The sequence below is a fragment of the Erwinia plantamica genome (assembly GCF_043420595.1).
GTDB lineage: Bacteria > Pseudomonadota > Gammaproteobacteria > Enterobacterales > Enterobacteriaceae > Erwinia > Erwinia aeris.
In genome coordinates this window covers 1-57,671 of record NZ_JBGCUC010000023.1, presented here as the reverse complement: position 1 = coordinate 57,671, position 57,671 = coordinate 1, and the positions used below count along the sequence as shown (strand labels likewise).

At 53.2% G+C, this 57,671-nt stretch carries 44 protein-coding genes and 2 pseudogenes (1 of these 46 running past the window's edge); 26 read left to right on the top strand and 20 right to left on the bottom strand.

Annotated elements, in window-relative coordinates:
- Together AB3U87_RS19745 and AB3U87_RS19740 are read right to left on the bottom strand one after the other, a co-directional pair.
- Positions 1 to 1,038, bottom strand: partial view of an AAA family ATPase gene (locus AB3U87_RS19745; protein WP_394150217.1) — the 5' portion only. Its footprint begins 168 nt before the window's first position; 1,038 of the gene's 1,206 nt are visible here — the first part of the coding sequence; the start codon lies at positions 1,036 to 1,038; the stop codon falls past the left edge of the window.
- Positions 1,039 to 1,813: 775 nt separating this feature from the next.
- Positions 1,814 to 2,410 carry a DUF1349 domain-containing protein gene (locus AB3U87_RS19740; protein ID WP_394150209.1) on the bottom strand — a complete coding sequence of 199 codons (597 nt, stop codon included), beginning with the start codon at positions 2,408 to 2,410 and terminating at the stop codon, positions 1,814 to 1,816.
- A gap of 1,058 nt (positions 2,411 to 3,468) precedes the next feature.
- On the opposite strand from AB3U87_RS19740, the gene AB3U87_RS19735 reads away from it, so the two are divergent.
- Together AB3U87_RS19735 and AB3U87_RS19730 are read left to right on the top strand one after the other, a co-directional pair.
- Positions 3,469 to 4,482 carry a RepB family plasmid replication initiator protein gene (locus tag AB3U87_RS19735; protein ID WP_301253031.1) on the top strand — a complete coding sequence of 338 codons (1,014 nt, stop codon included), beginning with the start codon at positions 3,469 to 3,471 and terminating at the stop codon, positions 4,480 to 4,482.
- A gap of 660 nt (positions 4,483 to 5,142) precedes the next feature.
- The gene (locus tag AB3U87_RS19730; protein WP_253461358.1) at positions 5,143 to 6,129 is read left to right on the top strand and encodes an SDR family oxidoreductase; all 987 of its coding nucleotides are present in this window, start codon (positions 5,143 to 5,145) and stop codon (positions 6,127 to 6,129) included.
- A 79-nt stretch (positions 6,130 to 6,208) separates the two neighbouring features.
- Here AB3U87_RS19730 and AB3U87_RS19725 read toward each other — a convergent pair whose 3' ends face one another.
- The 3 genes from AB3U87_RS19725 to AB3U87_RS19715 are packed head-to-tail and all read right to left on the bottom strand — an operon-like array spanning position 6,209 to position 9,461.
- Entirely contained in the window at positions 6,209 to 6,988 is a 780-nt protein-coding gene (locus tag AB3U87_RS19725; RefSeq protein WP_253461356.1) for a TIM barrel protein, read from the bottom strand.
- On the bottom strand, positions 6,988 to 7,998 hold the full coding sequence (locus AB3U87_RS19720; RefSeq protein WP_301731068.1) for a Gfo/Idh/MocA family oxidoreductase: 1,011 nt from the start codon (positions 7,996 to 7,998) through the stop codon (positions 6,988 to 6,990). Before AB3U87_RS19720 ends, AB3U87_RS19725 begins: the two co-directional genes overlap by 1 nt.
- A gap of 14 nt (positions 7,999 to 8,012) precedes the next feature.
- Positions 8,013 to 9,461 (bottom strand): sugar porter family MFS transporter, encoded by a 1,449-nt coding sequence (locus AB3U87_RS19715; RefSeq protein WP_394150206.1) that lies wholly within the window; start codon positions 9,459 to 9,461, stop codon positions 8,013 to 8,015.
- A gap of 185 nt (positions 9,462 to 9,646) precedes the next feature.
- Here AB3U87_RS19715 and AB3U87_RS19710 point away from each other — a divergent pair, with 185 nt between their 5' ends.
- Both AB3U87_RS19710 and AB3U87_RS19705 read left to right on the top strand, forming a co-directional pair.
- Entirely contained in the window at positions 9,647 to 11,623 is a 1,977-nt protein-coding gene (locus AB3U87_RS19710) for a sigma-54-dependent Fis family transcriptional regulator (RefSeq protein WP_394150204.1), read from the top strand.
- 150 nt (positions 11,624 to 11,773) lie between these two features.
- Positions 11,774 to 12,388, top strand: a complete 615-nt coding sequence (locus tag AB3U87_RS19705) for a TetR/AcrR family transcriptional regulator (RefSeq protein WP_253461434.1) — start codon at positions 11,774 to 11,776, stop codon at positions 12,386 to 12,388.
- A 262-nt stretch (positions 12,389 to 12,650) separates the two neighbouring features.
- On the opposite strand, the gene AB3U87_RS19700 is transcribed toward AB3U87_RS19705, so the two are convergent.
- Together AB3U87_RS19700 and AB3U87_RS19695 are read right to left on the bottom strand one after the other, a co-directional pair.
- Positions 12,651 to 13,175, bottom strand: coding sequence for a VOC family protein (locus tag AB3U87_RS19700; protein ID WP_253461432.1), 525 nt, complete (start codon positions 13,173 to 13,175; stop codon positions 12,651 to 12,653).
- A gap of 41 nt (positions 13,176 to 13,216) precedes the next feature.
- Complete coding sequence (locus tag AB3U87_RS19695; RefSeq protein ID WP_301253026.1) at positions 13,217 to 13,783, bottom strand: NADPH-dependent FMN reductase; 567 nt, start codon at positions 13,781 to 13,783, stop codon at positions 13,217 to 13,219.
- Between the two features lie 123 nt (positions 13,784 to 13,906).
- Here AB3U87_RS19695 and AB3U87_RS19690 point away from each other — a divergent pair, with 123 nt between their 5' ends.
- A complete protein-coding gene (locus AB3U87_RS19690) occupies positions 13,907 to 14,836 on the top strand; it encodes a LysR family transcriptional regulator (RefSeq protein ID WP_394150201.1) in 930 nt (309 codons plus the stop codon).
- 175 nt (positions 14,837 to 15,011) lie between these two features.
- Here AB3U87_RS19690 and AB3U87_RS19685 read toward each other — a convergent pair whose 3' ends face one another.
- The gene (locus AB3U87_RS19685; RefSeq protein ID WP_301253024.1) at positions 15,012 to 16,853 is read right to left on the bottom strand and encodes a hypothetical protein; all 1,842 of its coding nucleotides are present in this window, start codon (positions 16,851 to 16,853) and stop codon (positions 15,012 to 15,014) included.
- Between the two features lie 448 nt (positions 16,854 to 17,301).
- On the opposite strand from AB3U87_RS19685, the gene AB3U87_RS19680 reads away from it, so the two are divergent.
- Positions 17,302 to 17,637, top strand: a complete 336-nt coding sequence (locus AB3U87_RS19680) for a DMT family transporter (RefSeq protein WP_301253023.1) — start codon at positions 17,302 to 17,304, stop codon at positions 17,635 to 17,637.
- Positions 17,638 to 17,961 carry an SMR family transporter gene (locus tag AB3U87_RS19675; protein WP_253461424.1) on the top strand — a complete coding sequence of 108 codons (324 nt, stop codon included), beginning with the start codon at positions 17,638 to 17,640 and terminating at the stop codon, positions 17,959 to 17,961.
- Positions 17,962 to 18,273: 312 nt separating this feature from the next.
- Here the strand turns inward: AB3U87_RS19675 and AB3U87_RS19670 are convergent, their stop codons facing one another.
- A complete protein-coding gene (locus tag AB3U87_RS19670) occupies positions 18,274 to 19,287 on the bottom strand; it encodes a zinc-dependent alcohol dehydrogenase family protein (protein WP_394150199.1) in 1,014 nt (337 codons plus the stop codon).
- Positions 19,288 to 19,413: 126 nt separating this feature from the next.
- Positions 19,414 to 19,566, bottom strand: a pseudogene (locus AB3U87_RS19665) (GrpB family protein); the annotation flags it as partial.
- 450 nt (positions 19,567 to 20,016) lie between these two features.
- Here AB3U87_RS19665 and AB3U87_RS19660 point away from each other — a divergent pair.
- The 7 genes from AB3U87_RS19660 to AB3U87_RS19630 all read left to right on the top strand — a co-directional run bounded on the left by AB3U87_RS19660 (position 20,017) and on the right by AB3U87_RS19630 (position 28,063).
- Positions 20,017 to 20,994 (top strand): DUF1852 domain-containing protein, encoded by a 978-nt coding sequence (locus AB3U87_RS19660; RefSeq protein WP_253461421.1) that lies wholly within the window; start codon positions 20,017 to 20,019, stop codon positions 20,992 to 20,994.
- Between the two features lie 27 nt (positions 20,995 to 21,021).
- A complete protein-coding gene (locus AB3U87_RS19655) occupies positions 21,022 to 22,053 on the top strand; it encodes a methionine synthase (RefSeq protein ID WP_253461419.1) in 1,032 nt (343 codons plus the stop codon).
- Between the two features lie 266 nt (positions 22,054 to 22,319).
- Entirely contained in the window at positions 22,320 to 23,864 is a 1,545-nt protein-coding gene (locus AB3U87_RS19650) for a methyl-accepting chemotaxis protein (protein ID WP_394150196.1), read from the top strand.
- A 399-nt stretch (positions 23,865 to 24,263) separates the two neighbouring features.
- Complete coding sequence (locus tag AB3U87_RS19645; RefSeq protein WP_253461415.1) at positions 24,264 to 24,509, top strand: YmjA family protein; 246 nt, start codon at positions 24,264 to 24,266, stop codon at positions 24,507 to 24,509.
- A gap of 235 nt (positions 24,510 to 24,744) precedes the next feature.
- Positions 24,745 to 25,314: a C40 family peptidase gene (locus tag AB3U87_RS19640; RefSeq protein WP_253461413.1), complete on the top strand. Its 570-nt coding sequence runs from the start codon at positions 24,745 to 24,747 to the stop codon at positions 25,312 to 25,314.
- A gap of 644 nt (positions 25,315 to 25,958) precedes the next feature.
- Complete coding sequence (locus tag AB3U87_RS19635) at positions 25,959 to 27,221, top strand: YbiU family protein (RefSeq protein ID WP_301253018.1); 1,263 nt, start codon at positions 25,959 to 25,961, stop codon at positions 27,219 to 27,221.
- Between the two features lie 92 nt (positions 27,222 to 27,313).
- Positions 27,314 to 28,063, top strand: coding sequence for a DeoR/GlpR family DNA-binding transcription regulator (locus AB3U87_RS19630; RefSeq protein WP_253461409.1), 750 nt, complete (start codon positions 27,314 to 27,316; stop codon positions 28,061 to 28,063).
- 335 nt (positions 28,064 to 28,398) lie between these two features.
- On the opposite strand, the gene AB3U87_RS19625 is transcribed toward AB3U87_RS19630, so the two are convergent.
- Positions 28,399 to 29,370, bottom strand: a complete 972-nt coding sequence (locus tag AB3U87_RS19625; RefSeq protein ID WP_394150192.1) for an Rpn family recombination-promoting nuclease/putative transposase — start codon at positions 29,368 to 29,370, stop codon at positions 28,399 to 28,401.
- 353 nt (positions 29,371 to 29,723) lie between these two features.
- Positions 29,724 to 30,749 carry a tyrosine-type recombinase/integrase gene (locus AB3U87_RS19620; protein ID WP_253461405.1) on the bottom strand — a complete coding sequence of 342 codons (1,026 nt, stop codon included), beginning with the start codon at positions 30,747 to 30,749 and terminating at the stop codon, positions 29,724 to 29,726.
- Between the two features lie 1,397 nt (positions 30,750 to 32,146).
- On the opposite strand from AB3U87_RS19620, the gene AB3U87_RS19615 reads away from it, so the two are divergent.
- Positions 32,147 to 32,827, top strand: coding sequence for a haloacid dehalogenase type II (locus AB3U87_RS19615; RefSeq protein ID WP_301253016.1), 681 nt, complete (start codon positions 32,147 to 32,149; stop codon positions 32,825 to 32,827).
- Positions 32,828 to 33,486: 659 nt separating this feature from the next.
- Positions 33,487 to 34,998, top strand: coding sequence for a putative bifunctional diguanylate cyclase/phosphodiesterase (locus tag AB3U87_RS19610; protein WP_394150189.1), 1,512 nt, complete (start codon positions 33,487 to 33,489; stop codon positions 34,996 to 34,998).
- Between the two features lie 240 nt (positions 34,999 to 35,238).
- Here the strand turns inward: AB3U87_RS19610 and AB3U87_RS19605 are convergent, their stop codons facing one another.
- Together AB3U87_RS19605 and AB3U87_RS19600 are read right to left on the bottom strand one after the other, a co-directional pair.
- Positions 35,239 to 35,463, bottom strand: coding sequence for a hypothetical protein (locus tag AB3U87_RS19605; RefSeq protein WP_301253013.1), 225 nt, complete (start codon positions 35,461 to 35,463; stop codon positions 35,239 to 35,241).
- Between the two features lie 426 nt (positions 35,464 to 35,889).
- A complete protein-coding gene (locus AB3U87_RS19600) occupies positions 35,890 to 36,801 on the bottom strand; it encodes a LysR family transcriptional regulator (RefSeq protein ID WP_394150187.1) in 912 nt (303 codons plus the stop codon).
- A gap of 94 nt (positions 36,802 to 36,895) precedes the next feature.
- Between AB3U87_RS19600 and AB3U87_RS19595 the strand changes: the two genes are divergently transcribed.
- Positions 36,896 to 37,384 carry a GNAT family N-acetyltransferase gene (locus AB3U87_RS19595; protein ID WP_394150185.1) on the top strand — a complete coding sequence of 163 codons (489 nt, stop codon included), beginning with the start codon at positions 36,896 to 36,898 and terminating at the stop codon, positions 37,382 to 37,384.
- A 171-nt stretch (positions 37,385 to 37,555) separates the two neighbouring features.
- Here the strand turns inward: AB3U87_RS19595 and AB3U87_RS19590 are convergent, their stop codons facing one another.
- Genes AB3U87_RS19590 through AB3U87_RS19575 form a run of 4 tightly spaced genes read right to left on the bottom strand, consistent with a single transcriptional unit; the run spans position 37,556 to position 42,335 of the window.
- The gene (locus AB3U87_RS19590; RefSeq protein ID WP_301253008.1) at positions 37,556 to 38,377 is read right to left on the bottom strand and encodes an alpha/beta fold hydrolase; all 822 of its coding nucleotides are present in this window, start codon (positions 38,375 to 38,377) and stop codon (positions 37,556 to 37,558) included.
- A 37-nt stretch (positions 38,378 to 38,414) separates the two neighbouring features.
- Complete coding sequence (locus AB3U87_RS19585; RefSeq protein WP_301253007.1) at positions 38,415 to 40,043, bottom strand: MFS transporter; 1,629 nt, start codon at positions 40,041 to 40,043, stop codon at positions 38,415 to 38,417.
- Complete coding sequence (locus AB3U87_RS19580) at positions 40,030 to 40,455, bottom strand: DoxX family protein (protein WP_369896913.1); 426 nt, start codon at positions 40,453 to 40,455, stop codon at positions 40,030 to 40,032. The genes AB3U87_RS19585 and AB3U87_RS19580 overlap by 14 nt, the downstream gene beginning before the upstream one ends.
- Before the next feature lie 2 nt (positions 40,456 to 40,457).
- Positions 40,458 to 42,335, bottom strand: coding sequence for an amidohydrolase (locus AB3U87_RS19575; protein WP_253461389.1), 1,878 nt, complete (start codon positions 42,333 to 42,335; stop codon positions 40,458 to 40,460).
- A 303-nt stretch (positions 42,336 to 42,638) separates the two neighbouring features.
- On the opposite strand from AB3U87_RS19575, the gene AB3U87_RS19570 reads away from it, so the two are divergent.
- Genes AB3U87_RS19570 through AB3U87_RS19550 form a run of 5 tightly spaced genes read left to right on the top strand, consistent with a single transcriptional unit; the run spans position 42,639 to position 49,881 of the window.
- On the top strand, positions 42,639 to 43,331 hold the full coding sequence (locus AB3U87_RS19570) for a hydrolase (RefSeq protein WP_253461387.1): 693 nt from the start codon (positions 42,639 to 42,641) through the stop codon (positions 43,329 to 43,331).
- A 54-nt stretch (positions 43,332 to 43,385) separates the two neighbouring features.
- Complete coding sequence (locus tag AB3U87_RS19565) at positions 43,386 to 43,637, top strand: DUF1427 family protein (protein WP_253461385.1); 252 nt, start codon at positions 43,386 to 43,388, stop codon at positions 43,635 to 43,637.
- Between the two features lies 1 nt (position 43,638).
- Positions 43,639 to 43,884 (top strand): DUF1427 family protein, encoded by a 246-nt coding sequence (locus AB3U87_RS19560; protein ID WP_253461383.1) that lies wholly within the window; start codon positions 43,639 to 43,641, stop codon positions 43,882 to 43,884.
- Between the two features lie 52 nt (positions 43,885 to 43,936).
- Positions 43,937 to 44,323 carry a response regulator gene (locus AB3U87_RS19555; protein ID WP_253461381.1) on the top strand — a complete coding sequence of 129 codons (387 nt, stop codon included), beginning with the start codon at positions 43,937 to 43,939 and terminating at the stop codon, positions 44,321 to 44,323.
- On the top strand, positions 44,320 to 49,881 hold the full coding sequence (locus tag AB3U87_RS19550; protein WP_420883678.1) for an ATP-binding sensor histidine kinase: 5,562 nt from the start codon (positions 44,320 to 44,322) through the stop codon (positions 49,879 to 49,881). Before AB3U87_RS19555 ends, AB3U87_RS19550 begins: the two co-directional genes overlap by 4 nt.
- A gap of 52 nt (positions 49,882 to 49,933) precedes the next feature.
- Here the strand turns inward: AB3U87_RS19550 and AB3U87_RS19545 are convergent, their stop codons facing one another.
- Together AB3U87_RS19545 and AB3U87_RS19540 are read right to left on the bottom strand one after the other, a co-directional pair.
- Positions 49,934 to 50,548, bottom strand: coding sequence for a response regulator transcription factor (locus tag AB3U87_RS19545; protein ID WP_301253003.1), 615 nt, complete (start codon positions 50,546 to 50,548; stop codon positions 49,934 to 49,936).
- A 730-nt stretch (positions 50,549 to 51,278) separates the two neighbouring features.
- Positions 51,279 to 51,656: a hypothetical protein gene (locus AB3U87_RS19540; RefSeq protein WP_394150180.1), complete on the bottom strand. Its 378-nt coding sequence runs from the start codon at positions 51,654 to 51,656 to the stop codon at positions 51,279 to 51,281.
- Positions 51,657 to 52,010: 354 nt separating this feature from the next.
- Here AB3U87_RS19540 and AB3U87_RS19535 point away from each other — a divergent pair, with 354 nt between their 5' ends.
- The 4 genes and pseudogenes from AB3U87_RS19535 to AB3U87_RS19520 all read left to right on the top strand — a co-directional run bounded on the left by AB3U87_RS19535 (position 52,011) and on the right by AB3U87_RS19520 (position 57,519).
- Positions 52,011 to 53,117 (top strand): efflux RND transporter periplasmic adaptor subunit, encoded by a 1,107-nt coding sequence (locus AB3U87_RS19535; RefSeq protein WP_394150178.1) that lies wholly within the window; start codon positions 52,011 to 52,013, stop codon positions 53,115 to 53,117.
- Entirely contained in the window at positions 53,114 to 56,209 is a 3,096-nt protein-coding gene (locus AB3U87_RS19530; protein ID WP_394150176.1) for an efflux RND transporter permease subunit, read from the top strand. The genes AB3U87_RS19535 and AB3U87_RS19530 overlap by 4 nt, the downstream gene beginning before the upstream one ends.
- An 87-nt stretch (positions 56,210 to 56,296) precedes the next feature.
- A pseudogene (locus AB3U87_RS19525) lies at positions 56,297 to 56,409 on the top strand (hypothetical protein); the annotation flags it as partial.
- 645 nt (positions 56,410 to 57,054) lie between these two features.
- Positions 57,055 to 57,519: a recombinase family protein gene (locus tag AB3U87_RS19520; RefSeq protein ID WP_301731043.1), complete on the top strand. Its 465-nt coding sequence runs from the start codon at positions 57,055 to 57,057 to the stop codon at positions 57,517 to 57,519.
- Positions 57,520 to 57,671: the final 152 nt, after the last annotated feature.

Genomic DNA, 57,671 nt, shown 5'->3' with positions numbered 1-57,671 from the left:
GCGCGGCAAGGATGAATCCAGAATGCTGCTTGCATAAACTTCCCGCGCAAGACTGTGTGACGTTCCATGATCGCGCTTACTGGTCATCTTGGACATAAACCCGATATTTGCGCTTAAACGCGGTTCGACGCCTTCTTCTTCCAGGCGCTCCAGCATTTCAGGTAAGCGGGTCAGATATTTAAGCGTCGAATGGAAATCGACCTGTGCCGGTGGAGTGGGCGTCAACAGTAAATCACTGGCCGCCAGGCCATTAAGCAAAAACGGATCGAGGTGAGGGCCGGTATCGATAAAAATAAAATCGTAGTCGTCAGCAACACGGTCAATGATTTTTTTCCTGAGGACTTCAGAAGGCTTTGAGCCGGGCAGATGTTCTGCAACCAGTGACTCCCACTGGCTGGCCACAAAACCATCATCAATGGATGCCGGTATCACATCCACGCCAGGGATGATCGTCGGGCGGATGACGGTTTCGCGTAATGTTTCCGCATCAAGATCGTTCAACATAGCCTGCGCAGCAGTCTCAAGAACCGACCCGATACTGTGGGTATGATCCAGGAACATGGTGCTTGATGCCTGAGGGTCGAGATCTATTACCAGAATCCGCAAATCATGACGCAACAAATCCTGATGTACACGTAGTGCATGTGCCAACGTTACGGTGCTGACGGTCTTCGATACCCCACCTTTCAGGTTTACCACAAAAATCACATAAGGTTCCTGATGTATATCCCGGTATTTAGGAATTTTGCGATGCGCATAGATATCTATAACGTTTTGAATTGTTAATGCATATTGTTCAACGTTACCGACCTGCTTTTTGTTGAAATCATAACCCTGTTCTTCCATTTCTTTCATGGATTGTTCGACGATACGGCGGCTCAGTTTAGGTAGCTTTGCCACTGCATTGCGAGTATAAGTCTGATGGTACTCTGTCAGGTTAAACTCTTTCCGCTGCTCCTCAATATCCCGGCTCATCGCCTGCAGTAAAGAACTTGCTCTCAAAGCTATCGTACCAACACCACCGTAATCGCGTTTCATCATTATTCCTCGGTTATAATCCCTTGCCTGAACGGGCATCTCAGCAAAAACAATTGTACATACACCCGGCCAACGTACAACAAAAAATAGCCAGGCAAAAAAAAATTGTACGTAATCATTTTAATTGACGCTCAACCTGAAATCAGGTGGCCTGGAAGCGCGATAGAAAGATTTGCTATCCGGCGTAAACCGGCATCATTGAATCCAGGGTAGGGCAAACAATGGTGCGAATGTGTGATGAGGATAAAAAAGGCATTTCGCCTTTCCATGCGTTACGTTGTTAGCGATAGTGGGCACGCTTTCCGGTGCAAGCTCAATGTTGTCCATCACAACAGTGAGTGGTTGAGCATGCGCCTCGTTATGATGTCGTTTCCATCAGGGTTAACCTGTCCTGCAAACTGCTGAACGACGACCTCTGGGAGCTCGATATCATTAAGAGAGATCCGATGAACGTGCGTAGAAAGTTCTGTTAGTTACCGCAATTCAGGAAACCGCTGGGGTTTGGACTGGTGAAATAGCTTCCGGATGCGCCGGAGAGTAAGTCTTGCCGTCTGCATCCGGAGGATCGGCAGAATGAACTCAAATCATTTGTGGGATACCTTTCCTACAGAAGCACAAACGGACCAGGGTAGAAAGAATGGCAAACATTAAGCCAAGAAATACTTGATACCCTGCATTAAATGCAAATGCTTGCAGCCTTAGCGTAAGCTTTTCCTGTTCGCCTCTTATAGCCTGAACAAAGTTATGGCCTTTTTGCCGGGATCCTGATACGAATTCATGTCAAATCGTGAAGCGATTTGCTCAAAGGAGGCCCGAGCCTGAACTCGTCAAATGTTATTTCAAGTCCTTCTCTCTCCGGGGTGCAGCCCATCACGCCGATAAAACGTTTTTTTATATCTGGCCAGTGACATAGCCTCAGCAACGGCCATTTTTTACTATCTGTCGAATACTGGATCCTTAAGGCCTCGTTTTCCAGCGTAGCGCGCATCCAGAAAGTTTGCGGATCGCCGGGAAAAAGACCGGTTGACCAGTCAGAGGTTTTACGCGTAACCACGCACCCTATAGATGACAGATCGTCATTAAATTCAATCCCAGCTTTAACCCAATGATGTTCGTCATCCTGCAAAAAAATACCTGCCTGGTCATACAGATGGCAGAAATTCGCCATGATTTTTACCTGAAGGGTAAAGTCGTTCTCCACGTAAAATCCATACGCATGTCCGGTATGCCGCTGAAAACCGTAATAGGTTTGACGCCAGAAATCCGTGTTGAGCGCGGTAGTTAACTGTAGTTTTCCATTTTCCAGTGAATAGTTATCGGGCTCGTTGATCCAGTTGCCTTCGCCTGCTTCCAGTGAATCCACAACAATCATAAGCCTTCCCCATGTTGAGCGTATATCAGACCCTGTTTTTTGAATTCCCGTTTATTCAGCAAACCGCAATATAAGCTTTTAGTCACAAGCGGTTAGCCAGAGGCGGTCAGTCAGGGCATTACGCATTAAAAACGAGAGTCTGGTTTCCCGGGCGCAAGGTTAAAATCCTGGCATGGGAAGTATTGTCAGCGTAGCTGATTATTGTGGCATGGGTTCTCTCAATGCATATATTGCTTTTTTAGCGGTGCCTTAATGTGCAACTAAAGCCAATGTTAATTAGTACATTTTATCCGCTGTGATCCCCTTGCATATGTGAAAAGTCGCTGCCAGTTGAAAGCACTTATCTATTTTTTTCAAATCAGTCAGACCATGCTGCGGTCTTAGTTTTGATATCGAACATCAAAAGGTGGTAAGAGGCGTAGTGTACCAATAGTGATAGCCAGTTTTTCCTTATTATTCACAGGCCAGATCCAATCAATCGATCCTGAATAGATCCTTCTAAGATCCCTAAGAGATCCCCGGAGTCGCTCAGCCCTTATCTGGCCTGTCCTGGAAGGGGGTTACTATCCACTGTGGTGAGTAAAATAACCACTGTAATAAGCTAAATAACCGCTATAACGAGTAAAACATCCACGCTGGACAGTAGTTAAAAACCACTGTAGTGAGTATCATGCCAATTTGCCTGTAGATAACTGATGATTAAGCAGTTGCCGCTGTAGCATTGCCTGTAGCGGGTTTGCTGAACCTTTGTATTATCCGGACACAGCTTTAACCCATAGCTATCCACAGGCTCCTGAAAATAAGATTTTTTTATCCACTGGTTCGATCCAATAACAGATCATATAAAGAACCAGAAAGACCCATAAAGATCCCCGCGCTTCGCAAGGCCTGCCGTAACTGGCCTGAGAAGGGATCGTTAACCACTGTGGTAAGTAAAAAAACTACTGTAGAGAGTAATAAATCCACTATAGCAAGTAGCCTGACCACTACGGTGAGTGTTAGTATCCACTGTAACCAGTAACGGCGAATATCGCTTGTTCATATCACGGGTTTGTAAAATGCCGAAAAAAGAACAAGAAATCAGTCAGATAGATGCAGCTTTTTGTGAAACGGACAAGAAGACGGGAGAGGTTATCAACCTGACTCCTAACAGTAACAATACCGTTCAGCCGGTGGCGCTGATGCGGCTTGGGCTGTTTGTACCCACGCTTAAATCGACGGCGCGGGGCAGAAAAAACCAGATGTCGACCATGGATGTCACTGACGAGCTGAAACAGCTGTCGATCGTTAAATCCGAAGGGTACGAAAATATCAGGATAACCGGTGCCCGGCTTGATATGGATAACGATTTCAAAACCTGGGTCGGCATTATCCATGCCTTTGCCAAATATAAGGTGCTGGGAGACAGCGTAACGCTGCCGTTCGTCGATTTCGCTAAACTGTGCGGCATCCCTTCTGTACGCTCTTCAGCGAAGCTGAGAAGCCGTCTGGATGCTTCCCTGACCCGCATTGCGACCAATACTATTCAGTTCAGCAACAAAGAAGGGGAGTATTACGTCACGCATCTGGTGCAGTCAGCCAAATACAGCACTAAAACCGACAGTGTTACTCTCCAGGCCGATCCCAAGATTTTTGAGCTCTATCAGTTCGATAAAAAGGTGCTTCTTCAGCTCAGAGCCATCAACGAGCTGTCCCGTAAAGAGTCTGCACAGGCCCTTTATACTTTTATCGAAAGCCTGCCGCCTTCACCAGCGCCCATATCCATGGCCCGCCTGCGCGCTCGCCTGAACCTCACTTCGCGTACCATCACGCAAAACGCGACCGTCCGTAAAGCGATGGAGCAGCTGAGGGAGATCGGCTACCTGGACTACACCGAGATTAAGCGAGGCAAAATCGTCTATTTCGTCATCCACTACCGGCGGCCAAAGCTCAGACCGGCAGAAATCCCGCTTGGCCTGCCCGATTTGCCTGAGGACGAGATTGAGGAAACCGTACCCCAGGGCGAAATGGTTATGCTTTCGCGAGAAGAGCTGGAACTGTTAGAAAAGATCCGTAGCGGTAAAAAACCGTAACCACTGTGGAGAGCAAAAGCGCCAGCAACCACTGCGATGAGCGTCAGTTTGCTCCTGTAAGTCACCGTTATGTCGGATAAGCAACCACTGTAATGAGAGGCGGATCTCATTACAGTGGTTGTTGAGCCAGCGTTAAGCAAGTCAGGCTCAAATACCTTCCTGCCTGGCTTTACCAAAACATGACTCTAGCCAGACACGCTGTACGCCTCGCTATTAAAGGTCACGCTCACCAGAGTGGATACATTTTTACCGCCGTTTTACTCACTATAGTGGTTATTACTCCCCATAGTGGTTTATTACTTTCCGCAGTGGTCAAAAGTTTACGCCTTTTTACTCGCTTCAGTGGTTAAGCGGAAACTGCCCGGCAGAAACCAGGAAGGGCGTTTTCTTCATTCTGAGAGCGGCGGTTGGTCACCTACGAAATGATATTAATGCTTTATATCGCTCGAGATGGACTGCTCTCGGGAGCTCGCTGACTACAGTCATCTTCGTGCGCACAATGCGGCAGGACAGCAGGCGTTCCTTCCATTTATTGATCCCTGTTCTGCAATCAACCAGCTATTTTTCAGCAGCCTGCCATACTCTGTTAACGAAAATTCGTGCGTTTATCATTTTTTATTTATCAGACGGCTGTGACGCAGCGGTTTATGAGGGCCAGATATGTTGCAGGAAAAAGTAGCGGTAATTACAGGTGGGACTTCTGGCGTAGGACGCGCCAGCGCACAGGCCTTTGCTGAAGCAGGCTATGCGGTAGCGGTGATTGGCCGTAGTGAACAAAGCGTAAAAGAGACTATTGAAGAGTTAAAACTGTTTGGTGTACAGGCATCGGGCGCGGCAGTAGATGTGGCAGACGGCGGCGCGCTGTTGGCGGCCGGTCGTAAAATCGAAGCCGAACTTGGTCCGATCAACGTCTGGGTTAACGCAGCCATGCTGACCGTGCTGGCGCCCGTTACGCAAATTACTGACGAAGAATTCCAGCGCGTCACCGATGTGACCTATCTGGGCTGCGTTCACGGCACCCGTACTGCGCTAACGCTGATGGGGGAACGTGACGAGGGGATTATCGTACAGGTAGGCTCAGCGCTCGCTTATCGTTCGGTTCCGCTACAGTCCGCTTACTGCGCGGCCAAAGCGGCAATCAGGGGCTTTACGGATTCGCTGCGCAGCGAGCTGCTGCATAACAACAGTTCGATTCGGCTGACTATGGTGCATCTGCCGGGCGTTAATACCCCTCAGTTTGACTGGTCGCGTAACAAAATGGGCAACACCGTTCAGCCTATGCCGCCCATTTTCCAGCCGGAGGTCGCCGCCAGAGCCATTCTTAAAGCCGCGCGCCATGCGCCGCGGGAAGTGTGGGTCGGGCGTTCCACATTCCAGTCCATCGTGGGCAATATGCTGTTCCCGGGCCTGCTGGATCGTATGATGGCAAAACAGGGCTGGAGCGGCCAGATTACCGAGGAGCCGGAGGTCGCTGGCCGGCCGGATAACCTGCATCAGTCCGTCGAAGGACTGCACCGCAGTCACGGCCGTTTTGATGAAAAAGCGGAGCAGCGTGCGCTTAATCTGAACGTCAACAACCCCGGATTGACCATTCTGGGCGTTGCTGCCGTGGCCTGGCTGGGATTACGCAGCTTGCGGCGCCGTTAAAGCCTCTGCACGGGCAGGAGGTGAGCATATCGCAATTTTTGAGTAAAAGGCGCTCACAGAGCGCCAGTTACCGCGAAAACTACTGCGTAAAGGCCTCGCGGAAGGCCTCCAGCGCCGCTGCCGAATCATCCGATGCCCAGCCTTCCAGCGCGACCGTGCCGTGATAGTCAATCTCCCGAAGCGCTCGCGCCACCGCCTTGTAATTGATCTCACCGGTGCCGGGCTCTTTACGGCCCGGTACGTCAGCTACCTGAATCTCACCGATATGTTTCTGGCTTTTACGGATCAGCTCAATCAGGTTGCCTTCGCCGATCTGTGCGTGATACAGGTCGAGATTCATTTTCAGCGCGGGGCTGTTAACGGCGCTGACCAGCGCCAGCGTATCGGCCGCCAACGCAAACGGCGTTCCCGGATGGTCAACGGGCAGATTGAGGTTTTCCAGCGTAAATATTCGTCCGGCGCGTTCGCCCATTCGCGCCAGCTGACGTAAGGTTTCCACAGCCTTAAGCCACATCGCACCAGTCACCACCTCGACCGGTTTTACCGGTAATCCTTTGTCATCCAGACCGGTTCCGTGAAGATTTAAAGCCGGACACCGTAGCCGCTCTGCGATCGCCAGCGAGGCTTCAGCGCTTTGCAGCAGCTGCCGGATATCGTCGTCATCGGTCAGATTACCGCTGAGATAGCCTGTCATGGAGGTGAAGCGCGCGCCGGTGGCGGCCAGCGCATCAATGTCTTTACCGGCCCATCCCCAGATTTCGACACCAAACCCCAGCGCATGAATACGCTTTACCCGCTCCACAAACGGCAGATCGAGGAAGACCATTTCGGCGCAAACGGAAAGCTGATAGCTGTTCATTAGCGTGCGTCCAGTTTGACGGGCTGACATTGTTTAACTGATTCAATGCAGGCCAGCGCAATTTCGAGCGCGTTACGCGCATCTTTGCCCGTAGCACGCGGCGTTTCGCCGGTGCGGATACAGCGCGCAAATTCGGCCATCTCCGTCACATAGGCTTCACGCAGCAGCTCGGAATCCATGCGGGAAGTTTCAATAACAATGCCGCCCTCGTGATAGCGCACGCAGTTGGTAGCGTTGATATTGCCCGCCTGCAGCATGCCTTTGCTGCCAAAGACTTCACCGCGGACGTCATAGCCATAGACCGCCTGAAAATTGGCTTCCGCCGTCGCGATGGCGCCATTGTCAAAGCGGATAGTCACTACTGAGGTATCCAGCAGGCCTTTGTCTTTAAAATCCGGACGCACCAGCGCGTCGGCCAATGCGTAAACCTCCACCGGTTTTGCGCCGGGGTTAAAATGCAGCAGCGTATCGAAATCATGGATAAGCGTTTCAAGAAAAATGGTCCACTGCGGGATGGGGGCCGGATCGCGCAAGGCCGGATCGCGAGTGACCGAACGGCTTAACTGAGTCGTGCCGTTCACGCCCGATTTCACCGCCGCAATCGCAGCGGCAAAGCCGCCGTCAAAACGACGGTTAAAGCCGACCTGCAATACCACACCGGCATGGCTGGCCGCCGCGATCGCACGGTCCGCTTCCTCAAGGGTTACCGCCATCGGCTTTTCGCAAAAGACGTGTTTTCCCGCGCTGGCGGCCGCTATGACCCATTCAGCATGAGTACGTGCGGGGGCAGCAATAGCAATGGCGTCAATGTCCGGGTCCTGCAACAGCGCATGAAGATCGCTGTAGGCTTTTGCCACGCCGAGCTTTTGCGCCAGCTTTTCCGCCGCGCCGGGCTGCGGATCGGCTACGGCCGCCAGCGTCGCGCCCGGCACGCGCCAGGCAAGGTTTTCAGCATGGAAACTGCCCATCCTTCCTGCACCGATAAGTCCCACTCGTACAGTTTTCATCATCACAGCACTCCTTATTATTTAGTGTTTGCCCAGTCGGGCAGGGAAGATTGTTCAGCGGGCCGCGTCGCCCTGGCTGCGAAGCGGCGGGATTTGGAAAGCATCAGCGGTTCGATATGTTCAAGAGAGACGCCACGCGTTTCCGGCAGGAAGCGCTGTACGAACCAGAACGCTACCAGGCATCCCACCGTGCACAGCATCAGCGGAAAAGCGCCGTGGAAATGCGTCATCAACAGGGCGCTGCGGTTCATCATGGGGAAGCTTTGCGTGACGATAAAATTCGCCACATACATGGAAGAGAAGGCGAAACCCATCGCCACGGCGCGCATGCGATTAGGGAAAATCTCTGAAATTAGCAGCCACGCGCCAAGACTCCACGACAGCCCGAAAATCAGAACGAAGGCCACCAGCCCAATCACCGGCAGCATGCCGTCAATCTGCGCGATAAACGCCCATGAGGTGAACATCAGGCACAGCGCGCATCCTATTGCGCCCCAGCGCAGCAGCGGCTTCCGGCCAAAGCGGTCGATGGTGCTCAGACAGACTGCCACGCCCGCCAGCAGCGCCACGCCCAGAAAAATGCTCTGGAACAGCGAATCCTGGGTGCTGCCGGTAATGTTCTGCAGCAGGGACGGCGCGTAATAAAGCAGGATATTGATACCGGAAACCTGCTGCAAAATGGCGATCGCGCAGCCTGTCAGCAAAATGTAGCGTGCACGCGGGTCGCGCAGAATGCCGCGCTGGCTGGACTGGGCAGGTGCGTCCTGAGAAGAAGCCAGAATTTCCGTGAGTAAACGCTCGGCGTGTTGCGCGTTGGACAGGCGGGTCAGCACCTGGCGAGCGCGATCCGTGTTACCTTTCAGCGCCAGCCAGCGGGGAGATTCCGGCATCAACGGCACCAGCAGCAGGAACAGCGCGCAGGGCACCACGCCGGAAGCCAGCATCCAGCGCCAGCCCTCGCTGACGATCCAGGCATGCGGCATACCGCGCGCAATCAGATAGTTAACGATATACACCGTGACCTGGCCGCCAACCATCAGCATTTGCTGCAGGCCAAGCATACGGCCGCGCCAGTCCTTGGGGGAGATTTCCGCGATATAGAGAGGGGTAATCGCTGACGCCATTCCTACCGCCAGCCCGCCAATTAGTCGATAGAGCACAAAACCCGTCAGCGAATGGGCGAGAGCGGATCCCACGGCGGAAATAACAAAGAGTACGGCGGTAATAATCAACGTGGACTTGCGCCCGATACGGTCTGAAACGTATCCCACGCCCCATGCGCCCGCCACGCACCCCAGAATAACGTTTGAAACGGCCCAGCCGCTTTCCCACGCAGAAAGGTTGAGATGTTCTGTTAAAGGCTCAATTACGCCGGAGATCACCGAAGCGTCATAGCCAAGGATCACGCCGCTGAGTGAAGCAATCGAACAGATGAAAAGAATCAACCGGATATTATGTTTACGCATCAAAACCCCTTTCCTTTTAACGCTTTCAACGTGTCTGTAAGAGGTATTGCAAAGGGCATGCCAACCGGTAAGGGGCCTGTAATGTGAAGTACCACACAGTTAGAGATCACAAACTGGAAACAAAATTTACATGTCAACTTAACATGTAAATAAAATGGACATTCCAGACCTTAAAGGATGTGTAGATGAAAAACCTGAGCCGGCTACCCTTTAAAGACGAGAGCGATCCTATCTTCAGCCTGCCGGACAGCACGGAAGTCACGGAGTGGGACAGCCTGCTGTGGCAAGGCTGGCACAGCTTTACGGGCGGCAAACAGCCGGGCTGGATGCGGCAAAGCATTTTGCATTCCTGGCAGCGTTCTCGGGCGCTTAATATCGATCCGGAAACGTTCAGCTATATTTCCCCATCGCCAGACGAACTGGCCGCTATCCTGGAACAAAATGCAGAGATGATTCAGGTTGCGCGCAGCATTATGGAAAACCTGCTGGCCTATAATCCGGACGGCCATATCAACCTGACGGATGCTGACGGGGTAACCTTGTATTATTGCGGTACCGATCTGACGCCCGTTGGCAGCATTTTGCGTGAGGAGGTGCTGGGCACCAACTGTACCGCGCGCTGCCTGATCGAACAGCGGCTGGTATACGTGTTAAGCGGTGAAAACTGGAAGCTGGATCTGCGTAGAAGGCATCGGCAGTGCGCCGCCGCGCCGGTGCGTGATAAGAACGGCAAGCTGGCTGGCGTGCTGACGCTTACCGCCACGCCGGATAAGTTCAACACGCACACGCTGGGCACCGTTCAGGCAGCGGCGGAGACGATAGGCCAACAGCTGCAGCTGCGTCATTTGCTCGCCGAGCAGCAATCTATCCTGGAAACGCTGAATGAAGGGGTAATCGTCTGTGACCGCCACGGCAGCATCAAAACGCTTAATCGCTATGCCCGCCAGATTTTTTGTGGCCTCGATCCGGAAGCGGGATCCATTGATGCGCTGCTGCGTCCGCAGGACGTCTCGCTGCTCAGCCTGCCTTTCTGTAACGATCGCGAGCTGCTTTTTATGCCCGGGGGCAAAGAGCCGGTCTCCTGCCTGGTTTCACTGATGCCCGCGCCTGACGGCGGGCGCGTATTGTCTCTGCGCGAAAACCAGCGTATCCGCGCCATTACCCGGCGGGTGATGGGCGTGAGCGCCAGCTATACGTTCGATATGATCCGCGGCTATTCGCTGCCGCTGCAGCAGGCTATTCAGCAGGCAAGGGCCAGTAGCCGCACCGACAGCACCGTGCTGTTGACGGGTGAAAGCGGCACGGGTAAGGAGCTGTTTGCCCAGGCGATCCATAATGCCGGCCCGCGCCAGCAGGAGCCTTTCGTGGCGCTGAACTGTGGCGCGCTGCCGCGGGATCTGGTACAGAGCGAGCTGTTTGGCTACGCTGATGGCGCATTTACCGGCTCGCGGCGAGGCGGATCGGCCGGAAAATTTGAGCTTGCCGACGGCGGAACGCTGTTTCTCGACGAAATTGGCGAAATGCCGCTGGAAGCACAAACCAGCCTGCTTCGGGTGATCCAGGAAAGCGAAGTGGTGCGTATTGGCGCCGCGCATCCTCTTAAGGTCAACGTCCGGATTATTGCCGCTACCCACTGTAATTTGTCCGATGCCGTGGAGAAAGGCGCTTTCCGCCGCGATCTGTACTATCGCCTCAATGTTGTTTCCCTCAATATTCCCCCGCTACGCGAGCGGCGTGAAGACATTCCGGGCCTGGTAAATACTTTCATTCAGGCGCTTTGTAACCGGCTGAAGCGCATCGCCCCGGCTGTTTCACCGCAGGCGATGGCCTGTTTACAGGCCTGGCAATGGCCCGGCAACGTGCGCGAGCTGGAAAACCTGGTCGAACGGATGGTGAATTTATGCGAGGGGATGGAAATCAGCCAGCAGGATCTGCCCGAGGAGATGCGACAGGGAGATCCTGTTGCTCAGCCAGCGTCCGGGCAGGCTTCGCTGCATGAAAAAGAGCGCCAGCACGTGCTCGAGGTGTTGAGTGCAAATAAGGGAAATATGCGTCAGTCGGCCCGGCTTCTGGGAATTTCACGCACTGCGCTTTACAATAAATTAAATCAGTGGCAGGTGGATCTCATTGCCCTGCGCAAAAACATGCGCAGCCCGGTGTAGGCTGGTGAAGCATGACGGCACAGTTGCACAGCGCGTACAACGTCAGTGCCGGAAAAACACTAAGCGGGCCCGATGTGCGTTAAAATGGTGACCAGACTATATTGCGGTCACATTTCGTTAACGGGAGCTCACTGAGCGAAGCTAAAAAAAATGACTGAACAAAAACTTCCTGCCGCCACGCGCGGCCCGTCCGATCACACCCTTCGTGACCAGATTGTCAATGCCGCCATGGAGTACTTCAGCCATTACGGCTTTGAGAAAACCACCGTGTCCGATCTGGCTCGCTCGGTGGGCTTCTCCAAGGCGTATATCTATAAGTTCTTCAGTTCAAAACAGGAGATAGGTGAAGTCATCTGCGCCAGCTGCCTTACGCAGATAACCCAACGTCTGAACGCCGCGCTGGAAGAGGCGCCTTCGGCCACGGAGAAAATGCAGTGCCTTTTTCAGACGCTTACGGTGGCGGGGAGCGAGCTGTTTTTTCGGGAACGCCGCCTTTTTGATATCGCTGCTGCGGCTTCGCGCGATCGCTGGTCGTCGGCAGAGCGGTATGAAGCCTGGCTGCGCGAAACCACCGTTGCCATTCTGCGCGAGGGGCGCGAGGCGGGAGAGTTTGAGCGTAAAACGCCGCTGGACGAAACGGCTGCCGCTGTTTATCTGGTGCTCAGGCCCTACGCCGATCCGGTGCAGCTGCAGGCCGCCCTTGATACGGCCAAAGAAGATGCCAGCCGCCTGGCTGCGCTGGTGCTGAGAAGCCTTGCGCCTTGATTGCCTATTTTTTGGGGCATGGCTCAGAGAAGGGCGCACTTATGCTGCTATTAAATAAGATAACTTATGCGCTGGCCCGATCCCTTTTTGCCCGCCTGCCTGCTGACCGCGCATGGCGACAGCCAGCGCGGCCAGGCTGCGTCAAGAGGCGCTGACAGACCTTAAAAGCGCTCAGCAGAGAGATGCGGCGGGAGTCGGGGCAACGGTGAATTGCCCCCGTTATTGGCTTTTAGAAAAAGTCAGGCCTGCGCAACCACGATATTTACGGCTTCCAGCGTCGCAGGGAAGTACTTTCTTCATAGGGAAGCCTGGAAGGCAGTGAGATTAATTCAATTACGCTGCCCCAGGGCGTCCGGCCGTAGCAGAAAAAGTTATTGTCTCCTGCCTCGGTCGGAAACATCAGCGGCTGCGGAGACGTAAACATTTTCCCGCCGGCACGCTCAAACAGGCCGATGGCTTCGTTAATGTCATCAACGTAAACGGCAAAATGCTGGATGCCGTAATCGCTGGGCCGTACGGGCTGATGCTGCTCCGGCCCCTGCATTTCAAACAGCTCAAGGCCGGGGCCGTGCTGTAGTTTCATCATCCTGACCGTGGTGATTCTGGTTCCCGGAAACAGGTTCAGGATACTTTCCGTCTCTTCGCCTTTCACGTCGTCGTCCGAGGGCGACACGGAGTCGTAGATAACTTCAGCCCCAAAAGCTTCTGAAAAGAAGCGGGTTGCTTCTTCAATATCAGAAACGGTGATGCCAACATGGTCCATACCGCGAACGGTGCCGGTAGACATAATTTCCTCCAAAGATTTTACAGACAGGGTAAAGGTGTTGCTCAGCTCTGCTTTACCGCCATTTCTGCCAGCGCGCTGAGCTGAGCCGCAATCAGGCTGCGGGTATCCGCATCCGTTATGGTGCAGCTTTGCGGATCGAGCCGGGATGAAGCCTGGCTAATCATCACTTCAGGCTTGTTCAGGACGCTGCCGTCCAGAAAGACCAGGATCTGACGCAGATGATATTGTGCCCGGGCGCCGCCTATGGCACCGGGCGAGGCCGTCAGTATGGCGACGGGTTTGCCGGCAACCGGCGTGTCGGACAGGCGTGAAAGCCAGTCCAGGGCATTTTTAAGGGCACCCGGCACGGAATAGTTATATTCAGGCGTGACGATAATCAGCGCGTCCGCTGCCGAGATCGCTTTGCCCATTGCCATCACGGTCTCGGGAAATCCCTGGGCTTGCAGATCGGCATCATAGTGCGGGATATCGCCCACAGAGCCGAGCGGGCTGATGTCCACGCCTGGCGGCGCCAGCGCAGCAAGATTTCGCGCCACAACCGCATTGAAAGACCCTGCCCGAAGGCTGCCCAGCAGGGACACGAACGTAAGGGGTTTTGTCTGTGACATAACGATTTCCCGGTTCAGACGAATTTTCCGGCCGTGGCCGGTCGTGTGTTTATATGCTGACTTCAGTCTGGTATAGAATTAAACATCGATAAACACGCTATAAGTCGCCAGTGAGTAAACTTTATGTCTACCGAATTAACGGCCGAATCCCTGCGGGGGATCACGAATTTTGTTATCACGGCAAAATCGAGCAGTTTTACCGAGGCCGCAGAGCAGCTGGGCATCACAAAATCCGCGGTCGGCAAGAGCGTGGCAAGGCTGGAGGAAAGGCTGGGTACACGGCTGTTCCACCGTTCAACCCGTAAACTGAGCCTGACCAGCGATGGAGAAGCCTATCTGACAAGCTGCCTGTCGGCGCTGGAAATCCTGGACTCTGCTGAAAACATGCTCAGCAGACGTCAGGACAACCCTGCGGGCACGGTTCGTATCGATATGCCGGCATCATTTGGTCGCAACCTGATGATGCCGATACTGCTGGAGCTGACAGCCCGCTATCCGGCTTTGCGGCTGGCGCTGACCTTTAATGACCGTCTTATCGATCCGGTTGAGGAGGGGGTGGATCTGGTGCTGCGCCTGGGCGAACTGCAGAGCACGGATGAGCTGATTGCCCGGCGCCTGAGCCGGCAGCGTCTTTTCCTGTGCGCGTCCCCCGGTTATATTGAACAACACGGCGTGCCTGACGACATTGAAGCGCTGAAAAAGCACCGCTGCGTAATGGGCTTCCGGCGCGGGGCGCCCCTTGCCTGGCGGCTACGTCCGGTGGCAGAGCGGGAAATAAAGTTTATATCCGGTACGGCGCATCAGATAAGCGACGGCGACGCCATGCTGCTGGCCTGTCTGGCAGGGGCAGGGGTTGCGCAGTTTCCGGAGTCGATGGTGGGCAGCCATATCACCGCCGGCCATCTTGTTACCATCATGGCCGACCATATGCCGGTTCCGGTTGCGCTTAGCGTGGTCTGGCCCCGGACACGCCATCTCATCCCGAAAGTCCGGATTATTGTGGACGAACTGCTGAAAAAAGCCGACGAGGGTTATTTCGGCGAGCTCAGGTAGCGTTTTTGTCAATACGCAGTTGATTTCACGCCTGTTTACTAACTTTCGGCAGGCTTATATTCTGGCCGTCCCGTATACGGGTACACACAGGCCGATCGAGCTGCGCCGTCATCACTTTACGTCGGCAGCTCAGCAGTCAGCCTGCTTATAAGACCCGGCAAATAAAAGATGACGGCTATCCGCTTTTCTCACTGTCCATAAGTAAATGCGCAGGCTGGCCGGTTTCGACCATACGCAACATCAGGCTGAGCTCTGCCGGTGAAAGAATGCCTTGTGCGATATTATTTTCAATGCGGTCATGCCGGTCAATTTTCTCCCTGCCAGCAAGATTATTTTCCGACAGGCTTTTGACAAGGGCTTGCCGATCGCCGTCACCCGGCCCAAGAGAAAGTTTGGCCCTCAGGTTGTCAGCAACAATTTCCTTACCCAGATTCTTCAGCTCCACCTCCGTGTCATTATCAATATACCCCGCTGATGCCTCTGTAATCAGACGGTTATAGGGGATACGTCCCTGCCAGGGAGCATGGCGTTCAGGCGTGAACAGGGATTTAGGTTCAAGGTAAACGACGTTATGCCCTAACAGACTCAGCGGTTCAAGCGCGCCGCTGCGCACGCCGATGAAGGCTTTCCCGTTTGATTTCTGCATTATCCGATCAAGAAAATACCACTGATTGACACGCTCTTTCAGAAGCGCAGATTTTTGCCAGAATTTGCTGAGGTCGGGCGTACTGCGATTTTCCCAGGGATGGCGATCTTCAATGCGATTTTTGTACTCATTTCGGAAGCCGTCCCCGATATAGGCTACCGGCGTTCCCTGCTTTTCCAGCGCAGCGTGGATAAGCTCAAACATACGGGGATTGGCAAACGCCTCTTTTTGACGGGCAGAGGCGGCGTCACGAACCGGCGTCTCAAATGGCTTGTTTGTTTTCCATAATAAGACGGAGTTATCTTTCAGGCCCGTTTCCTTAATCGTGCTGTCAACAAGGCTGTCAAGCTCTGCCCGGGCCTCTTCATTAACCAGGCCATAAACCAGCTTTCTGATTTCAGCGCCGGAACGCACCGGATCATCATTGTCTTCCCAGTGTTTTGCCATCATTACCGTCGTTGCGGAGATATGGAAGAGATGGCTGTCGGGTGAGGCATTCTGTGGTTCACAAATGGCGGATTTTTCTCCCAGTACTGTGGTGAAATTTTTCCGGTTCTCCGGATCGTTAAAACTGCCGCTAATGTGGTTCAGCGGGGTTTCACCGTCATAGCGCACTACGGAAAGCCGTTTGTTGATATTTTCCTGACTCACGCCAGACTTTTTCAGGGCATCCGTAATGATTTCAAATGCTTCCATGGCGTATTTTTTTTCAGCAGGCAGTACCGGTTGCTTCTCGCTGTAGCCGATGGTGAGCTTCATTTCCGGATACGTCAGCATTGTCAGAATGGCAGAATACCGATCGCCCACGGCATAACCCGGCATGAATACAGCGGAAGGCTGATTTTTGATATCCGGTATGGTGTTCCATACCGCTTCATCATGGGGCCAGAGTGTGCCGCTGAGTATTCCCTTCCCTGTTTTTTTATCGATCCAGGCTTCCTGATTTTTCCCAACGGTCTTTGCACTGGCACCATAACGTCTTCCACGCTCAGAAGCCTGTCTGCGAAAATCATTCAGGACATCGCTGTCATGAATGACATCTGGTGACGAGGCTGCGCGCGGCAGCAAAACCGATGGGGGACGGAGATTATTGTCAAACCTGGCCAGATGTTTTTTATCGCCTTCCACCATGCTACGGGACAGTGCATCTTTGTATCCCACAAGCAACTTTCTGTTGCCGGAAATCCCCTTGTCTGCTTCCGGATGATGACCGTGCTGTTTCGCCTCAGAGGAGGGCTCTGTAGGCGGTTCGCTGTCACGGGCGGAGGCCGCGCCCGCTGTCAGGCGACTTTCATCTGCAGACGTATTACTGGAAGGTGAGTCACTGACAGGAGGCTGATTATGAGTATGTTTATGACCGGAAATATACATGGCTTTCTTTGTTCATATTGGTGAGGACTATTAAAGTGGTTGGAAAGTTTATTTTGTTCCTTTATCAACCATCACCATCGGAAAAAATAACCTAAAAGGCCCTGTGTGCGCCATATCTGGCCTTCTGTACGGATACACCCCTTAATCAACCTGAAGCAATTCATCATCCTGCTAAAGCACCGTAATGTGTTTTTGCCGTAAAACCTCAAGCATTTGTTTATCAGGCTCACCATCTGTGATCGGCGCCAGGTCGCCAATAGCAAACGCAGAATGCCCGAAGCATGCATCGTTGCTCATGCTCAATAAAAAATTGTTATCACGTTCGCCGTTTCTGCTGAATAACCTTTCGTCCTGTGTCTGATTTATAATTTTTAGGGATATGCCCTCAGCGTGCCGTTGCGGTGTACACTAGCGAGCTGGATTCAAATCACCACAATATGGAGTCTATGTGCCCCGGGCCTGGTTTTTTCTTTTAATGGCAATAGTGTCTGAAGTAAGCAGCGTTATATTGATGAAATTATATTCGACGCAAGGCAATCTTACGGGCATGTTGTTTATGTATTTCGCCATCGGTTTGTCTTTTACTTTTATGGCGCTTGCGCTGAAAAAAATCTCACTTGCGGTAGCTTACGCAACCTGGGAATCACTGGGTCTGCTCGCGATAGCCGTTATTGGCAGCTTCTTCTTCAGAGAGCATCTGAGCGTACTTCAGCTTACGGGAATTGGCCTGTTGCTGGGGGGCGTTGTAGTCGTTAATATCGCAGAAAATGCGCAGAATGAATAAATGTCGATATTTATCCCCTATTACTATCTTGCGATAGCCATCCTGCTTGAAGTAACGGCTAACGTCTTTCTTCAGCGTTCGGCCGGTATGGCCAAAAAGATTCCGGGCGCAGTGGGCATACTGCTTATTCTTGCATCCTTTACTGCGTTAGCGCAGGCCTTGAAAGGCCTGGAGATGGCCACTGCGTATGCCATATGGGGAGGCTGCGGCATTCTTTTAACCGCACTGTCCGGATGGATTATTTTCAGGCAACCTCCTGGTCGCAAAGCGTGCGCTGGCTTGCTTATGATTACGGCAGGCCTGCTGCTGCTTGAGCTTGGGTGATAATATTTTAAGCCTGCCACGATACTCTCTTTTGCTTCAACTCACCCAGCTGGCAGGCGCTTCTTGCCCTGCCTCTGTGTCCGCTAAGGCGCCAGAGTGGCAGCCACCGCATCTTTCGGGCTACTGACGCCTGGGTAAAGTAACGCAAGAAAAAATTATGCCGTTTACCGCACGCGCGTGGCGGCAAGCCTGTTATACATCTGGAGCGCCCGCAGTAGCCTGACTGCCTGCGCCAACGCGCGGTTATTCACGGCATCAGTCAGTGTTTCAGGTGACGGCCGTAAGGAAATGGCTTCCTTACGGCCAGCAACGTCACCATTCAACGCAGATTTTACCCACGTGAGCGCCGCTTTGCTGATAAGAGAAAGCCTCGCCAAGCTCCTCATATTTAAAAACACGATCGATTACCGGCTTCTTGTTCATTATCTCAAGGGCTTTAACAAAATCACACTGATCCTGGCGGCTTGCCACAATCACGCCTTTAATTTGCACCTGCTTCGCCAGAAGGGAAAGGACAGACAAGGCAGCCTCATCGCCTGAAAGGATACCAATCTGCGCAATATGACCGCCTACCTTGATCGATTTCAGGGATTCATTCAGGGTTGCCGGTCCGCCTACTTCGACCACATGGTCTACGCCAAACCCCTGGGTCAGCTCAAGAACTTTATCTCCCCATGCAGGCGTTGTTCTGTAATTGATAGTTTCATCAGCGCCCAGTTCGCGCACAAAGGCGAGCTTTTCATCGGAGGATGAGGTAGCAATGACTTTGGCCCCCATTGCTTTAGCTATCTGTAAAGCAGCGACGGAGACGCCGCCGGTTCCCTGAACCAGCACCGTTTCTCCTGCCTTAAGGTGCCCGTCTGTTACCAGCGCCCGCCAGGCCGTCAAAGCCGAGGTGGTGATGGTGGCTGACTCTGTATGGCTCCACCCCTTCGGCGCATGGGTAAAGGCGTTTTCCGAACGTACAACGTATTCACTGGCCATGCCATCAACACCGTCGCCGGGCGTGTGCGCAAAGCCGCCCACGGCGGGTACAGGCTTGCCAGCCAGCCAGTTGGGGAAAAATGTAGAGACCACGTGTTCGCCTGCTTTAAACGCTTCAACGCCTTCTCCAACCTCCTCTACTATTCCCGCACCATCTGACAGCAGGATCCGTCCATCTTCAGTAGGAAACTGCCCGGTTGCGACGATTAAATCATGAAAGTTTAGCGAGCTGGCTTTAATCGCAACCCGAATTTCACCTTTGCCGGGCCTGCCCGGATCGTCAATATCTGACACGATAATGTTATCCAGGCCGCCGGGGGCTTTAAGCTGTATTGCTTTCATCGGGGATCTCCTGTTTGGGCATGCGTTTTATGTAATAACCCAGTTTAAACATAATTACAGGGTCACGCTGTCGAAGAGGGCCTTTTGTTACACTGGTGGAATTATAAAAAGCGTTTAAGCTGCCCGGCTGGCCACTTCCAGCAATATATCTATAACGGGTATAGCAGCTAAACCCGGTACTGACGTGCTGCCAATGTGATGGATCTGCGCAATAACGTTATCCAGCGTTATCTGTAGCAGTAAGCTTTCCGCTTCACAGCGCGCAGGCCACTGCAACAATCGTTACTTTTTGCATGTTTGCTCTTCCCCATTGTCTGGATATCGCCTTAATGAAGGCTGGATGCCTGGCTCGCAGACCGGCCGACAGGAAGGTTTTTTGCTTATTACCATGCCCCATATTGTGGCTTGCACACGGAAACGCTCTGTTTCTCTCCAGGGCGGCAGCGAGAATAAGGTGAACCAGAAAAAATTGCGGTACATGCTTAGCGGGCCGCTACCCGGCTGCCAGCTGTGCATCCTCTTTGACAGGGATCTTTGCGCAACGGTGGTCCTGTCTCAGGTTTGATCATGAAGAAGGTTCATGTTCATTGAAAACAAATCACTTTTCCTCAACCAGCGACTCAGGCATAAAGTATGGATTGTTAATAACTTTAGATAATATGAAATCTGGGATGCCCTGAAAGGCAACAAATAAATCAGATTTATAACAAACCAGGATACCAGACGGCCATGAACAAAGCGTTTACCTTTACCATTAAAAGCCTTCGTTTCGACGAAAACTATAACCCCTCCGGGAGTACGCGCATCACCACCAACTTTGCCAATCTGGCGAGAGGTGAGAGACGTCAGGAGAATCTGCGTAACGCTTTAGTGATGATTGATAATCGCTTCAATGCGCTGGCGCACTGGGATAATCCCAAAGCGGATCGCTATTCCGTTGAGCTTGAAATTATTTCCGCTGAGTTAAACGTTGAAGTGAAAGGCAATGCCTTTCCGGTGATTGAAATATTAAAACCTACCATTATTGATAAAAGCACCAGTGAACGTATCGATGGTATCGTAGGCAATAACTTTTCCTCTTACGTACGCGATTACGACTTTAGCGTCTGGCTGCCGGAGCACAATAAAAGCCAGCCCGAATTTACTATCCCCGAAGATTTTGGCAAGCTGCATGGTAATATATTTAAACGCTTCGTTAATTCAGCGGCCTACACGGAAAATTTTAATAAAGCGCCTGTGATATGCCTGAGCGTTTCCACTAAAAACACCTATTGCCGCACGACTAATCAGCATCCTGTACTGGGCTTTGAATATCAGCAGGATGAGCCTTCTCTGACCGATATCTATTTTGCCAAAATGGGGCTGCAGGCGCGCTATTTCATGCCGCCCAACAGCGTTGCGCCTTTGGCCTTTTATTTTCATGGTGATTTGCTCAGTGATTACACCAATCTTGAGCTAATCAGCACCATCAGCACGATGGAAACCTTCCAAAAAATTTACCGGCCTGAGATTTACAATGCTAATTCCGCCGCAGGGGCATTGTATCAGCCCAACCTGACACACCAGGATTATTCGTTAACCCGAATTGTTTATGATCGAGAAGAGCGCAGCCAGCTGGCTGTTGAGCAGGGCAGGTTTACTGAAGAGCACTTCATTAAACCCTACCAGACTATTCTTGAGCAGTGGTCTGCCAATTCCGCTCTTTGATAAACCGAAAATATAAGGTCATCTTTTATGAAAAAGCTTTTACCGACATCCACTGCTGGCAGCTTACCTAAACCTTCCTGGCTTGCGCAGCCGGAGACGCTCTGGTCACCCTGGAAATTGCAGGATCGGGAACTGATTGAGGGCAAGCAGGATGCCCTTCGCCTGTGCCTTGACGATCAGCTGCAGGCAGGCATTGATATCGTCAGCGATGGCGAGCAAACGCGCCAGCATTTTGTCACGACGTTTATTGAGCACCTCAGCGGCGTGGATTTTGAAAAACGTCAGATCGTCAAAATCCGCGATCGCTATGATGCGAGCGTTCCTACGGTCGTGGGCGAGGTGACCCGGCAAAAGCCCGTATTTGTTGAAGATGCTAAATTTTTACGTCAGCAAACCCAACAGCCTATTAAATGGGCCTTGCCCGGCCCTATGACCATGATCGATACGCTTTACGACAGCCATTATAAAAGCCGCGAAAAGCTGGCCTGGGAATTTGCCAAAATTCTTAATCAGGAAGCCAGAGAGTTAGAGGCGGCCGGTGTCGATATTATCCAGTTTGACGAGCCGGCTTTTAATGTCTTTTTTGATGAGGTTAACGACTGGGGAATTGCCGCGCTGGAAAAAGCCATCGAAGGGCTTAAATGTGAAACCGCCGTGCATATTTGCTATGGCTACGGCATTAAAGCCAATACGGACTGGAAAAAAACGCTGGGTTCAGAGTGGCGACAGTATGAAGAGGTTTTCCCTAAGCTGAAAACGTCGGCTATCGATATCATTTCGCTGGAATGCCAGAACTCTCATGTACCAATGGATCTTATCGAACTGATCCGCGGCAAAAAGGTGATGGTTGGGGCTATCGATGTGGCGACCAATGCCGTTGAGACGCCCGAAGAAGTAGCCAATACGCTACGTAAAGCGCTCCAGTTTGTCGATGCCGACAAGCTTTATCCTTCCACCAATTGCGGCATGGTGCCTTTATCCCGTCAGGTAGCAAGGGGCAAGCTGAATGCCCTCAGCGCCGGCGCAGAAATCGTTCGTAGAGAAATTTTGGCCAGGTAACCTTGCTGACCAGCTAATTTTCTGAAAACTCAGTCCGGATTGGGCCATGCCAGCCGGACTGAGTGATAAATACCGTATTCAGCAACGTTATTCCCTGCCAGGACGTCTCCCAGCTATCTCCTGTTCATCCCGGATCATTCAGCGCTCCCTGTCTGCAACCTTTACCTGCGCATTGTGAAATACACCACATAATTTAATCGGTACTCTCAAGAGTTTCTTCACGATGACGATACAAACAGTAATCATCTGCCTTTCGGTATTCTCCCATGAAAGTTTCAACCCGTATTGTCGGAGGCTTCGGCCTCATGGTACTGCTGCTGGTCATTTGCGCCGGCGTGGCTATCAATGCTCTTAACCACGCCCGGGACGATATGGGTGACGTGGTAAACGTCAAAATGAAAAAGTTCCAGCTTGCGCTGGATATGCGCGCCAGCGTACGTGATTTGTCTATCGCGGTAAGAAACCTGGCGTTGCTGACCGACCCGAAGGAAATGGCGCCCGAATGGGACCGCGTGCAGACCCAGAAACGTCTGTTCCTCAAAAACCGTGAGGAACTGGGTCGGCTGATGGAAACGGATTCGGTACCGGCGGGCCGGGAGGCATACCGGAAAATAGTGGAAAGAGAAGGACCGGCGCTGGCAAGCTTTGAAAAGGCAGGTCAGCTTGGATTGCAGAATCTGCAGCAGGAGACCGTGACTTACCTGATGACCGTCTCTCGCCCGGCGCAGCGGTCGCTGCAGGAAGCCCTCAATACCCTGACAGAGGTGCAGATGCAAAATGCCCGCAGCGCCGTGGAAAGCAGCAGCGATCAAAGCCGTCGTGCCGGGCTTCTGTTGGTCGGCCTGGTGCTGGTATCTGTGCTGCTTGCTGGCGGCACCGGTTTCATGACTATACGGATCCTGATGCGCCAGCTGGGCGGTGAACCGGCGCAGGCGCAGGTACTGGCGGCAGCGATAGCCGACGGTGACCTGACGTCTCAGGTCATGCTTCGTCCCGGCGATAATACCAGCATGCTGGCATCGCTCGCCCGAATGCAGAATCGCCTGGGCGAACTGGTATCGAGGATTAAGGACGCTTCGGCTTCCGTAGCCCTTGCCTCTGATGAAATCGCCAGAGGGAATACCGAACTCTCGGCCCGTACTGAACAGCAGGCAGCTGCGCTGCAGGAAACGGCCGCAAGCATGGAAGAGTTAACCGCGACGGTGAAAAGCAACACGGCGGGCGCCACTTATACGGCTGGATCGGCGCGGGAGGCGGCCGCGCTTGTCCGTGACGGTGAAAAAAACGTGCGCCAGATGACCGAAACGATGGCCGATATCTCTGCCAGCGCGGCGAAGGTTCGCGATATTACCGGCACCATTGAGAGCATTGCCTTCCAGACGAATATTCTGGCGCTGAATGCGGCGGTTGAAGCCGCACGCGCTGGCGAACAGGGGCGGGGATTTGCCGTGGTGGCCAGCGAGGTCCGCACGCTGGCGCAGCGTAGCGCGACGGCAGCGCGGGACATCAAAGGCCTGATTGAAAACGCGGTGACCATGGTGGAGGCTGGCGTGGTAGTGGCCGACGGCACTGCGGAAAATATCATGAGCGTGACCGGGAAGGTCAGCGAGCTGGCTGAGGCAATGGATGAAATCGCGCTGGCTTCAAACGAGCAGATGCAGGGCATTTCTCAGGTGACCGTGGCCGTTGGCCAGATGGACGGCGTAACTCAGAGCAACGCCGCGCTGGTAGAAGAGTCCACGACCGCTTCCCAATCGCTGGCGGAGCAGGTTCATGCCCTGAGAGGAATGGTGAATACCTTCCGCGTCTGAAGAGGAGAGCCCCGGGAGCAGGCTAAAAAGCCGCTCCCGGCTGGCTCGCTATGCAACCGATAAATCATCCCCGACGCTTTTCATCTGTCCTTTGACTGCGTGCACGGCGGGTCATGACGCCTCTCAAGAGAATATCTAATGCCGGGCCTGAAACCGGAGCCGATCGCGCAACGTTGCCCTTGTGTCGGCCAGTCAATGCCGGTGTACAGGCTGGACAGATGCAGTAAAATTATTGAGATAAAACAGGATGCTACGTGTTAATCTTAGCAATCTTTAAGGCCGGGCCGGTGCCTGGTGATGCCATTCTTACATTTGTCGTCTGACAGCAGCGATGAAATCGGCCCGGACGATGCAGAAAGCAGCTAAAATTGACGTTAAATTAAATATCTGGAGTAGCTTATGAACGATGAAATCCCGCTTAAATACTACGACATCGTGGATGAGTATTCGACAGAATGCGCAGCACCCGTGGCTGAGGCAGAGCGTAAATCCCTGGCGCACTATTTCCAGCTGCTGCTCGATCGCTTATCAAATAATGAAGAGATCGGTGAAGACGCGCAGAAAGAGATGGCTAAAGAAGCCGGTATCAACGAGAGCCGTATCGATGATATCGCCTCGTTTCTTAATCAGTGGGGCAACGAGTAGTTTTGTCACAGCAGCCGCTAAGGCTGCTTGCCTGTGTCGGCAGCAATTTTTTCAGATAACTTTACTGAGCGAAAATTAGTACCCCTGTGTGATAATATTTATCGGAAATAAAGCGCTGTAAATTTAAGTAAAAACGAATGATTTATAACAATAACGAACCGATGATATTAAGCCAAATTTAACCGTTATTTACCCCGTTATTCAGGGCTAAAATTCAGGATCCGGACAGGAAAAGATGCCACCATTACTCCCCCTTCGCACGATAACGGTTTTGGCGCTGATGATTGTGGCGGGCTGTTCTTCCCATAAGCCCGATGAAGCGAACGATAATAGTCCCGATACCACCCATCGCGCTGGCGAACCCGATCTTATTCCGGTTATCGCGGCATTACATGACCAGATGTACGCATGGGAAGGGACGCCTTACCAGTGGGGCGGTACGGAACTCTCCGGCGTGGACTGTTCGGGCTTTGTCTGGCGAACCCTTAAAGACCGGTTCAATTTACCCATGAAGCGAGTCACCACCAGCCAGCTGATCCATATGGGAAAACGTATCCAGCCCGATCGTTTGCAGCCTGGCGACCTGGTCTTTTTCCGTATTAACCGCCAGATGCACGTAGGCTTTTATGATACGGACCGGCATTTCCTTCACGCTTCGGCCAGCCGTGGCGTAATGCGATCGTCACTGGATAACGTTTACTGGAAATCGGTATTTCTGGAAGCGCGCAGGCTGCCGAACGAACACGGTGCCCGGATATCATTTAATTATGATGAAGACGATAAGAACGTTCTGGCTAAAAATTAACGCCGGTTCTGGATTTGCAATATATAAGCCTTCGGGCCAGGAAAAATATTTACAGGATCATAGCGTGGGCTGCCAGGACCACGCTGTGACACAGATTTTTCCTGACAGACTTCTTTATGCTGAGCAGTACAAACCGTCGAAAATATTTGTTTAATCTTCTCCGCACCTGCCGATGTTACAGACAATGGCTCCCCCTCGCTCTCCCTCCCGGCTGAAGATCCTTTAAACCTCCGCGCCTTCCACTGGCTGTCATCTGACAACACCGCACTGGTAAGAGATAATAAATGGGCACCAGCCTGATAAGGAAATAATGGGTCAGTTTCCAGAACCAGACTTATCAACTGATGAATTTTCTTCGTAGCTTCCCCGATCCATGCTTATGACAGCGCGTTCATTTATGCCTCCGCTTACGGGCCTTTCGGCCGTGCACAACAGTGAAAAATGCTCTTAAAACACGGCCGATAACCCTTCTTTATTACTGACTACCCTTCATCCAAATGCCCTTGCGCTGTTTTTAAGCCCTTTAATGTGATCTTCATCAGACTTTCATTGTTAAACAGATGTTGAATACTGGTTCTTTGTTGTGAATGAAGGTTATATTTGTTTCACTCGAAACAGAGATGGCGAAAGCAGCGGAGAGCACCATGGACACCAGCTTCACTTCAGTCGATCAACCAGAAGACGCTAAGCAAAATATACGCCTGATGAAAAAGGCGCTCAGGGAAGAAATTGGCGATGTGGAAGGATTATTCGAACAGGTAAGAGCGAAGATTGTCGGCGAGCTCAAGGCGGCACGTACCGAAGAACAGCAGCAGGGCTCCGCATGGCCGGAAGTCAGCCTGCAAGAGATTGCCGCAGGACGTGTTTCGGAAGAGACCAGGAATTATATTCGCCGCAGGGGGTGTGTGGTGGTCAGGCAAACTTTCAACCGTGAGCAGGCGCTGGGATGGGATAAATCGATGCTCGACTACCTGGACGCCAACGATTTCGATGGCGTGTACCAGGGGCCTGGTGACAACTTTTTCGGTAGCCTCGACGCTTCACGCCCTGAAATCTACCCTGTTTACTGGTCTCCGGCTCAGATGGAAGCGCGGCAGAGCGACGCCATGGCGCAAACTCAGGCTTTCCTGAACCGGCTCTGGAAATTCGAATCGGCAGGTATACGCTGGTTTGAGCCTGATGTGAACATCATCTATCCCGACCGCATACGACGTCGTCTGCCGGGCACAACCTCAAAAGGGCTGGGTGCGCATACAGATTCAGGCGCGCTGGAGCGGTGGTTGCTTCCTGCTTATCAAAAAGTGTTCCGCAAAATTTTCTCGAACCGTTTTAATGAATACGATCCGTGGGACGCAGCCTGGCGTACCGATGTTTATGAGTACCAGGCCGGCACCACAACAAAATGTTCGGCATTTCGTACCTTTCAGGGCTGGACGGCGCTTTCTGATATGCAGGTCGGGCAGGGGCTGCTGCATGTCGTGCCGGTACCCGAAGCAATGGCTTATTTGCTGTTGCGCCCGCTACTGAAAGATGTCCCGGAGGAGGAGCTGTGCGGCGTTGCGCCCGGGAAAGTGCTGCCGGTGTCGGAAAAATGGCATCCTGAACTGATTCAGGGATTGTGCTCAATACCTTCACTCCAGGCAGGGGATTCAGTCTGGTGGCATTGTGATGTTATTCATTCCGTTGCCCCGGTAGAAAATCAGCAGGGCTGGGGAAATGTAATGTATATCCCGGCCGCGCCTCTCTGTGACAAGAACGCCGTCTGCGCGGCCGCCGTTGCGCAGGCGCTGGCATCAGGCGAATCGCCCGCCGATTTTCCACAGGAAGATTATGAAGTCACCTGGAAAGGTCGCTTCACCTCTGAAAAGCTGAACGCGAACGGGCGCCGCAGTCTCGGACTGGAATGAGACCCTTGCCGACCCGCTTTCGGCGGATCGGCAGCATTTGTAGCGGCCTGTCTTTCTGGTAAGCTTGCTAAAAAAGCTTACCGGCAGGCACCATGAACGTACGTCATCAGAATATTATTCAGCTCGTCAGTGAACGCGGCAGCGTCAGCGTCAGCGAACTTTCTCAAATCACTGGTGTTTCCGAGGTAACGGTACGTCAGGATCTGAACGTGCTGGAAAAAGGCGGTTTTCTGCGTCGCGTGCACGGATCGGCCGTTGCGCCTGAAAGTGATGATGTGGGCGCAAGGATGCGCACCCGCTATGCCGTCAAGAAACGTCTCGCAGAGCATGCGGCTTCACTGGTGAATGCCGGAGAGGCGGTTTTCATTGAGGGAGGCAGTACCAACGCGCTGCTGGCCAGGGAGCTGAGTGAAAGACGGGACATTACCATTATTACGGTCAGCCACTATATTGCCGGATTGCTCAGGGAGACGGGTGGGGAGGTTATTATTCTTGGCGGCCTGTATCAAAAAAGCAGCGAATCCGTGGTAGGGCCGCTGACCCGACTTTGTATCCAGCACCTCAACTTCCATAAGGTCTTTATCGGCATAGATGGCTGGGACGCGTTGACCGGTTTTACCGGTCGTAATATGCTGCGCTGCGATGTCGTTAACGCCCTGATGGCTAAAAACACCCATACTATTGCGCTGACCGACTCGTCGAAATTTGGTCAGATCCATCCGTATCCGCTCGCCCCTGAACACCCTTTCAGCCACGTCATTACCGATACTGATTTACCCGATACCTGCAAAGAAATTCTTCAGGCGCAGGGGCTGCGTCTGGATATTATTGGCCCCGTCTGAGCCTGGGTTTATCGACAGGCAGCGCCGTTTTCTCTCGCGATATATTGCAACGCTATAAGAGGTTTAGTAAGGGCGGATTGGGCTATACAAACCTACGTGCCCGTTTGGATTTGGTCATTGGGAAAATCGGGTGCTGGAGGCAGGTATAGCATGCGGGATGTGTGGAATAATTTAAATCGAAAAGTGATTTCAGGTGCGGTTTCTGCATACTTTTCAATGCAATACGTCGGAGCCAGGTATAATAACGCGGCCTGGCGTATTGCACAGCCAGCCAACAGGGTACATTTTTTCGGCACCCGCAGCGATCGTAACCCTGGCCTAAGCACCTGCCACCATTAATGCCTGATCCGCGCCAGTTCTTCTTCGCCAAGACCGGTCATTTTCATCACGGTGTTACGATCGAGGCCGTTTTGCAGCATAGTGCGGGCTACTTCAAGCTTTCCTTCAAGCTTTCCTTCAAGCCTGCCTTCATATCTGCCTTCCTGTCGGCCGAGCTGAATACCTTCGGCCCGCCCTTTTTCAATGCCTTTCTGTTCAAGCTGTTGCGCGATGGTCATCAGTGCATCCTCATGTTTCGGCACCCGTTGTGCCAGTTCACGTACAAAGGCCTCTGCGTCTGAAGTTTCGCCTGCCTGTATAAGGTAGTTTATCAGCGATGCCAGCTGCTGTCCTGTAACATGTTCCTTCAGCAGAAGCGTCGCCAGCCGATCCAGCAGCTCGGCCAGATCGCGTTGGTGGATATGTTTTTGCAGCAGCGTCAGGGCCGCCATACTGCGGTGCTCCATGATCTCGTCGTCAGGTATAACCGTAACGTCGACGAGGGGGAAATGACCGCTATAGAGCTTTTCAGCCTGCACCGGATCGGCAAATTCATCCAGCCAGCGTGTGGAGTAAGGATAGGGGCTGCGCCGGCCGGTATAGAATAAAACCGGGATCACCAGCGGCAGCTTTTTATGACCGGCGTCCAGATGGCGCTGCATAGCCGCTATTGCATAGCGGAAAAGCCGGAAGGCCATGTGCTTGTCCGGTGTGGACTGATGCTCAATCAAAACATGCACATAGGCGTCACCTGCAGCTGTTTTCAGACTGTAAAGCACATCGCTAAAATAGGGGCGCAGATTTTCCTCAATAAAACTCCCGGACTCCAGTTTTAGCGTGTTGAAATCGCAAACGGCCTGCAGTTCTGACGGCAGATGCAGCTGCATAAAATCCCGCGCGGTATCGGGATGGGTCAGGAACTGTTTGAATGCCAGGTCGTGTGGCGTTGGAGAGGTTTTCTTTCCGCCCTTTGCTTTTTTATCAGACATAATTGTTTTTACTGCATGCGTGGTGAACGGACTGGCTGCACATTGACCGTAAAGCTTTCATCAGCCCCCTCCCTTATTTGATTGGAAAATCCCTGTTAATTAACCGGTTGTATAGTACAACCGCCTCCTGGCTGGTACAACAGCAGGCTTAAAAGGCGGTAGCTCAAACTCTTTGTCGGGCTGGGCCATCCACAGGGATTACTGTAAATAATCGACCGCTGGCATAAAACCATACTTTTCTGTGCACAGGCTATCCACTTTTTCTGTGGATAAAATGCCTGTCAGGATTGGACCGCTAACGGGCATTTTATGCGCCAGCGTCAGGGGGGCGGCGCAACTGCATAGCGGGCAAATCAGGGTTTCTTCTCCATTAAATCCACCATGGCTCCCTGATGAGCATCAACGTTACGGATATAGCGCATCAACGTTTCCGGTTTTTTCCAGGTTCCTTCCTGCATTATTTGCGCCACGGCATAGCCCTGTTTCGCCATATCCTGCGCTGCACCGACGCGGGCACTATGGCCGCTCCAGCCGCCATAGCGGTTTTTGTTCAGCTTCGCTGATTTTGAATGCCCTGACGTTCGCCAGGCATGGGCGAAAATAGTTTCAAAAGAGGGGGTGCTGAGCGGCCGCTCGGCGATCATTACCGCTTTATTAGAACGATGAACCGGACAGAACAGGAAAGCATCCGGTTCTGCGGCCAACCCCGCAGCCGCAATCCATTCCATCAGCCGCTGGGTAGAAAGATTGCTGAGTGCCTTAATCAGTCCGCCCGTCTGTACGATAGTTTTTGTCCAGGCCACATCAAGAATAATGCGTCCGTCATCGGCAAAGGTGACGTCGCGGACCCGAAGGCGGGAGAGTTCGCTGACGCGCAACAGTGTATTATACGCAACATGGAGGAAAGCCAGATTGCGTTTCTCCCTCAGTAAAGAGGAATTAAACCACAGGCTATCAAGCTTCATCAGGTCAGCGAGTCGGAAAGGGATCGCCTGACCGGTACGCTCGCCGCCTACGACAGCCACGCGGTTAATCTTTTTGATAGTACGGAAAACGATCGGCGAAGTGTTTGGTGGCGTCAATCCGGCGTTACGGTGTAACATCGAAATCAGTGAAGCATGAGTAGCAATCGTCGAAGAAGCTCGCCCTGTCAGCTGTAGGAAATTGAGATAATCGCGAAGATCGGCGTCAGTCATAGGCAAAAAGGTGCGTGCATTCTCCCTGGCCCAGCGATAGCAGACACGCATCACGCTAAGTAGCTGCCGCCAGGTATTGGATGAAAAGGCATCTTTGTCCTGCACGAACTCCTTTAGCCGTGCTGCAATATCTTCATCGGCGGTAAGGGCCGATACCATACCGTTGGCTATGATTTCACCCATTTTCGTCTGATAATCTCCTCAATTTTTTCCGATCGCGCTACGTGAATTCTGCATGAGTAAGAGGGGCTAATCCCCTAATAATTTACGTAGCGATGCCAGTTTACAGGCTGCATTTCAATCACGTATGCCGAGAGATACACAGTCGCTTTTTGCTGTGAACCCGCCTGGAAAAGCATACCTGCTTCCGGGCCTGATGTCCTGACTTTATATAAGTCCCCTTATATAAAGTCATTAATTTACGGCTGAATGCGGCTGAAAGGTTAAAAATCACCCAAAGTGGTAACGGTTGGTTAAAACAGGCGCTACCGCTGATAGCCTGTTGCCGTTAATGCCGGAGCCGGTTTTTCCCACAATAGTCATTCGTTGGGCTAAAGCAGGATAGCCATTGGTACAGAGGACTCATGATAAGGATGATTAAAAAATCTGATTTTTTCAGAATAAGCTTAGCTTTGATAAGGTAATGTATCGCTTTCCCAGTGCATATTATTATAAAGATGATGCCAGTTTGCATCGGTTGCTAAGTATAAAAAGGCTTCGCCATTATTTTTTGTGAACGATCTCAATTTTTGTGACATGATTATCATCCCATTCCTCTGTATACCTGGGCAGGTTTTTATAAACAGGAATAGTCAGGTCGGCAAGAAAATCGTCTTTTCTAAAAACTACCCTTTAATTTTATTTTTTTTTAACTTTATAAAAAAATAACATCATGAATTATTTGATTTTTTATCTATGAAAATGAGATGTTGCTATCCTGATGTTGTTCTGCCACCATCAGAGTGAACGCGCTTTATTTAGTTACCTTTTGTATACGCTGGTGCCCGCCAGAATGCAGATTAACAGATTGATTATCCTGGCCGACAAAGTAATTATAGGTTTCAATTTCATGATTTGGATTTGAACCAGGAGAGTTAAATGGAGGTAATAGCGCTTTACCCTCTGCTCTTGATTCCACCATGCTGGCAATGCCGTTAACTAACGGATTTATAATCCCGTTATCTGTCAGCGCATTCCTGTAAATATCAACAGTCGGTGTTGCTTTTTTTGAGCAGCCGCTAACAGGTAAAATAAGAAATTTTAAATGCCTGAAAATAATAAATCTCTATGGTGATTTACATAAAACCATTGTATTCAGGATGTCCGGTTTTCTGAACAAACAGGAAAGGATAATCACGTCCATAGGTATTAACGCTTTCTTCGTTCAGATGTAATTTTCCAAATAAAAATAACTACAATATAATTTATAAACACATCCTTAATATATGTTTAGTGAAAACTGGAAGGGTGACTTATATTTTTAAGCGGAAAGTGCTCCCTGTCAACCGATACAATACTTCCAAAATATTGCCATCACGCAATCTGCATCTACACTTAACCTTTAATCAGAGGGGGAAATAATGTGCAATAAGATAATAGTTTTTGATGTCAATGAAACGCTTCTGGATACAGGGGCGCTGAACCCCATTTTTGAAAGGGTATTTGGTGACGAACGAATTTTGCGCCAATGGTTCTCTGAATTAATCATTTATTCCCAGTCGCTTACTCTCAGCGGCAGTTACATGCCCTTTGGCGAGCTTGCTGTAGCCGTGTTGCAAATGGTGGCTGAGATAAGAGGTACCATACTTTCAGAGCAAGACATAAATGAATTCCGGAAGCGTCTGGCGACGCTTCCTGCTCACCCGGATGCGTTGCCCGCGCTGGAAATGCTGCGGGCAGCCGGATTCCGTCTGGTGACGCTCACCAATTCATCCACTCAGGCTGGCGAGAAGGTGCTGGAACAATCGGGCCTTGCCCACTTTTTTGAAAAGCAGTTCTCGGTTGAAGAGATCAAACGTTTCAAACCGGCCACGGAGAATTACACCAGCGTGGCACAGAGGCTCGGCGTGAATGCCGATTTGTTGCGGCTTGTCGCTGCGCATACCTGGGATATCCTGGGCGCAACAGCCTGCGGCTGGAAAGGTGCACTGGTTGCTCGTCCGGGCAATGCGGTATTACGCGTTGGCAAACAGCCTGATATTGTTGAAAAAGATCTTATCGCCGTTGCTCATCGCATCATCATTATTGATAGGCCAGAGTAAATGGCATTGGCCGCTTAAGCGTGGGATCCGTAATCTGGCCTGAAAATGGATTGCGGATTTCAGGATCTGAACAAGAATTAAATATTCCCTTAGGTGAAGTAAGATAAGTTTTTCTAAAACCACCTGGTAATGGGTGGCCTTTGCTTTTTATTTTATCGACATTTTAAAGGTAAATCTAAGCAGTCTCTTGAGTTATAAATCATAATCATTATAACTCTGTGCGGATTACATCAGCATATTTACCCGATCGCCTTCTCGGGACCTGAAACAGAAACCGAAAAAGTCATCGGTAGCGGTTATTTTCTTCACGACAATAGCCTGACTTTTTCTATGGTCGTTTCGCCTGATAAGGCAAATTTACAGCACCAATCTGCAATAGTGAATAAAATTTACCGACATGGTCTGTTAATTTGGCAAATTCTGCCGATATAGGATCGGGTTTCTTTTATCGCGCCTGGCAAAGGATGGGCAGGGCGTCTGCAACTTGCCAGAGGTAAATGCTTATTCCAATAGATTTATTTCATTATAAATAACATGATTTCCGGCATGCCATCAATATTATGCGGAATTAAATTGCGTTTTTTAGTGATAACTACTGAATATTCAACTAATTATATTGCCGGGGTTCTCGGATGCACCTGAAACTTTTATGGTTAGCAATGCTTAATATTGTAACCATATTTTTGCTTTCCACCTTATGGGAGTACGGACTTGAGGCGCAGATTTCCGTGCTGCTCGGTCTGGGCTATAGCGCCGATTTTGAAACCAGCGAAAGGCTCAGGTTTATCCTGACGTCCTCTGCCTTTGCTCTGCTGGCCATGATCATTCCTGGCCTGCTGATCGGCAGGCTCATACGCAAAATGCTTGCCGCTGAAAAAAATGCCCTTCGGCTGGCCGATACCGATGAGCTGACCGGCGTGGGTAACCGGAGAGCATTCAGCGCTCGTATTGCCCAGCTTGAAGCGGTCGGGCAGCCTTATTTTCTGACATTACTCGACATCAACGACTTTAAAAGCATCAACGACCTGAACGGGCATCATCAGGGGGATGCCACGCTGATTTCTCTGGCAGGCCTGCTGGCAGAAGCTGCCGGCCCGGAAACCCATGTATTCCGCATCGGCGGTGATGAATTTGCTATGACTTCAGGGGGCGGGCAGCCTGAAGAGGCGGTCAGAACTGCTGCAACCCTCCGTCAGCGCGCTGCGGAGATCCGGACCGGGCCTGATACCATGTTGGGCCTGTCGGTAGGCGTAGCCTGCTCAACCTGTAGCGGAAGCTCTGGCGTGGTGCGGGCGGCGGACCTGGCCATGTACGAAGCGAAACGGGACAAAACGCTGCATCTGGTCCATTTCTCACCGGATATGGAGCAACGATTTCTCCAGAGGGAAAAGCTCGAGCACGACGTTACCGAGGCTATCAAAAGCCATACCATCGTCCCTTTTTTGCAGCCTATTGTCTCCCTGCAAACGGGCCGCATTACCGGATTCGAGATCCTGGCGCGCTGGATACCCGGCCCCGGTAAGGTTATTGCACCTGCGGTGTTTATTCCCGTAGTGGAAAAGCTGGGCCTGATGGACACTCTGACTGTTGAACTGCTGCAGGCCGTCGTTCGCATCACCTCAGGCTGGCCGGCAGGTTTGCATCTGTCTTTGAATATCACGCCGGAGCAGCTGCTCAGCCCGGTGCTGACGGATCGCCTGTCCGGCATTATGCGGCAAGCGGCACTGGTACAGCTGGAGCTGGAGGTGACGGAGCAGAATGTGATGACCATTTCAGAAGAGGCCAGACGAGCTATTCGTGCCCTGCGGGACGACGGTATTGGCGTGGTGCTGGATGATTTCGGCACTGGTTACTCCAATATGTCGGTTCTGCTGGGCCTTGGTATTACCCGGATCAAGATTGACCGCTCGTTTATCTCCACCGTTGTGAGCGTCTCGCAGCAGCAAAAGGTAGTGGAAACCCTGCTGGCGCTGTGTCAGGAGCTGAAGGTAACGGTGACGGCAGAAGGAATTGAAGACGCTATTACTCTCGAGTGGCTGCAAAAACGACGCTGTGATTACGGCCAGGGCTATCTTTTCAGCCGGCCCGTACCGGCAGATCGGGCCGCCGCTCTGCTTACCACAGCGAGTGTTCAGGCATGTTTTACCGATAAGCTGATATCTGCGCCATAAGACGCGCTTACCCCCAGAGCGGGCGGCCTTTTCCCTGACGCCCTGGTTCGAAAAGAAGGCGGTCTGGCTGCTGTGTCAAAGCAGCTCTGACAGATAGCCGTCAGCATTAGCTAACTACGCGTCGGTTCGGATGTCATTGGCATTACCCGTTGCCTGAAAGCGACGGATAATGCCACCGCTGTGGCGCGGTTGTTATGCGATCGCCGCCGAATGGCGAAAAACATCTGATCGGCCTGGCTGTTATTTCTGCTCCTGCTTGCTGTTTGCCTCTTTTTCTTTTTCTTTCTTTTTAGCCATATGATGGCCAACCGCACAGCCTGCTGCTGCACCAGCTACGCCATGATGGGCAACGTGGCCTGCCACGCCTCCGGCAGCGGCTCCTTTCAGGCACCCTTTTGCATCAGCCTGTGAACTCATAACCAAAAGCATTCCGGCAGTGATGGCGATTACAGATAATTTTTTCATAATATTTTTCCTGGAGTAAGTGGAGGAAGCCTGAACGCTTCTGAGCATAGTCAATCCGCGCACGCCGCGTCGTCAAAATGCATAAATCTAAAACTTGCTTACCTGCCGTTACGCTTTTGCGCAGCAAACAAAACCGGATTGACGTTGTTTTATGCGCATGGCTTAATTATTCGTCTATCTGCGTAGAAAACCCGGGTGCCCTCTAAATAAAGAGAAGCAAAAAAAAACGGCCGGTGTTTTACGGTGGATAGTAATAAAAATCAGGCCGTTTTTCCTGTAATACACTATTCCCCAGGTTTATTGCTGGAATGAAAACCCTTACCTTGCTACTAACTCCGCCGCCTCGGGGAAAAAGATATCAGAGCAGGCTCTTAAAATTAAGTCAGGGTAATGCTAAACCATCAACCTCGTATGGAAGGTTTTAAGCTATTTTTTCTCTTTTATGCTTTGCAAAATAAATTTTTTAAGCCAGTCGGTAGATGATTTTTTACCGCTTCGTTTGTGAGAATATATTTTTACCGTAAAAGGAGGTGCATAAAAAGGTAAGGGAAAGGTTTTAATACTGGCCAGCTCGGCAATCTTGCTGGCTACAAAGGCAGGAATGGCCATCAACAGATCGCTCTCAGCAATAATATGTGGCGAAGCAAGCATCGATGGCGTTCTCAGGGAGATCCTGCGTTCCAGCCCCAGACGCGCGAGGTGTGCATCCAGTAAACCTTTTTTCTCATTCCACGGGGTGACCACTACGTGCCCTGCTGACAGGTAGTTTTCCAGCGTCATGCTGAGTCGATTAATATTACTGATAACGACAAACTCATCGCTAAATAAATCAACCTCTTCTAAATCCTGATGTTTACCCTCATTCGCTTCGCTGAAACTCAACGCGAGGTCAATTTCGCCTGCCAGCAATTCCTTTAGCGCTGGGTTATATGGCAAATGGCACAACTCGAAAGTAATGCCCGGCGCCATTTTTTCTGTTTCCTTCATTAACCCGGGAAATATGCAAAAGGCGGTGTAATCCGTCACGGCAATTCTGAACGTTTCCGTGCTTGCAAGCGGATCGAAGGGCTGTAACGGGCTGAGGTGTTGATTGAGCGTGGATAACGATCCCGCTATATAAGGCGCCAGCTGGCAGGCAAATACGCTGGGGCACATCTTATGCCCCTCACGATAAAATAGCGGGTCCTTGAGAAATTCACGCAGGCGCGTCAAAGCATGGCTCAGCGCTGAAGTGCTCATGGCAAGTTCAGCGGCGGCAAGCCTGACCGAGCGGTGTCGGTAAACAGCATCGAAAACCGGCAACAGGTTGAGATCGAGACGCCGTAGTACATGATGCATGAAATTCACCTGCCATTGATTTTATTGCACTTATTTCATCGAACAATACCGATTATCCTTGCAGGCAGCAAACTATATTGGTGAGAGAAAGTTTATGAGCGTTATTATTCGGCAGGCCGGTCCGGAAGATATGGATGCTATCTGTAATATGATAAATGGCTTATCCGTTTACCGCGAAAGCCCGCCGGAGGCTATGCCAGATGTTGACGAAATCCGAACGTTCCTGTTTTCTGCCGATACCGCAGCGGAGGCCTATATCTGCGAGATTGAGGGGGATATTGCCGGCTATGCGGTTATCTCGTTGGGCTATTCAACCTGGCCAGGTCGCTACAGCCTTAACGTGGAAGACCTCTATTCGACTCCTGATTACCGGGGACGAGGCGCAGGAAAAGCCATGTTGCAGTATATCGCTCAGCTGGCCGTTAGCCGCCGCTGTAACCGGATCGAATGGAACGTTCTGGAGTGGGATAAGTCAGCCAAAGATTTCTACCGCAGTATTGATGCGCTTCCTCTGAGCGAATGGGTTCGATACCGGCTTGACGGCCCGGCCCTGGAGAGATTCGCTTCGCAGGAAGCTCTCTGAGCCAGCGCGAGGCCGACTTTGAACGTTATTGCAGGTGATTTCCTTCCGGATGTGCCGGTTTCCGACTGCAGGTCTGCAGCTGCCCGTGCAAGAGAAGCACGAAGCAAAAAACCGGCTGAAAAGCCGGTCTGTGCTCCTGTATAAGCCTAAAACCAAGGCCTTACGCTGTCCTTAAAGGGATTTCAGGAATGCCAGAAGATCCACGTTCAGCTGGTCGGAATGGGTGACCGCAAAGCCATGCGGCGCATTGTCATACACTTTCAGCTGCGCGCCTGTAATCATCTCCGCGGCAAGCTTGCCGGTTGATTCAAACGGCACCACCTGATCGTTACTGCCATGAATAACCAGCGCGGGCACGTCGATTTTCGCCATATCCGGACGGAAGTCGGTGGTGGAAAATGCCTTAACGCAGTCCAGCGTGCCCTTGAGCGAAGCCAGCAGCGCAATATTCAGCGTCTGGGTCAGTACGCCTTCTGAAACCGTCTGGCCGGCATTAGTGCCGTAAAACGGTACGGCAAAATCACTGATGAACTGCGCGCGATCCTGGCGCAATCCCGCCAGGATGCCGGCAAAAACGGACTGGTCGACGCCCTGCGGGAAATCATCGGACTTACCGAAGGCGGGCGTTACCGCGCCAAGCAGCACCAGGCCATCCACGCGCGCGGTGCCGTAGTTGTTGATATAACGCGCAACGTCGCCACCGCCCATCGAAAAGCCGACCAGCGTCACCTTCTGCAAATCAAGGCTGGTGATGAGCTCGTTGATATCCGAGGCGAAAGTATCGTAATCGTAGCCGGTCCACGGCTGATCCGAACGGCCAAAGCCGCGGCGATCGAAAGCGATGACGCGATAGCCGTTTTCAGCCAGAAAGTTCAGCTGGTTGTCCCACATATCCGCGTCCAGCGGCCAGCCGTGACTGAACAGCACCGGCTTACCCTTGCCCCAGTCTTTAAAGTAAATTTGCGTACCGTCAGCAGTTTTAATCGTGCTCATTGTCTTTTCCTTGCGATGTTGAATGAAAAAGCAGCGGTTATTCAGGCGCAATCAGATACCGTACAACGGGCGTCTGTTCGGCCTGGTGAAATGCGTAAACACGGCTCTGAATTTTGCGATCGTTCATGGTGTAGCGCTCAAGCTGCCGCAGTTGCTCCATCCAGGATCCGACCACAAAGGTTTCAACGAAAATGCCGGGCTGGAAGATATCTTCATAAAGCGCCCAGTTTATGGCGCCGCCGCGACGGCGAACGCGCCTCATGTCCTGCATACAGACCGTAAACGCGTGCGCGTCTTCTGCGCGGATCTGATATTCGTAGCTCACCCTGACCGGCCCGCGATCGTGATGAATGTTCAGCGTCGGAACCGGCTCGCTGAGCTCGCTGACGTCCAGATTCAGATCCGGATCCTTATCCAGTCGCCAGCGCAGCACGGTAAGGCTGGCCAGCACCATCCCCAGCATTGCGGTGCACAGCGAAAGCGGAATGCCGTAGCGCGAAGCCAGCTGCCCCCAGACCGCGCTGCCCACGGTCATCGAGCCAAAGAACACGGTCAGATAAACAGCCAGCGCACGCGCTTTAACCCATCTTGCCGCACTGCGCTGCGCCCCCAGATTCAGGGTGGAGAGCACGGTGATCCAGGCAAAGCCGGTAAAGAACTCAAAGGCGTTGAGCAGCCAGAAATGGCGGATAAACGCCAGCGCCAGCAGGGTCATGGCAAACAGCAGGCTGGCCAGCACCATCAGCCGATCGGCGCTGAAATGCTTGCGCAGGCGAGGCAGCAGCACCGCCCCGCAGATGGCGCCTACGCCGATAAAGGCCAGCATAATGCCGTAGCCGCCGGGTCCCAGACCGAGTTCGCGACGGGCAACCAGCGGCAGCAAAGCCCAACCGGCGCTGCCAAACACAAAAAACGCCACGGTGCGGACCAGCACGTTACGCAGCACCGGCGCAGCATGCACGTAGCGCAGGCCCGCGCGCACCGCCGAAAAGAAATGCTCCGGCGGCAGGCGCTGCACGTTGGGGGATTCTTTCCAGCGGTAAAGCACCCAGGCGACGCCCAGCACGGAGAGGGCGTTGAGCAGGAACACCATCCACGGCCCCGCAAAAGACAGGATCAGCCCGCCGAGCGCCGGGCCGATGGCGCGGCTGATGTTAATACCCAGCGAGTTCAGCGCGATAGCCGGCCCCAGCTCCGCCTTTTTCACCAGATCCGGCACGATGGCCTGAAAAGGCGGCGAACTCATGGCGGCGCCCATGCTCATCAGGAAGGCGGCGATCAGCAGCACCAGTGGGGTGACGTGCCCTGTAAACGAAAGCACTGTCAGACCCGCTGCCGCGATGAATACCCAGAGCTGAGAAAACAGCAGGTATTTACGGCGATCGATAATGTCGGCCAGCACGCCGGAAGGCAGCGCGAACAGGAACATAGGCAGGCTGCTTGCCGCCTGAACCAGCGCCACGCTCAGCGGATCGGCGCTGAGCGTCAGCATAGTCCAGTTGACGCCCACATCGTTCATCCATGAGCCAATATTGGAGACAACCGTGGCGAGCCACAGCATGCGAAACACCGGCTGACGCAGCGGCTGCCAGGGGGACGCGATCGCCGGAGCGGGAGCGATCTCCTCGCTCCCGGTCACATCGTTAATATCGTTAACCTGCGCCATAACGTACCTCTCTTCGCGTACCGCCACCGAGCCGCCACCGTCCCGGGCCGGTTATGGCCAGCGTGGTGAAGATAATCAACAGCAGCCAGCCAAACTGACCTTCCACCATGCTCCAGTCAGGATGAACAAACACCATGGCGACCAGCAGCACGCCGATAACGGACAGGCAGGCTGGGAGTGTGAATACGCCGGCCAGGATAAATAGCGGGCAAATCACTTCGGCAAAAATAGCCGGCAGCAGGCTCATATAAGGACCGAGGCCAAAGGGATCCTCGATACGCGTCAGTTCTTCGCTGAAATGGAATACCTTTGGCAGGCCGTGTACATACAGCAACAGCAGGCAGCCGGTAAGGCGCAGGAAGAACAGCCCCGCATCGATGCGGGGCGGCTGAGAAAATAAAGGTTTCATCATTATCAGAACGCAAAGCAGCTGCAGCCGAGCGCCCCCCAGAAGGCGTTTTCCTCGGATACCGGCAGGTTAGCGCCACGGGCGATACCGTGCGAGTGGCTGTGCACGCCGCACGGGCCGCTGCACTGATGAGGCATCTGCTGCATTCCCACACGCGCTGTCGTGGCTGGCGGCGCGCTGCGATAGTGGCCCGGCACCTTTACCACCGGCGACCATTCGGGCAATACCGGTATCGACGGCGGCGCTTCGCTGCTGAAAGCGCCGGCAGCGTAAACGATTTTGCCATCGACTACGGTCAGTACCGACTCAATGCCCTTGATCTCTTCATCCGGCACGCTGAAGTAATCCTTGCTCAGTACCACCAGGTCGGCCAGCTGGCCGGCTTTGATCTGGCCTTTTTTATTCTGTTCGTTAGAAAACCAGGCGCTGCCCTGTGTCCACAACATTAACGCGGTGTCGCGATCCAGCCGGGCATTGACGTCATACATCTGCATCCCGCCCACGGTGCGGCCAGAGACCAGCCAGTAGAGCGCGGTCCAGGGGTTATAGCTGGCGACGCGCGTGGCGTCGGTGCCAAGACCGACCGGCACGCCGGTTTCCAGCATGCGCGCCACCGGCGGCGTATGCCGGGTAGCCTCGATGCCGTAACGTTCGGCAAAGTATTCTCCCTGGAACGCCATGCGATGCTGTACCGCGATACCGCCGCCCAGCTCCTTAATACGGTCAATATTGCGTTGGGTGACGGTTTCGGCATGGTCGAAGAACCAGTGCAGGCCATTAAACGGAATGTCGCGGTTGACCTTCTCGAAGACGTCCAGCATGCGGCCGATCGACTCGTCATAGGTGGCATGCAGGCGGAACGGCCAGCGGTGCTCCACCAGATGACGAACCACGCGCTCCAGCTCATCCTCCATGCCCGGCGCCAGATCCGGACGCGGCTCCAGGAAGTCTTCGAAGTCGGCCGCAGAGAAAACCAGCATTTCACCCGCGCCGTTGTGGCGGAAATAGTCGCTGCCCTGGCCCGGCGTAAGCATGTCCGTCCACTTTTCAAAATCCTCCAGCTCGTGTCCCGGACGCTGAGTGAAAAGGTTATAAGCGATGCGAATGGTCATCTGCTGCTTCTCATGCAGCTCGGCGATCACTGCATAATCTTCCGGATAGTTCTGGAAACCGCCGCCCGCATCGATAGCGCTGGTGAGGCCAAGCCGGTTCAGCTCACGCATAAACTGGCGGGTTGAGTTTACCTGCTGCTCTAAAGGCAGCTTTGGCCCTTTTGCCAGCGTGGCGTAAAGGATCATGGCGTTAGGGCGGGCGATCAGCATCCCTGTCGGGTTACCGTTGCTGTCGCGTTGGATCTCACCGCCCGGCGGGTTCGGCGTCTCTTTGGTATAGCCCACGACTTTTAGCGCGGCGCGGTTGAGCAGCGCGCGGTCATACAGGTGCAGAACGAATACCGGCGTATCGGGCGCCGCTTCGTTAATTTCATCCAGCGTTGGCATGCGGCGCTCGGCAAACTGGAACTCGGTCCAGCCGCCTATTACGCGTACCCACTGAGGCGACGGCGTGCGCAGCGCCTGCTCTTTAAGCATACGAAGCGCGTCAAAAACGGAAGGCACGCCTTCCCAACGCAGCTCAAGGTTGTAGTTCAGGCCGCCGCGGATCAGGTGCAGATGCGAGTCGTTCAGGCCCGGCACGGCAACGTGGCCCTTCAGGTCGATGACTTTGGTGCCTTCGCAGTGATGCTGCATGACTTCCGCCAGGCTGCCTGCTTCCAGAAACTTACCGTCGCGGATGGCCACGGCATCGGCAACAGGATTTTCGCGATCGACGGTGTGAAATCGGCCGTTAGTGAGAATGACGTCGGCTTTACCAAGGGTAACCATAAAAGCTCCTGAATGAGAGTGCCGAAGCGGCGGTAACCACTGCGGACAGAGAATTTTCCTGCCGTAAAGCAGGCTGGTGGGATGGCTGGATTATGTTCAGGAGGCCAGGAGAGCGTCTAGTTATACAAAGGGATAAGTATACGTTCGTATAGTTATACCTATAGATAATAGTTTGAAAATAAAAAGGTTCTTACACTGCGAGCAGACAGTTACCCGGCGTAACGACGGCATTTGATAACGTTTTCAGGGCCGTTGATTAACCGCCGTATTTCCTTCGGAACACTCACCTCAATGGGCCAAAACATGACTAACCGTAAACTTGAAGTACTGACGCCGCAGAACTGCCAGATTATCTTTATCGACCAGCAGCCCCAGATGGCCTTTGGCGTCCAGTCGATCGATCGTCAGGTGCTGAAAAACAACGTCGTTGCGCTGGCTAAAGCGGCCAAAGTTTTCAACATTCCGACCGTACTGACCACCGTTGAGACCGAAAGCTTCTCCGGCCATACCTTCCCGGAACTGCTGGACGCGCTGCCGGGCCAGGACATTCTTGAGCGCACCTCAATGAACTCATGGGATGACCAGAAAGTTCGTGATGCGCTGGCGGCCAACGGCAAGCAGAAGATTGTGGTTTCCGGCCTGTGGACCGAAGTCTGTAACAACACTTTTGCGCTGTGCGCCATGCTGGAAGGCGATTACGAAATTTATATGGTGGCTGATGCCTCCGGCGGCACCACTAAAGAAGCGCACGACTATGCGATGCAGCGCATGATCCAGGCTGGCGTGATCCCGGTGACCTGGCAGCAGGTGATGCTGGAGTGGCAGCGTGACTGGGCGCACAAAGACACTTACAACGCCGTTATGGACATTGCCAAAGAGCATTCAGGCGCTTACGGCATCGGCGTCGACTACGCCTACACCATGGTGCACAAAGCGCCTTCTCGTCAGAAGAGCGAGCACCGTACCCTGGCGCCAGTACACGCACCGGTACGTTAATCGATCCGGCTGGCCCCTTACCGGGCTGGCCGGCTATCCTGGAAAGGAGGATCTGTGAGTCCTTTAATCATTTCTCTGGGCGCGGGCGCGCTGATCGGGCTGGTTTATTCGCTGCTCAAAGTCCGCTCTCCTGCTCCGCCTGCCGTGGCGCTTGTCGGGTTGTTGGGCATGGTCATCGGCAGCACGCTGGGCGGAAAGCTGCTGAACAATGTACCAATAGCCCGGGCACCCTCTGGCTTACACATCCAGGCCGTCACCGAGAAAAGCCCGGTATCGCCATCCCTTATCGCAAAACAGGCAGGCTGATATGTTAAAGACCTATTCTGTTTCGCTGGCGGTCGGCGTTCTGGCAGGCGTTATTTACGCCGTTCTGGACGTGAGCTCTCCGGCGCCGCCGTTCGTTGCGCTGGCAGGCCTGGCAGGCATGCAGATCGGCGAACATATTATCCCGTTGATAAAACGTCTGCTTAGCCGTCAGCCCGTTAACCTGCGCTGGTTTCGCCATGAGTATCACCATAAAATTGGCGACAACCCACCGTCTTCGGGCGACTAAACCTTCCAGGGAAGCGCCTCACCAAGGCCTTAGCTTTATAAAGGAACATAGCATGCAGCTGCCGCAGCGCATCGTCGTCGTCGATGATGAACGTTCTGTCCGCAATGGCCTGACCAACCTGCTTCAGTCTGAAGGTTATCTTACCGATGCCTTCGAGTCGGCAGAATCTCTTCTTGGCGATGAAGCAGCGATGGCGACTGCCGCGCTTTTTATTATCGATGTGCAACTGCAGGGCATGGATGGTTTTGAGCTTTTTATCAATCTTACCCGGCGGCTGGAAAAGCCGCCGGGTATTATCATTTCCGGCAGCGGCGATGAAAACATGCTGCGGTATGCGGTTCATCTGGGCGCCATCGCGTTTTTGCCAAAGCCCATCGAAATTGATACGTTGTTTGAACACATCCGTCAGGAGTTCTCCTCAAAGGCTGCCCCTCAATGAGTATGGATCCGCAGGAGTTGAATGCCGCAGAAAGCGATGAAATGATGCTGTCAGAGGATATTGCTTTTAGCCAGCTGGCGCAGGAGGGCAATATCGACTGGCTTTTGTGCCGACACGCCACCACCGGCGAAACCTTTGTGCTGGCCACGGCAGCCAGTGAAGAGGCGGTTTTCCACGTCACACAGCTGCTTAAAAACGAGTATGCCCTTCGCGCCAGCCTGGCGGAAAGCTGGGCTTTGAAGCCCCAGCGGCATACCCTTTTTAAGGGCCGCTATGCGTTGATCTACAGGACGTTTAATTATCGTACCCTGGCGGATATGCTGTGTATGCCGCCCGGCGGCATTCCCGACTTTCTTGGCCGCGCCGCAATGCTCTGCCATACGCTGGGCAGCATGCATCAGCAGGGGCTGGTGCACGGCGACATCAAGCCGGCAAACTTTTTTTATAACGATAACGGAACCGTTTATCTTGGCGGGTTTGGGCTGTCATTCATCGACAACGATCTACTTCAGCATCCTCGTCTGCCGGTGGCAGGTGGAACGCTGGCGTACATGTCCCCGGAACACACTTCCCGCTCTGCCCATCCCGTCAGTCGGGTAAGCGACCTGTACAGTCTGGGGATCGTGCTTTATGAGTTGCTGACCGGCAGGCTGCCCTACGGCAGCGCTGAAGGCAGGCACGCCGAATGGGTGCATCACCATATTGCCTCGGAAGCGTTACCGCCCCACCTTATTCGTCCTGACGTCCCGCTTATTCTGTCATCAATTATTCTCAGGCTGCTGGCCAAATCGCCGGAATACCGTTATCAGACGGCTGAGGGCGTCCTCGCCGATCTCGGCCGGTGTGCGGCCACGCTGATGCCGGGCGGCATGATTGCATCTTTTACGCTCGGGCTACAGGATTCACAGCCGGCGGACTATTCACCCGATAGCCTGTGTACAGATCATCCGCAGGCAACCGATATTCTGGCGGCTTTTGATGAGGTCAGCAGCAGCGGCAAGCACAGTCTGGTGGCGATAAGCGGGGTGCCCGGCGCAGGGAAATCGTCGCTAATCGGATCTGCGCTGAAATTACTACGCCATAAGAAAGCGCTGCTTACCGTCGTGAAGGCAGACCAGCATTCGCCTGTCCTGCCTTATGCCGTTTTTACTGCCGCATTCAGGACGCTGACTCTCCATGTGCTGGGCCTTCCCACCCAGGAAATGACGCGCTGGAAAACCCACATTACGCGCCTGCTGGGAGAATATGCCGGCCTGGCTGTTAACCTGGTTCCCGAGCTGGGCATCCTTCTCAACCAGAAAGCCGCCGTTCAGATGCACTCGCATCCCCTTGATGCAAAAGATCGCTTCAATCTTGTAGCCTGCAGCCTGGTCAAGGCGTTTACGGCTTCCGGGCGGCCGCTGGTCATGCTTATCGACGATGTGCACTGGGCCGATCGGGCTACGCTGCTCCTGTTACAGAATCTGCTGAGCTTAAGCGAAGATATTCCCCTGCTGCTGGTGATTACCTATCGTGACAGCGTCTCGCTGCCCTGTCCTACCATCGCCGGCAACCTGAATCGTATACGGGCCTGTGCGGTCCGCATTACCGATATCACGCCGGAACCGCTTTCCGAAAAAAACATCGCCGACTGGCTTGCGGGACTTTTTCATACCCGCAGCTCGGCAACAAGCGAACTGGCCCGGGTGATCCACGAAAAAACGGCCGGTAATCCGCTCGCTACCCGAGAATTTTTTCGTCAGGCCGTTCGGGACGGGCTGATTACCCATCATGCGCCATTAAAATGGAGCTGCGATCCGCAGGCCCTCAGAAACTGCCACTATACGGCGAACGTTGCAGCCAGCGTATTGCGGCATCTGACCTCGTTGCCGCTGCCGACCCGGCATCTTCTGGGCAGGCTGGCGTCGCTGGGCAGCGCTGGCGGGCTGGACGTGTTGAGCAGGATTATCACTGTTCCCGTTTCGGAAATAGAACGAACGCTTCTGCCGGCCGTCACGGCCCGGCTGATAACGCTGAATGAGGCGGGATATGCCTTTATGCATGACACCATGCACGAGGCGGCGCTTAATCTTCTGAACGATGAAGATAAAGACAGCTTCCATTGCGCTGCTGCGCTTTATTACATTCACGAATCCAGCCTTGATGTTACCAACGCTTTGCTTTTCCGGGCGGCGCATCATCTGCTTGCTGTCAAAACGCTTTCTCTTCTTACGCCAGATGCAGCGCGGTTCTGTCAGCTGCTACTTAAAGCCGGCAGGCGCGCCAAAACCATGGGCGACTATATTTCAGCGCTGCGTTACCTGCAAACCGCTCGTTTGCTTAACCAGGGCGCGGGTAAGGCAGAAAGCGGCGAATTTTTGCTTGAAGAAGCGGAGTGTGAGTTCCTGAACGGCAATCTGCCCGCCGCGCTGAAATTAAGCGCGGCGATCCACGCTTCGCCTGGTGAAGTCGCGGACAAAGCGGAGGCCGCCTGCCTGATTGCCGAAATTCATATGCGCCAGTCGGACAGCAAGCTTGCGCTGGAAACGGCGCTCGCCTGGCTTGCGGTGTTTGGCATCCAGCTGAACCGCAACCCGGCTCAGGAAGAGTGTGATGAAGCAAGGATCGTCCTGAAGGAGGACGTAGGGAAAAATCCCTATACCCGTTTCCGTTCTCTGCCGCTGGTTACCTGCAAAAACACGGAAGCCGTGATGGATCTGCTGGCCAGCGCCAGCACCTTTGCCGCCTTCATTAATCCGCGGCTGCATTTTATAATCCTGTGCAGGCTGCTGCATTTGTCGATGGCGCACGGCCTGAGCGGAGCTTCGACGCTGGCCCTCTCCTGGTACGGAGTGGTGTGTGGCGATCGCTATGATGAATACAGTCGTGGCTTTGCCAGCACGCTTCTGGCGCGGGAGCTGGTCTATAAGCATGACTTCGTCAGTTTTAAAGCCCGTACGCTGCTGCCGCTGGATCAGGTCAGCGTCTGGACGATGCCGCTGACCTATGCCATTGAACGGGCAAAAGCCGCTTTCGACGTTGGGGTGGAAACGGGCGATCGCACATCTGCCTGCCTGGCGTTGCGCCATCTCATCATGAACTATCTTGCCCGCGGCGACCATCTTGACGGGGTGCATACGTCAATTACGCGCGGACTGCTGTTTGTCAGAAAGGCGCAGTATAAAGACGTTGAAGTGATCCTCGGGATGCAGCTGGACTACGTTCTTTTTCTGCGTAAGCCCAGGGACGGCCTCTTCACCGGTAATCATTTCGTCACGCCGGTGCTGGCGGTGGTTAAACCTGAAAATGCCGTTGAACCCATGTATCTGATGCAGTTCTGGTTGCGTCTTTATAAAGCGATGGCGCATTTTTTTGCGAACGAATACGCCGACGCACAACGGTGGTTTAAAGAGGCCGCGCCGTTTACCGCGCTGATCCCGGGGCATGTGCATATGCTCGATTTTCATCTTTACAGCGCGCTTTCGGTCACGATACCGCTCAGCTCCGGCTCTATGACCGACGCGTTACGGCTACAGTTAGGGAAGCACCTCGACAGGATCGTGACATGGTCAAATGAAAACGCGAAAACGTTTTCAGACAAGGAGGCGCTGCTGCGCGCGGAGCTGCTTCGCCTTGAAGGTGAAACGGCGCGGGCATCGGAGCAGTTTGAACGAGCTATCACGCTGTCCCATGAGGAGCAATTTCATCATATCAACGGCCTTGCCTGCGAACTGGCCGCGCGTATGGCGTATGCCCGGGAGATGGCGTTTGCCGGTGATGCCTATATTAAAGGCGCCATGGCGGCCTGGGAGCATTGGGGAGCAGGCGCCAAAGTTCGCCAGCTGGAAGCGCAGTATCCGGCCCTCGCCAGCCACACGTCCCGGACTGCGCTGAGCACCGTATCTTTTGAGCAGAGTGCGGTCACAAGCGATTTGCAGAGCATGGTGACCGTAATGCGGGCCCTCACAGAAGAAATCAATCTGGATCGGCTTATCCATATCCTGATGATGATGCTGGTGGAGCGTGCCGGGGCGCAGCATTGCATGCTGATCCGCCTGATTGACGGCAATGTGCCCGAGATTCAGGCAAGAGCCTCCACGACCACGGAAGGGGTTAAGGTTAAAATCGTGCGGGAGCTGCCCGTAGCAACCGACCTTCCGCTTTCGGTGCTTTCTGCCGTGATCCGTACCGGCCAGGAAATCCGTACCGGTAAGCCAGAAGTGTTCAGCCCGTTCAGCCAGGATAACTATCTGGTGGCGTCCGGCGCGGCGGTCATGTGCGTACCGATGTTCAGACAGGCGCAGATGGTAGGCGTGCTTTATCTGGAAAATCGGTTAATGCCCGACGTGTTCACCGCCGATCACTCAAGGATCGTTGCCATGCTCGGGGCACAGGCTGCGGTATCGCTGGAAACGGCCCGTCTGTACGCTGAACTGGTCGATGAAAACATTCAGCGCCGCAAAATTGAAAAGCAGCTTCGCGCCAGCCAGACCTCGCTGATGCTCGGGGAAAAAATCAGCCATACCGGCACCTGGCACTGGCATCTGGAGCCCGATATCCAGTACATCTCTGATGAATATAAACGCATCATGGGGCTGCCTGCGGAGCAGGTCGCGACCTCCATGGCCGAGTTCCAGCGGCGCGTACATCCGGATGATATTGCCTGCCTCAGAGAGCTGATCGAAACCAGCGTGCGTGAGGGCGTTACCATGCAGGCAGAGTTTCGGATTGTCCGCGATGATGGGGAGTGCCGTTACATTAAAGGGATCGGCGAGCCGAATGAAAACTGGCCGGAAGTAGCGGAGTATTTCGGCACGCTTACGGATATTACCGCACAGCGCCAGTCAGAGGATGCGGTCAGGATCGCTCAGGCGGAACTGGCGCGCGTCGCACGCGCAACCGCCGTTGGGCAACTAACCTCTTCTATCGCACATGAAATCAACCAGCCGCTGATGTCTATCGTGGCCAACGCCGGTGCCAGCCAGCGGTGGCTTAAACGCGACCCCGCTAATCTGGAAAACGCCAGCAAAAGCCTTGATGAAATCATCCGTGAAGGCCGCAGGGCCGGTGATATTATTCACGGTCTTCAGGCGCTCACACGTAATCAGGTTGCAAAGTTTGCGCCAGCAAAAATGCATCGCCTTACGCGAGACATTATTGTTCTCTCCCGGCTCGAGCTTGAACGCCGTTTCGTCTCCCTGGAGCTGGATCTGACTGCCAGAAATGACGAGGTTTTTTGCGAGAGCGTACAAATTCAGCAGGTATTGCTTAACCTGGTTATCAACGCTATTGAAGCGATGGCCAATAATGCCGGCGCGCGTACTTTACGGATCGCCTCTTCCCATCCCGCCAGCGATCTTATCCGTATTGAGGTTGCCGATAACGGAATCGGCCTGTCTGAAGAAGTAACAGGAAAGATTTTCGATTCTTTTTACACCACGAAAGCGGAAGGAATGGGAATGGGGCTGACTATCAGCAAAGAGATAATTAAACGCCACGGAGGAGAACTACGGGCGGAAAACCGCCTGGATGGCGGGTGTCTGTTCTGGTTTACCCTGCCGGTTGAGGGGGTTGTGTAAGCCTCAATATTCTCCCGCCCCGTGCGGGAGCGTCTTAAGAGGGCCGGGATGACTACATCTCCTGCAGCAGCCCCAGCTTTTCCGCCGTTCTGACAAGTTCTGAGACCGACCGGACTTTCATTTTCTCCATTACCCTGCGCTTATGCACTTTTGCCGTTATTTCACTGATGCCCATTTCCGCGGCAATCTGTTTATTCAGCAGCCCCAGAAGAACAAACTGCATCAGCTCTTTTTCACGGGGAGTAAGCGAAGCGTATCGACCGGTAATTTCCAGCTTTTCCTGGGAGATAACCGCGCTTTTTTCAGACAGCGCAAGCGCGTCAGCAACCACCCGCAGTAAATCGTCCGGCATAACGGGCTTGGTCAGGAATTCAAACGCGCCGGCCTTCATTGCCCTGACCGTGAGCGGAATAGTGCCGTAGCCGGTCAGGAAAATGGTGGGGATAACGTGGCCGCGAGCGTTAAGGTGCACGGAAACATCAAAACCGTCAAATCCGGGCATATTCAAATCCACTATCAGACAACAAGGCGTAGGATAATCTCTCTGCTCAAGGAAATCTGACGGGCGGGTAAAGGCCGAGATCAGATAGCCTTCCGACCTGAGAAGATTTTGCAGCGAGCTAATGACGGATTCATCGTCGTCGACAAGATAAATTGTTTTATCCATAAAGATCCATTTTGATTCTTACGAATTCTGTTTTTGCAGGCAATGCAACATAACATGAAATGATGAACCGTAGAATCAGCCTTACTTATAGTTCGTTTCGATTCAGGTTTTTCCTTATTGCCTGTCGTTACGCGGTGCATAAATGTAGCCGTAAAGTACATTGCTGTAGGGTTTACAGGCATTAGTGCTTAATTCACTGTCACAGGCGGAAACGCTATTCGCTATAAGATGCGGTACGGCTGGTCGTCGCAATGGTGATGGGCAATCCTGAAAAAAGCCTGCCAGAGTAGCGTAATGAGATAATCCCGGTATGGCCTTGTCGGGCCTGACTACTGGTGCAACTGTCTCCAGCAGCGGAACGGGAACCATCGCGGAAAGCGAACATGATGCCCATTTGCCATCTTTCCGGAATAGCAGAAATATTTAATGGCACAATACCAGAAAAAAACAGGCCAGCCGTAAGATACGCTGGCGTAATTTAACCCCGGTCTGACTGAACAGCAGGAACGGAAAATAACCATGAATTCTACAAATCGCTGATGGTATTTCCGTCCTGCTGGTACGTTCGAGGCCTGTTTAAAATCCTGTATCGTCACAAGTAGTTTTATTTTTAATGCCTTTTTCGCACCTGGTTTTGATATTAAAGGCGTAAAGAATTACCTCTGCCACCTCTTTTTGTTCATTGCGTAAATTTTAACCGGAAGATAAAGCCCCGGATCCCGGGTAATAATTAAAAGGGCTCATGCGTTTTGCTGTCTTCTGCAATGCTGAAATCATGCTTCCAGAACTCATGGCTGCCGGCCAGGGCCTGAACCGTTTCATCTCTTTTAGCCGATGGCTCAGAAGCCCCGACGAGAAAATCCGTGAAGGGTTTTATATCGTCATTAAACGTCTTAATTGTGATCCCGCCAGTCCTGCAAAGAAGTTTATTCTCTGCCTGGCTTTCGGGATAAGTAGCGGCTTTCTGATTAAGGGGATCAGAGGCGTTATGCCAGGGTATCAGAGCCTGCATCTGCGCAAGAATTACCAGTCCCTCCGGTTTGAAATGCCAGAACAATAAAATTTTTCGCCAGCTCACCCAGGCTGGCAGGATCCTTATAGTCTGCATATTCCACGTAATCCTTAATCCGTTGAGTAGCAATCGGTGGGTAATATCTTCTGTCAGGCGCCCGTATTGCAAACACTGAGCACGTCTGCGGCCACTGAATGAGCGCATCATGGCTAACGGGCGGCAGGCGGGAGATTTTTAACGAATAACGCTGCCGGACGAGGCTGCACATGCAATATATCCGGTCATGCGGCCTTATATCTGTCCGGTTCAGCCGGAAAAGACGCCGGCTGCTGCTGCGCTCCCGCCATCACTGATACTGAGAAGCCTGCCCCCTGATTTTGTGACTATTGACATTAATAGTCACTAGTCTGAGAATGCTGTCACCGTCCTGTTAAATCAAAAAGGGAACCCATGCACAGGCTTAAACCTGCCACCTTTGCCGTATGCCTGTTGCCGCTTGCCCTTGTGGCCTGCGGCGAGCCTTCCGACGCCAGCGATCCACGTACTCAGCCCCCTTTGGTCAGAGCCGCAACCGTAGTGAGTGCTGTCGATACCTCCCGCGCATTTACCGGCGTTGTTGTCGCACGCGTTCAAAGCGACCTTGGTTTCAGAGTTCAGGGAAAGATCCTTGAACGCCTGGTTGATACCGGCCAGGCCGTTAAGCGTGGCCAGCCCTTGATGCGTCTGGATCCCGTTGACCTGCGTCTGCAGGCACAGGCTCAGCTTCAGACCGTCGCGGCTGCACAGGCTCGTGCCAGACAGGCGGCTGATGATGAGGCGCGTTATCGTGGCCTGGTCGCTACAGGCGCCGTATCGGCATCGGCCTACGACCAGATAAAAGCCGCAGCGGATACGGCAAAAGCTGAGCTCAGTGCGGCTCAGGCACAGGCCAGAGTGGCACAAAACGCAACGGGTTATGCCGTGCTGCTGGCCGACGCCGATGGCGTGGTCATGGATACGCTGGCCGAGCCGGGCCAGGTCGTCAGTGCAGGGCAGCCTGTGGTCAGGCTGGCCAGAGCAGGCCAGCGCGAAGCGGTTGTGCAGCTGCCCGAGACGTTACGCCCGGCTCCCGGAAGCGAGGCTAATGCAACGTTATACGCTGGAGGAAAACAGTCGTCTCCTGCGAAGCTGCGCCAGCTCTCCGATGCGGCCGATCCCGTGACGCGCACCTTTGAGGCTAGATATGTGCTGGAAGGGATGCTGGCAGGCGCACCGCTGGGTTCTACCGTTACGCTCCATATTGCAGAAGATAAAGCAGCCCGGCAGGTGATGCAGGTACCTTTAGCGGCAATCTATGATCTAGGAAAAGGGCCGGGTGTCTGGAGTATTTCAGGTAAGCCCGCCAAAGTGTCATGGCGGTCCGTTCAGGTGCTGGGTTTGGCTGACGATGCTGCAAAGATAACGGGTAGCCTCAGGCCAGGCGAGCAGGTGGTTGCTTTGGGTGCGCATTTGCTGCATGACGGTGAGGCCGTCCGCATGGAACAAAGCGACACCCGCGTCGCCGGGAGCCAGCTATGAGCGAGGGGAGATTCAATCTTTCAGCGCTTGCGGTTCGTGAGCGCTCAATCACCCTGTTCCTGATCATCCTGATTACGGTCGCGGGCGTTCTTTCATTTTTCGAACTGGGACGGGCTGAAGATCCCCCTTTTACCGTCAAGCAGATGACGATTATCTCTGCCTGGCCGGGCGCTACCGCACAGGAAATGCAGGATCAGGTGGCCGAACCGCTTGAAAAACGCATGCAGGAGCTCAGGTGGTATGATCGGAGTGAAACCTACACGCGTCCCGGACTGGCTTTTACCCTGCTGTCGCTGCAGGACAGTACGCCGCCTTCACAAGTGCAGGAAGAATTCTATCAGGCGCGTAAAAAGCTGGGTGATGAGACCAAAAACCTGCCGGCTGGTGTTATCGGGCCGATGGTTAATGATGAATTTTCCGATGTGACCTTTGCGCTCTTTGCGCTGAAAGCAAAAGGGGAACCACAGCGACTGCTGGTCCGCGATGCGGAATCGTTGCGCCAGCGCCTTCTGCATGTCCCAGGGGTCAAGAAAGTCAATATTATCGGGGAGCAGGCGGAACGTATCTTTGTCTCGTTCTCCCACGACCGGCTGGCCACGCTGGGTATTTCTCCTCAGGATATTTTCTCCGCCCTCAACAGCCAGAACGTACTGACACCCGCCGGTTCAATTGATACCCAGGGACCGCAGGTCTTTATCCGCCTTGATGGCGCTTTCGATAAACTGGAAAAAATTCGGGAAACACCCATCGTTGCGCAGGGCAGAACCCTGAAACTTTCTGACGTCGCAACCGTTGAGCGTGGCTATGAAGATCCGGCGACTTTCCTGATCCGTAATCAGGGTGAACCGGCATTGCTGCTGGGCATCATCATGCGGGACGGCTGGAACGGCCTGGATTTGGGGAGCGCGCTGGATGCTGAAACGGCCAAAATCAATGAGGGTATGCCGCTCGGCATGACCTTGACCAAGGTCACCGATCAGTCAGTCAACATCAGCTCCGCTGTTGATGAGTTCATGATCAAATTTTATGTCGCGCTGCTGGTGGTCATGGTGGTGTGCTTCGTCAGTATGGGATGGCGCGTGGGCATTGTGGTCGCGGCCGCCGTGCCGTTAACGCTGGCTATTGTCTTCATGGTGATGGAGGCTTCCGGCAAAAACTTTGACCGTATCACCCTGGGGTCGCTGATCCTTGCGCTCGGGTTGCTGGTTGATGATGCCATCATCGCCATTGAAATGATGGTGGTGAAAATGGAAGAGGGCTACGACCGGATCAAAGCCTCGGCCTATGCCTGGAGCCACACAGCCGCCCCGATGCTCGCCGGCACGCTGGTTACCGCCGTTGGTTTTATGCCTAACGGTTTTGCACAGTCCACAGCAGGTGAATACACCAGCAATATGTTCTGGATTGTAGGTATCGCCCTTATTGCTTCCTGGGTTGTGGCGGTGGTGTTTACGCCTTATCTGGGCGTGAAGATGCTGCCGCAAATCAAAACGGTAGAGGGAGGGCATACGGCCCTCTACAACACCCGTCATTACAACCGCTTTCGACGGGTGCTGACCCGCGTTATCGCGCAAAAATGGCTGGTGGCCGGCACCGTTATTGCCCTCTTTGCCGTTGCTGTTCTCGGGATGGGGCTGGTGAAAAAACAGTTTTTCCCCACTTCCGATCGCCCGGAGGTGCTGATTGAGGTTCAGATGCCTTATGGCACCTCTGTTGAGGAGACCAGCGCCACCACGGCGAAAATTGAAGCCTGGCTGAGAAAGCAGAAAGAGACAAAAATCGTCACCTCCTACATCGGGCAGGGGCCGCCGCGGTTTTATCTGGCCATGGCGCCCGAGCTTCCCGATCCGTCGTTTGCGAAAATTGTCGTGCTGACGGACAGCCAGGATGCACGTGAGGCGCTTAAGTTCCGCCTGCGCGAAGCGGCAGCCGGCGGTCTGGCGCCTGAGGCGCGCGTACGCGTGACGCAACTGGTGTTCGGTCCGTATTCACCTTATCCGGTGGCCTACCGGGTTATGGGGCCGGATCCCGCCACCCTGCGTGAAATTGCAGATAAGGTAGAGAAGGTGATGCAGGCCAGCCCGATGATGAGAACCGTCAACACCGACTGGGGGCCACGGGTACCGACGCTGCATTTCACGCTTAATCAGGACCGCCTTCAGGCGGTAGGGCTGACAACAAACGCGGTTGCGCAGCAGCTTCAGTTTCTGCTTTCAGGGGTTCCGATCACCTCTGTGCGGGAGGATATCCGTTCGGTGCAGGTGATGGGACGGGCTGCAGGTGATATCCGGCTCGATCCGGCAAAAATAGCGGGCTTTACCTTAGTGGGGGCTTCCGGCCAGCGCATTCCGCTCTCTCAGGCAGGCGAGGTTGAGGTACGAATGGAAGATCCTGTTCTGCGCCGTCGCGATCGTACTCCGACCATTACCGTAAGGGGAGATATCGCCGACAACCTGCAGCCGCCGGATGTTTCTACGGCAATGATGAAAGCGTTGCGGCCGGTCATCGATAAGCTTCCGGCCGGATACCGCATTGAGCAGGCGGGATCGATTGAAGAATCCGGTAAAGCGACGAAAGCGATGGCGCCGCTGTTCCCGATTATGATCGCCATGACGCTGCTAATCATCATTTTGCAGGTGCGGTCGATGTCAGCGATGGTGATGGTCTTTCTTACCGCGCCGCTGGGACTGGTCGGCGTAGTGCCCACGCTGCTGCTCTTTAACCAGCCGTTTGGCATTAATGCACTGGTTGGACTGATTGCCCTGTCGGGCATCCTGATGCGTAACACCCTGATCCTGACAGGACAGATCCACCATAATGAGCAGGAAGGGCTGGCACCTTTTGATGCGGTGGTGGAGGCAACGGTACAGCGCGCCCGCCCGGTGTTACTGACGGCAATGGCTGCCATTCTGGCATTTATTCCGCTGACGCATTCCGTGTTCTGGGGAACGCTGGCCTATACGCTGATTGGCGGTACGTTGGGCGGCACCATCATCACGCTGGTGTTCCTGCCCGCTATGTACGCAATCTGGTTCAACATTCGTCCTGATAAACCGACCTCTGCTGACGAAGAAGCCTTGAAGCGACCATAGCGCTTAATCAGGCGTGATCTCTGAAGAAGGGATCACGCCCTTTACTATATCGAATTGAGTGAGGAGGTTTAACCTGTGGCGCCTGAAATTCAAAAGCGCATTGTCGTGACCGGCAGCGGCGTTGTCAGTCCTCCCGGATGCGGTACTTATAAGGTCTGGTATAGGCTTCTGAGGAGCGCTCGGGTATAACAAGCCTTTCGATACCAATCCATTGATGTCGCCTGAAAGCGTCAGGAGATTTTAAATGCCGTTTTGTCGGTGAGTAGTACCGTAGCCCGGCAAAGGCGGCTACGGTTTGACATATTTCACCAACCCTCCTCGCTGCAAAGTCAGAGCTGCCAGTACCGGTGAAGAACCCCTTGTGCGCCATCGGGGTGATCATGGCAAGGCCTCTATCTCCGCGTTAGTGCTGTGAGGCACTTACGGGCGTGTACACGAAATCTGAAGCAATACCCCAAGGGCCCGCCTGGAAAAGGGAAAATTAACCATACCAAGACTACCTTGTAACCTGTCTGCTCTTACCTGTACCTTGAATCGCAGCGCTACTGTGTTTCTGTATCCCAAACTGAACGTTGCGTACAGTATATAGTCACCGCGTAGCAAAATAAGAGAAGCCATTAACGGATAGTGTGATCACTACGTACATTCCTTACGGTTAAGGGTTCGCGCTCAATGAAATAAAATCACCCGTTAGGCTTATGAAACTTAAAGCAGGATATTTCCGTTTTCCAGGCGATCCTTTACTGGGCTATGCCAGGGTATTAACCAGTCACGGGATGTTAACTCTCCAGGTGGCTGAACCGAAAACTGCCGGTATGCAAAAGAATTAGATTTTTAATGACATAATGACCGGGGTCACTGACGAACGGGAAGGACTGAAGCGGTGCCTGGCCGGGCTGAACAAGCCGACATCATCATTTGTACTAAAAACACACAGCCTCGTGCGCATTAAAGCTGAGGTGATTCATATCGTTGACACCTGCTATAAAAAGAGGAGTGCCATCCGTTTTCTGGAAAATGGTCTCAGTACGGAAGGCACGATGGGCAAAATGATCATTCAGATCCTTGCAGCTGTGGCGGAGGCTGAGCGTAAGCGCTTTCTGAAACGAACCAATGACGGGCGGGGTGCTGCGATGGCCTCTGGTTTTCGGTTCGGCAGAAAGCCTCATCCGACGACAGCTTCGGCTCTGATTCCTCAGAGAGTTTCATTTAAGGTAGTTTCGGAGAAAACAGACATATCGAGACCGACATATTCCCGGCTTAAACGACGGTTTACAGCCAAAAATAAAAGGTTATCATCGGCTATGTAATAAAAAGGGAGAACATAAATGGATGCTGCATTACTTGATATGATGCGCTCAGGAAGGAATAAAAACTGGGCAGAAACTGAATCGCCACGGGTTTAACAGACACCTCAGAGTCATTTAAGATGGCTGAAAGAGAGGTGCCCATGAGCGGTAAG

Bases quoted from the DNA above. Each gene is read 5' to 3' on its own strand.
- AB3U87_RS19740 (WP_394150209.1), bottom strand. From the start codon at position 2,410: ATGATTGTTGTGGATTCACTGGAAGCAGGCGAAGGCAACTGGATCAAC.
- AB3U87_RS19735 (WP_301253031.1), top strand. From the start codon at position 3,469: ATGCCGAAAAAAGAACAAGAAATCAGTCAGATAGATGCAGCTTTTTGT.
- AB3U87_RS19730 (WP_253461358.1), top strand. From the start codon at position 5,143: ATGTTGCAGGAAAAAGTAGCGGTAATTACAGGTGGGACTTCTGGCGTA.
- AB3U87_RS19725 (WP_253461356.1), bottom strand. From the start codon at position 6,988: ATGAACAGCTATCAGCTTTCCGTTTGCGCCGAAATGGTCTTCCTCGAT.
- AB3U87_RS19720 (WP_301731068.1), bottom strand. From the start codon at position 7,998: ATGATGAAAACTGTACGAGTGGGACTTATCGGTGCAGGAAGGATGGGC.
- AB3U87_RS19715 (WP_394150206.1), bottom strand. From the start codon at position 9,461: ATGCGTAAACATAATATCCGGTTGATTCTTTTCATCTGTTCGATTGCT.
- AB3U87_RS19710 (WP_394150204.1), top strand. From the start codon at position 9,647: ATGAAAAACCTGAGCCGGCTACCCTTTAAAGACGAGAGCGATCCTATC.
- AB3U87_RS19705 (WP_253461434.1), top strand. From the start codon at position 11,774: ATGACTGAACAAAAACTTCCTGCCGCCACGCGCGGCCCGTCCGATCAC.
- AB3U87_RS19700 (WP_253461432.1), bottom strand. From the start codon at position 13,175: ATGTCTACCGGCACCGTTCGCGGTATGGACCATGTTGGCATCACCGTT.
- AB3U87_RS19695 (WP_301253026.1), bottom strand. From the start codon at position 13,783: ATGTCACAGACAAAACCCCTTACGTTCGTGTCCCTGCTGGGCAGCCTT.
- AB3U87_RS19690 (WP_394150201.1), top strand. From the start codon at position 13,907: ATGTCTACCGAATTAACGGCCGAATCCCTGCGGGGGATCACGAATTTT.
- AB3U87_RS19685 (WP_301253024.1), bottom strand. From the start codon at position 16,853: ATGTATATTTCCGGTCATAAACATACTCATAATCAGCCTCCTGTCAGT.
- AB3U87_RS19675 (WP_253461424.1), top strand. From the start codon at position 17,638: ATGTCGATATTTATCCCCTATTACTATCTTGCGATAGCCATCCTGCTT.
- AB3U87_RS19670 (WP_394150199.1), bottom strand. From the start codon at position 19,287: ATGAAAGCAATACAGCTTAAAGCCCCCGGCGGCCTGGATAACATTATC.
- AB3U87_RS19660 (WP_253461421.1), top strand. From the start codon at position 20,017: ATGAACAAAGCGTTTACCTTTACCATTAAAAGCCTTCGTTTCGACGAA.
- AB3U87_RS19655 (WP_253461419.1), top strand. From the start codon at position 21,022: ATGAAAAAGCTTTTACCGACATCCACTGCTGGCAGCTTACCTAAACCT.
- AB3U87_RS19650 (WP_394150196.1), top strand. From the start codon at position 22,320: ATGAAAGTTTCAACCCGTATTGTCGGAGGCTTCGGCCTCATGGTACTG.
- AB3U87_RS19645 (WP_253461415.1), top strand. From the start codon at position 24,264: ATGAACGATGAAATCCCGCTTAAATACTACGACATCGTGGATGAGTAT.
- AB3U87_RS19640 (WP_253461413.1), top strand. From the start codon at position 24,745: ATGCCACCATTACTCCCCCTTCGCACGATAACGGTTTTGGCGCTGATG.
- AB3U87_RS19635 (WP_301253018.1), top strand. From the start codon at position 25,959: ATGGACACCAGCTTCACTTCAGTCGATCAACCAGAAGACGCTAAGCAA.
- AB3U87_RS19630 (WP_253461409.1), top strand. From the start codon at position 27,314: ATGAACGTACGTCATCAGAATATTATTCAGCTCGTCAGTGAACGCGGC.
- AB3U87_RS19625 (WP_394150192.1), bottom strand. From the start codon at position 29,370: ATGTCTGATAAAAAAGCAAAGGGCGGAAAGAAAACCTCTCCAACGCCA.
- AB3U87_RS19620 (WP_253461405.1), bottom strand. From the start codon at position 30,749: ATGGGTGAAATCATAGCCAACGGTATGGTATCGGCCCTTACCGCCGAT.
- AB3U87_RS19615 (WP_301253016.1), top strand. From the start codon at position 32,147: ATGTGCAATAAGATAATAGTTTTTGATGTCAATGAAACGCTTCTGGAT.
- AB3U87_RS19610 (WP_394150189.1), top strand. From the start codon at position 33,487: ATGCTTAATATTGTAACCATATTTTTGCTTTCCACCTTATGGGAGTAC.
- AB3U87_RS19605 (WP_301253013.1), bottom strand. From the start codon at position 35,463: ATGAAAAAATTATCTGTAATCGCCATCACTGCCGGAATGCTTTTGGTT.
- AB3U87_RS19600 (WP_394150187.1), bottom strand. From the start codon at position 36,801: ATGCATCATGTACTACGGCGTCTCGATCTCAACCTGTTGCCGGTTTTC.
- AB3U87_RS19595 (WP_394150185.1), top strand. From the start codon at position 36,896: ATGAGCGTTATTATTCGGCAGGCCGGTCCGGAAGATATGGATGCTATC.
- AB3U87_RS19590 (WP_301253008.1), bottom strand. From the start codon at position 38,377: ATGAGCACGATTAAAACTGCTGACGGTACGCAAATTTACTTTAAAGAC.
- AB3U87_RS19585 (WP_301253007.1), bottom strand. From the start codon at position 40,043: ATGGCGCAGGTTAACGATATTAACGATGTGACCGGGAGCGAGGAGATC.
- AB3U87_RS19580 (WP_369896913.1), bottom strand. From the start codon at position 40,455: ATGATGAAACCTTTATTTTCTCAGCCGCCCCGCATCGATGCGGGGCTG.
- AB3U87_RS19575 (WP_253461389.1), bottom strand. From the start codon at position 42,335: ATGGTTACCCTTGGTAAAGCCGACGTCATTCTCACTAACGGCCGATTT.
- AB3U87_RS19570 (WP_253461387.1), top strand. From the start codon at position 42,639: ATGACTAACCGTAAACTTGAAGTACTGACGCCGCAGAACTGCCAGATT.
- AB3U87_RS19560 (WP_253461383.1), top strand. From the start codon at position 43,639: ATGTTAAAGACCTATTCTGTTTCGCTGGCGGTCGGCGTTCTGGCAGGC.
- AB3U87_RS19555 (WP_253461381.1), top strand. From the start codon at position 43,937: ATGCAGCTGCCGCAGCGCATCGTCGTCGTCGATGATGAACGTTCTGTC.
- AB3U87_RS19550 (WP_420883678.1), top strand. From the start codon at position 44,320: ATGAGTATGGATCCGCAGGAGTTGAATGCCGCAGAAAGCGATGAAATG.
- AB3U87_RS19545 (WP_301253003.1), bottom strand. From the start codon at position 50,548: ATGGATAAAACAATTTATCTTGTCGACGACGATGAATCCGTCATTAGC.
- AB3U87_RS19540 (WP_394150180.1), bottom strand. From the start codon at position 51,656: ATGCAGACTATAAGGATCCTGCCAGCCTGGGTGAGCTGGCGAAAAATT.
- AB3U87_RS19535 (WP_394150178.1), top strand. From the start codon at position 52,011: ATGCACAGGCTTAAACCTGCCACCTTTGCCGTATGCCTGTTGCCGCTT.
- AB3U87_RS19530 (WP_394150176.1), top strand. From the start codon at position 53,114: ATGAGCGAGGGGAGATTCAATCTTTCAGCGCTTGCGGTTCGTGAGCGC.
- AB3U87_RS19520 (WP_301731043.1), top strand. From the start codon at position 57,055: ATGACCGGGGTCACTGACGAACGGGAAGGACTGAAGCGGTGCCTGGCC.